General features: G+C 36.0%; 46 protein-coding genes and 4 tRNA genes (1 of these 50 running past the window's edge). 11 read left to right on the forward strand and 39 right to left on the reverse strand.

All coding sequences use genetic code 11. The annotated features are described in order from the left end of the window. The 17 genes from rpoB to LPB89_RS20525 form a co-directional block, all read right to left on the reverse strand. Positions 1-25 carry the beginning of a DNA-directed RNA polymerase subunit beta gene (gene rpoB, locus LPB89_RS20445; RefSeq protein ID WP_230703493.1) on the reverse strand. The gene continues 3,788 nt to the left of window position 1, outside the view, so 25 of the gene's 3,813 nt are visible here — the first part of the coding sequence; its start codon is at positions 23-25; its stop codon lies beyond the left edge, outside the window. A 265-nt stretch (positions 26-290) separates the two neighbouring features. Then, complete coding sequence (gene rplL, locus LPB89_RS20450; RefSeq protein WP_007807437.1) at positions 291-662, reverse strand: 50S ribosomal protein L7/L12; 372 nt, start codon at positions 660-662, stop codon at positions 291-293. Between the two features lie 86 nt (positions 663-748). After that, positions 749-1,261 (reverse strand): 50S ribosomal protein L10, encoded by a 513-nt coding sequence (gene rplJ, locus LPB89_RS20455; protein WP_127340288.1) that lies wholly within the window; start codon positions 1,259-1,261, stop codon positions 749-751. Between the two features lie 22 nt (positions 1,262-1,283). Beyond that, positions 1,284-1,973, reverse strand: a complete 690-nt coding sequence (gene rplA / locus LPB89_RS20460; protein ID WP_007807440.1) for a 50S ribosomal protein L1 — start codon at positions 1,971-1,973, stop codon at positions 1,284-1,286. Between the two features lie 13 nt (positions 1,974-1,986). Beyond that, the gene (gene rplK / locus LPB89_RS20465; protein WP_007807442.1) at positions 1,987-2,424 is read right to left on the reverse strand and encodes a 50S ribosomal protein L11; all 438 of its coding nucleotides are present in this window, start codon (positions 2,422-2,424) and stop codon (positions 1,987-1,989) included. 68 nt (positions 2,425-2,492) lie between these two features. Continuing rightward, positions 2,493-3,044, reverse strand: a complete 552-nt coding sequence (nusG, locus tag LPB89_RS20470) for a transcription termination/antitermination protein NusG (RefSeq protein WP_029273444.1) — start codon at positions 3,042-3,044, stop codon at positions 2,493-2,495. A 10-nt stretch (positions 3,045-3,054) separates the two neighbouring features. Then, positions 3,055-3,252: a preprotein translocase subunit SecE gene (secE, locus tag LPB89_RS20475; protein ID WP_041517377.1), complete on the reverse strand. Its 198-nt coding sequence runs from the start codon at positions 3,250-3,252 to the stop codon at positions 3,055-3,057. A gap of 18 nt (positions 3,253-3,270) precedes the next feature. After that, a tRNA-Trp gene (locus LPB89_RS20480) sits at positions 3,271-3,341 on the reverse strand. A gap of 61 nt (positions 3,342-3,402) precedes the next feature. Next, on the reverse strand, positions 3,403-4,590 hold the full coding sequence (gene tuf / locus LPB89_RS20485; protein WP_059116012.1) for an elongation factor Tu: 1,188 nt from the start codon (positions 4,588-4,590) through the stop codon (positions 3,403-3,405). A 55-nt stretch (positions 4,591-4,645) separates the two neighbouring features. After that, positions 4,646-4,717, reverse strand: a tRNA-Thr gene (locus LPB89_RS20490). Between the two features lie 84 nt (positions 4,718-4,801). Next, positions 4,802-4,882: transfer RNA gene (locus LPB89_RS20495), tRNA-Tyr, on the reverse strand. A gap of 124 nt (positions 4,883-5,006) precedes the next feature. Further along, positions 5,007-5,080 (reverse strand) — tRNA-Thr (locus LPB89_RS20500). A gap of 90 nt (positions 5,081-5,170) precedes the next feature. Next, positions 5,171-5,473 carry a ribosome hibernation-promoting factor, HPF/YfiA family gene (hpf, locus tag LPB89_RS20505; protein ID WP_127340290.1) on the reverse strand — a complete coding sequence of 101 codons (303 nt, stop codon included), beginning with the start codon at positions 5,471-5,473 and terminating at the stop codon, positions 5,171-5,173. A gap of 33 nt (positions 5,474-5,506) precedes the next feature. Further along, a complete protein-coding gene (locus tag LPB89_RS20510) occupies positions 5,507-6,400 on the reverse strand; it encodes a tyrosine-type recombinase/integrase (RefSeq protein WP_230703494.1) in 894 nt (297 codons plus the stop codon). 159 nt (positions 6,401-6,559) lie between these two features. Continuing rightward, a complete protein-coding gene (rpsU, locus tag LPB89_RS20515; protein ID WP_132038185.1) occupies positions 6,560-6,754 on the reverse strand; it encodes a 30S ribosomal protein S21 in 195 nt (64 codons plus the stop codon). A 247-nt stretch (positions 6,755-7,001) separates the two neighbouring features. Beyond that, positions 7,002-8,144, reverse strand: a complete 1,143-nt coding sequence (locus LPB89_RS20520) for an acyl-CoA dehydrogenase family protein (RefSeq protein ID WP_230703495.1) — start codon at positions 8,142-8,144, stop codon at positions 7,002-7,004. A gap of 15 nt (positions 8,145-8,159) precedes the next feature. Further along, on the reverse strand, positions 8,160-9,065 hold the full coding sequence (locus LPB89_RS20525) for a helix-hairpin-helix domain-containing protein (protein WP_230703496.1): 906 nt from the start codon (positions 9,063-9,065) through the stop codon (positions 8,160-8,162). 267 nt (positions 9,066-9,332) lie between these two features. On the opposite strand from LPB89_RS20525, the gene LPB89_RS20530 reads away from it, so the two are divergent. Next, positions 9,333-10,799 (forward strand): APC family permease, encoded by a 1,467-nt coding sequence (locus LPB89_RS20530; protein ID WP_230703497.1) that lies wholly within the window; start codon positions 9,333-9,335, stop codon positions 10,797-10,799. A 52-nt stretch (positions 10,800-10,851) separates the two neighbouring features. Here the strand turns inward: LPB89_RS20530 and LPB89_RS20535 are convergent, their stop codons facing one another. The 7 genes from LPB89_RS20535 to LPB89_RS20565 form a co-directional block, all read right to left on the reverse strand. Continuing rightward, positions 10,852-11,079, reverse strand: coding sequence for a PspC family transcriptional regulator (locus LPB89_RS20535; RefSeq protein WP_035659873.1), 228 nt, complete (start codon positions 11,077-11,079; stop codon positions 10,852-10,854). Positions 11,080-11,185: 106 nt separating this feature from the next. Further along, the gene (locus LPB89_RS20540; protein WP_230703498.1) at positions 11,186-12,460 is read right to left on the reverse strand and encodes a DUF2851 family protein; all 1,275 of its coding nucleotides are present in this window, start codon (positions 12,458-12,460) and stop codon (positions 11,186-11,188) included. 78 nt (positions 12,461-12,538) lie between these two features. Continuing rightward, positions 12,539-13,021: a 3'-5' exonuclease gene (locus LPB89_RS20545; protein WP_230703527.1), complete on the reverse strand. Its 483-nt coding sequence runs from the start codon at positions 13,019-13,021 to the stop codon at positions 12,539-12,541. An 86-nt stretch (positions 13,022-13,107) separates the two neighbouring features. Beyond that, positions 13,108-14,469, reverse strand: coding sequence for a pyridoxal-phosphate dependent enzyme (locus LPB89_RS20550; RefSeq protein WP_230703499.1), 1,362 nt, complete (start codon positions 14,467-14,469; stop codon positions 13,108-13,110). Positions 14,470-14,518: 49 nt separating this feature from the next. Continuing rightward, positions 14,519-16,489, reverse strand: a complete 1,971-nt coding sequence (locus tag LPB89_RS20555; protein ID WP_230703500.1) for a putative porin — start codon at positions 16,487-16,489, stop codon at positions 14,519-14,521. Positions 16,490-16,762: 273 nt separating this feature from the next. Then, a complete protein-coding gene (locus LPB89_RS20560; protein WP_230703501.1) occupies positions 16,763-18,196 on the reverse strand; it encodes a RagB/SusD family nutrient uptake outer membrane protein in 1,434 nt (477 codons plus the stop codon). An 11-nt stretch (positions 18,197-18,207) separates the two neighbouring features. Further along, positions 18,208-21,342 carry a TonB-dependent receptor gene (locus LPB89_RS20565; protein WP_230703502.1) on the reverse strand — a complete coding sequence of 1,045 codons (3,135 nt, stop codon included), beginning with the start codon at positions 21,340-21,342 and terminating at the stop codon, positions 18,208-18,210. 359 nt (positions 21,343-21,701) lie between these two features. Between LPB89_RS20565 and LPB89_RS20570 the strand changes: the two genes are divergently transcribed. After that, complete coding sequence (locus LPB89_RS20570; protein WP_230703503.1) at positions 21,702-22,361, forward strand: ribonuclease HII; 660 nt, start codon at positions 21,702-21,704, stop codon at positions 22,359-22,361. Between the two features lie 51 nt (positions 22,362-22,412). Here the strand turns inward: LPB89_RS20570 and LPB89_RS20575 are convergent, their stop codons facing one another. From LPB89_RS20575 to LPB89_RS20605, 7 genes are all read right to left on the reverse strand, one after another. Further along, the gene (locus LPB89_RS20575; RefSeq protein WP_230703504.1) at positions 22,413-23,264 is read right to left on the reverse strand and encodes a nuclear transport factor 2 family protein; all 852 of its coding nucleotides are present in this window, start codon (positions 23,262-23,264) and stop codon (positions 22,413-22,415) included. A 131-nt stretch (positions 23,265-23,395) separates the two neighbouring features. Further along, positions 23,396-23,992: an NAD(P)H-dependent oxidoreductase gene (locus LPB89_RS20580; protein WP_230703505.1), complete on the reverse strand. Its 597-nt coding sequence runs from the start codon at positions 23,990-23,992 to the stop codon at positions 23,396-23,398. 144 nt (positions 23,993-24,136) lie between these two features. Next, a complete protein-coding gene (locus tag LPB89_RS20585) occupies positions 24,137-24,976 on the reverse strand; it encodes an SDR family NAD(P)-dependent oxidoreductase (RefSeq protein WP_230703506.1) in 840 nt (279 codons plus the stop codon). Positions 24,977-25,061: 85 nt separating this feature from the next. Continuing rightward, positions 25,062-25,961, reverse strand: a complete 900-nt coding sequence (locus LPB89_RS20590; protein WP_230703507.1) for an AraC family transcriptional regulator — start codon at positions 25,959-25,961, stop codon at positions 25,062-25,064. Between the two features lie 246 nt (positions 25,962-26,207). Then, positions 26,208-26,912 (reverse strand): lipoyl(octanoyl) transferase LipB, encoded by a 705-nt coding sequence (gene lipB, locus LPB89_RS20595; protein WP_230703508.1) that lies wholly within the window; start codon positions 26,910-26,912, stop codon positions 26,208-26,210. Positions 26,913-26,917: 5 nt separating this feature from the next. Next, the gene (locus LPB89_RS20600) at positions 26,918-27,679 is read right to left on the reverse strand and encodes a hypothetical protein (RefSeq protein WP_230703509.1); all 762 of its coding nucleotides are present in this window, start codon (positions 27,677-27,679) and stop codon (positions 26,918-26,920) included. A 53-nt stretch (positions 27,680-27,732) separates the two neighbouring features. Next, complete coding sequence (locus LPB89_RS20605; RefSeq protein WP_230703510.1) at positions 27,733-28,458, reverse strand: hypothetical protein; 726 nt, start codon at positions 28,456-28,458, stop codon at positions 27,733-27,735. A gap of 308 nt (positions 28,459-28,766) precedes the next feature. Here LPB89_RS20605 and lysS point away from each other — a divergent pair, with 308 nt between their 5' ends. Next, entirely contained in the window at positions 28,767-30,470 is a 1,704-nt protein-coding gene (gene lysS / locus LPB89_RS20610; RefSeq protein WP_230703511.1) for a lysine--tRNA ligase, read from the forward strand. Positions 30,471-30,567: 97 nt separating this feature from the next. On the opposite strand, the gene LPB89_RS20615 is transcribed toward lysS, so the two are convergent. Both LPB89_RS20615 and LPB89_RS20620 read right to left on the reverse strand, forming a co-directional pair. Beyond that, positions 30,568-31,170: a hypothetical protein gene (locus LPB89_RS20615; protein WP_230703512.1), complete on the reverse strand. Its 603-nt coding sequence runs from the start codon at positions 31,168-31,170 to the stop codon at positions 30,568-30,570. A gap of 85 nt (positions 31,171-31,255) precedes the next feature. Then, entirely contained in the window at positions 31,256-32,278 is a 1,023-nt protein-coding gene (locus LPB89_RS20620) for a 2-hydroxyacid dehydrogenase (RefSeq protein WP_230703513.1), read from the reverse strand. Between the two features lie 190 nt (positions 32,279-32,468). Here LPB89_RS20620 and LPB89_RS20625 point away from each other — a divergent pair, with 190 nt between their 5' ends. Further along, complete coding sequence (locus LPB89_RS20625; RefSeq protein ID WP_230703514.1) at positions 32,469-32,909, forward strand: hypothetical protein; 441 nt, start codon at positions 32,469-32,471, stop codon at positions 32,907-32,909. A gap of 163 nt (positions 32,910-33,072) precedes the next feature. Continuing rightward, the gene (locus tag LPB89_RS20630) at positions 33,073-33,813 is read left to right on the forward strand and encodes a hypothetical protein (protein ID WP_230703515.1); all 741 of its coding nucleotides are present in this window, start codon (positions 33,073-33,075) and stop codon (positions 33,811-33,813) included. A gap of 73 nt (positions 33,814-33,886) precedes the next feature. Here the strand turns inward: LPB89_RS20630 and hemL are convergent, their stop codons facing one another. From hemL to LPB89_RS20650, 4 genes are all read right to left on the reverse strand, one after another. After that, positions 33,887-35,173: a glutamate-1-semialdehyde 2,1-aminomutase gene (gene hemL, locus LPB89_RS20635; protein WP_230703516.1), complete on the reverse strand. Its 1,287-nt coding sequence runs from the start codon at positions 35,171-35,173 to the stop codon at positions 33,887-33,889. A gap of 81 nt (positions 35,174-35,254) precedes the next feature. Beyond that, positions 35,255-36,136 carry a glucosaminidase domain-containing protein gene (locus tag LPB89_RS20640; RefSeq protein WP_230703517.1) on the reverse strand — a complete coding sequence of 294 codons (882 nt, stop codon included), beginning with the start codon at positions 36,134-36,136 and terminating at the stop codon, positions 35,255-35,257. Beyond that, a complete protein-coding gene (locus LPB89_RS20645) occupies positions 36,129-37,025 on the reverse strand; it encodes a 1-aminocyclopropane-1-carboxylate deaminase/D-cysteine desulfhydrase (RefSeq protein ID WP_230703518.1) in 897 nt (298 codons plus the stop codon). Before LPB89_RS20645 ends, LPB89_RS20640 begins: the two co-directional genes overlap by 8 nt. Positions 37,026-37,028: 3 nt before the next feature. Next, positions 37,029-37,370 (reverse strand): hypothetical protein, encoded by a 342-nt coding sequence (locus LPB89_RS20650; protein ID WP_230703519.1) that lies wholly within the window; start codon positions 37,368-37,370, stop codon positions 37,029-37,031. A 114-nt stretch (positions 37,371-37,484) separates the two neighbouring features. On the opposite strand from LPB89_RS20650, the gene LPB89_RS20655 reads away from it, so the two are divergent. The 4 genes from LPB89_RS20655 (at position 37,485) to ilvA (ending at position 42,279) form a co-directional block, all read left to right on the forward strand. Then, positions 37,485-37,670 (forward strand): DUF5522 domain-containing protein, encoded by a 186-nt coding sequence (locus tag LPB89_RS20655; protein WP_127340319.1) that lies wholly within the window; start codon positions 37,485-37,487, stop codon positions 37,668-37,670. Positions 37,671-38,010: 340 nt separating this feature from the next. After that, entirely contained in the window at positions 38,011-39,987 is a 1,977-nt protein-coding gene (locus LPB89_RS20660; protein ID WP_230703520.1) for a urocanate hydratase, read from the forward strand. Between the two features lie 143 nt (positions 39,988-40,130). After that, the gene (locus LPB89_RS20665) at positions 40,131-40,667 is read left to right on the forward strand and encodes a DUF4136 domain-containing protein (protein WP_230703521.1); all 537 of its coding nucleotides are present in this window, start codon (positions 40,131-40,133) and stop codon (positions 40,665-40,667) included. Between the two features lie 367 nt (positions 40,668-41,034). Then, complete coding sequence (gene ilvA, locus LPB89_RS20670) at positions 41,035-42,279, forward strand: threonine ammonia-lyase IlvA (protein ID WP_230703522.1); 1,245 nt, start codon at positions 41,035-41,037, stop codon at positions 42,277-42,279. An 83-nt stretch (positions 42,280-42,362) separates the two neighbouring features. Here the strand turns inward: ilvA and LPB89_RS20675 are convergent, their stop codons facing one another. Then, on the reverse strand, positions 42,363-44,516 hold the full coding sequence (locus tag LPB89_RS20675; protein WP_230703523.1) for an RICIN domain-containing protein: 2,154 nt from the start codon (positions 44,514-44,516) through the stop codon (positions 42,363-42,365). A 371-nt stretch (positions 44,517-44,887) separates the two neighbouring features. On the opposite strand from LPB89_RS20675, the gene LPB89_RS20680 reads away from it, so the two are divergent. Together LPB89_RS20680 and LPB89_RS20685 are read left to right on the forward strand one after the other, a co-directional pair. After that, positions 44,888-45,271 carry a group III truncated hemoglobin gene (locus LPB89_RS20680; RefSeq protein WP_230703524.1) on the forward strand — a complete coding sequence of 128 codons (384 nt, stop codon included), beginning with the start codon at positions 44,888-44,890 and terminating at the stop codon, positions 45,269-45,271. Positions 45,272-45,426: 155 nt separating this feature from the next. After that, complete coding sequence (locus LPB89_RS20685; protein WP_230703525.1) at positions 45,427-47,184, forward strand: aromatic amino acid hydroxylase; 1,758 nt, start codon at positions 45,427-45,429, stop codon at positions 47,182-47,184. A 486-nt stretch (positions 47,185-47,670) separates the two neighbouring features. Here the strand turns inward: LPB89_RS20685 and LPB89_RS20690 are convergent, their stop codons facing one another. Beyond that, positions 47,671-48,300 (reverse strand): DUF4230 domain-containing protein, encoded by a 630-nt coding sequence (locus LPB89_RS20690; RefSeq protein WP_230703526.1) that lies wholly within the window; start codon positions 48,298-48,300, stop codon positions 47,671-47,673. Between the last annotated feature and the right edge of the window lie 151 nt (positions 48,301-48,451).

A 48,451-nucleotide genomic window follows, 5' to 3' on the forward strand; every position in this document is an offset into this window, starting at 1 on the left:
ATCTTTCAGTCTGATTTGTTATCATCAATGGACAAAATTTTGATTAAAAAAAAGTAATTTTTTGTGTAAAAACACATTGTTTAATTCTACTTTTTTTTTGTAATCAATACATCTTTAAAATGAACAAAGAGTAGCAAGTTCAATTTTTTTCTTCGTATTGATCAAAAAAAACTTTTTCGTATCTTAAACTATTTGATAATAAAACTTGATATATTTTATTATACGAAAAATGGTTTAGGCCATTGAGCGTTCACTCAAGACCTAAACCTAGTTCTTAAAACCGAGTTGAATTATTTTAATTCAACTACAGCTCCAGCTTCTTCTAATGATTTTTTAAGACCTTCAGCCTCTTCTTTAGAAACACCTTCTTTAACGTTACTTGGAGCACCGTCAACTACATCTTTAGCTTCTTTCAAACCTAAACCTGTAAGTTCTTTAACTAATTTTACAACAGCTAATTTAGAAGCTCCAGCTTCTTTTAATACTACTGTAAATTCAGTTTGTGCTTCTTCAGCAGCACCTTCTCCACCACCAGCAGCAACTACTACAGCTGCAGCAGCAGGCTCGATACCATACTCATCTTTTAATATTGTTGCTAATTCGTTAACTTCTTTAACTGTTAGGTTAACTAATTGTTCTGCGAATTGTTTCAAATCTGCCATTTTTTCTATCGTTTAAAATGATTTGTAAAATTATAATTTATTTGTGTGTGCGAATTTAGTAACACAAAAGACAACGGTCTTTTATATTATGCTTCCTCAGTTGCTGCTTCTGATTCTTCTCCAGCAAACTTGTTTTGAAGAGCAGAAATAATTCTTTGAGCAGGAGATTGTAACAATCCAATAAGTTCTCCAAGAAGTTCTTCTTTAGATTTAATAGTTGCTAACGCATCTAATTGATCATCTCCAATATAAATTTCAGAATTAATATAAGCTCCTTTTAATACAGGTTTAGCTGATTTTTTTCTGAAATCTTTAATTATTTTTCCAGGTGCATTTGCAACATCTGAAATAAATATAGCACTGTTACCAGTCAATACTGAAGGTAAATCACCATAGTCATTCGCAGAAGCTTCCATTGCTTTTGCAAGCAAAGTATTTTTTACAACCTCTAATTTAATACCTGCTTTAAAGCAAGCTCTTCTTAAGCTTGAAGTTGTTTCTGCATTTAATCCAGAAATATCAGATACATAAATAATATTTGTACCAGCTAACTGCGCAGTTAAATCTTCAATCGCGATTGATTTTTCTTCTCTAGTCATACTAAAAATTATTAACTACCAATTATACTGCTTTTGGGTCCAATGCAATTGCAGGACTCATAGTGCTTGTAAGGTGAATACCTTTAATGTAGGTACCTTTAGCAGCAGTTGGTTTAAGTTTGATTAATGTTTGAATAATTTCGTGTGCATTGTCATAAATTTGCTCAGCTCCAAAAGAAACTTTACCAATTCCTGCATGTACGATACCAGTTTTATCAACTTTAAAGTCAATTTTACCAGCTTTAACCTCTGCAACAGCTTTTGCAACATCCATAGTTACAGTACCTGTTTTAGGGTTTGGCATTAAACCTCTAGGTCCTAAAATACGACCTAATGGACCTAATTTACCCATAACAGCCGGCATAGTGATGATAACATCAACATCTGTCCAACCATCTTTAATTTTTTGTAAATAATCGTCAAGACCTACATAGTCTGCTCCGGCTTCTTTAGCTTCCGCTTCTTTATCCGGAGTAACCAATGCTAATACTTTAACATCTTTACCAGTTCCGTGAGGTAATGTAACTACACCTCTAACCATTTGATTCGCTTTTCTTGGATCTACACCCAAACGAACTGCGATATCAACAGACTCATCAAATTTTGCAGAAGCTATAACTTTAATCAATGCAGCTGCATCTTTCAAAGAGTATAGTTTGTTCTTTTCAATTTTTGAAGCAGCCTCTTTTTGCTTTTTTGTTAATTTTGCCATTTCTTTCTCTTAATTAAAAAGGAGCATCTCCTGATACAGTTATACCCATAGATCTAGCAGTTCCAGCGATCATGCTCATTGCAGATTCGATTGTGAATGCATTTAAATCTACCATTTTATCTTCAGCAATTGCTTTGATAACGTCCCAAGTAACACTAGCTACTTTTTTACGATTTGGTTCACCTGATCCAGACTTTAGCTTTGCAGCTTCCAATAATTGGACAGCAGCCGGAGGAGTCTTAACAACAAAATCAAATGATTTGTCTTTATACACAGTAATTTGTACTGGGCATATTTTGCCGGGTTTATCTTGTGTTCTAGCATTGAACTGCTTACAGAACTCCATGATATTAACCCCAGCAGCTCCTAAAGCAGGTCCAACCGGTGGCGACGGATTCGCAGCACCTCCCTTAACTTGTAGTTTAACTACCTTACTAATTTCTTTAGCCATTTTTTAAAAAATTTAACACCATAATCATTAGGAAGCGATTATAGTGGTTATTATAGATGTAACAAAAATTATACTTTTTCAACTTGCATAAAACTCAATTCCAATGGTGTTTTTCTTCCGAAAATCTTAACCATAACTTCAAGTTTACGCTTTTCTTCATTGATTTTTTCAACCGTACCATTAAACCCGTTAAACGGACCATCGATCACTTTAACAGTTTCACCCAGGTTAAATGGAATAGCACGAGTATCTGTATTTACAGCTAACTCATCTACCTTTCCTAACATACGATTTACTTCAGAAAGTCTCAACGGAACAGGTTCTCCTCCTTTGATCTCCCCTAAAAAACCAATTACACTAGTAATTGACTTAATAATATGAGGTATCTCACCAACCAAGTTGGCTTCGATCATAACATATCCAGGGAAGTAAACTTTATCCTTAGACATTTTCTTTCCCTCTTTTACAGTAACTACTTTTTCTGTAGGCACTAAAACTTGGGAAACATAATCACCCATACCTAGTCTGGCAATTTCAGTTTCGATATAAGCTTTGACTTTATTTTCTTGTCCGCTTACAGCTCTAACTACATACCATTTTTTCACATTATTATCTGCCATCACAAAAAAATTATCCTTTTAACCAGTTAAAAAATCCAGCCAAAGCTTTTGCAAAAAATTCGTCTACTCCCCATGTTGCCAAGGCGAATAAAACCGAAAATACAGCCACAACAATTGTCAATTTTTGAACCTCAGCCCAAGCAGGCCAAGTAACATTTGACTTCAACTCTTCGAAAGCCTCTGATAAATAATTAGTAACTTTTGTCATTTGATATATTTTATATTGCACGGGCGGAGGGATTCGAACCCCCATCAACGGTTTTGGAGACCGCTATTCTACCCTTGAACTACGCCCGTAATTAAAAGCCAGTGATTTCAATTACGAAAATCAACTGGCTTTCTTATAATTTTTATAGGATTATCCTACGATTTCAGTCACCTGACCTGCACCTACAGTTCTACCACCTTCACGGATAGCGAAACGTAAACCTACGCTCATTGCGATTGGGCTTAATAAAGATACATTGATAGTCAAGTTGTCTCCTGGCATTACCATCTCTACTCCTTCTGGTAAAGTAATAACTCCTGTTACGTCAGTTGTACGTACGTAGAACTGTGGACGGTAGTTATTATGGAATGGAGTGTGACGTCCACCTTCTTCTTTTTTCAAGATATAAACCTCAGCTTTGAAAGTAGCGTGTGGTTTTACTGATCCTGGCTTAATGATAACCATTCCTCTTTTGATAGATTCTTTATCAACACCTCTTAACAATAAACCTACGTTATCTCCAGCTTCTCCTCTGTCAAGGATTTTACGGAACATCTCAACTCCTGTAATAGTAGAAGTTAATTTATCAGCTCCCATACCAATGATTTCAACAGCATCACCTGTATTAGCAATACCAGTTTCGATACGACCTGTAGCAACAGTTCCACGACCAGTAATTGTAAATACATCCTCAACTGGCATCAAGAATGGTTTTGCAGTATCACGAATTGGCTCTTCGATCCAGTTATCAACAGCTTCCATTAATTCAATAATTTTAGGAACCCAAGCAGGATCATTATTCAATCCTCCTAAAGCAGAACCCTGAACAACAGGACCATTATCTCCATCATATTCGTAGAAAGATAATAAATCTCTGATTTCCATTTCAACAAGCTCTAATAACTCAGCGTCATCAACCATGTCAACTTTGTTCATGAAAACTACCATTCTAGGAATACCAACCTGGCGACCTAAAAGGATGTGCTCACGAGTTTGTGGCATTGGACCATCTGTAGCAGCAACTACCAAGATAGCTCCGTCCATTTGAGCAGCACCAGTAACCATGTTCTTTACGTAATCCGCGTGACCTGGACAGTCAACGTGAGCGTAGTGACGGTTAGCTGTTTCATACTCTACGTGTGATGTATTAATAGTAATACCTCTTTCTTTCTCCTCTGGAGCGTTATCGATTTGATCAAACGATTTTGCTTGACAATAACCAGCATCAGACAATACTTTTGTAATTGCTGCAGTTAATGTAGTTTTTCCGTGATCCACGTGTCCAATTGTACCTATGTTTAAGTGCGGTTTGGAACGATTAAAATTCTCCTTTGCCATTTTACTTAATTTTTAATCTTAGTTATATATTAATTTTCAATTTCCTACTTACTTGAGCCAATGTCGGGAATTGAACCCGAGACCTCTTCCTTACCAAGGAAGCACTCTACCCCTGAGCTACACCGGCAGAATCCTTGATTTAAGAGTCTTAATCAGTATTTTGTTTTTATTCAAATCAAAACCTGAAAAACATAATCTAAAATTCATTTTGTGGGGAGAGCAGGATTCGAACCTGCGAAGTTCACACAGCAGATTTACAGTCTGCCCTCGTTGGCCGCTTGAGTATCTCCCCGGACAATATTAGATTTTTTAACTTAAGATTTCAGAAGAATCCAAAACCAAATCAGAAAATCCAAATTTGTTTATTCCATAATTTTAAAGAACCTGTTTCAAATCGCATTTGAAACCTTTTTCTGAGCCGGCGGAGGGACTCGAACCCACGACCTGCTGATTACAAATCAGCTGCTCTAGCCAACTGAGCTACGCTGGCAATAACATTAAAAAAGTCCGCTATTTCTAACGGACTGCAAATGTAGCTATTTTATCTTTGAATCAAAACATTTTTTGAAAAAAATTTTAATTATATGTGTGTTCTTATTTTTTCTTTCCTTTTTACCAGTAAACGTTCTAAAGATTCTGCCGAAAGTTCTACCGCTTCTTCAAAAGTTTTACACTGCTTTTTAACCAAAAAATCATCCCCAGGAACATTAATCTTTATCTCCACTGCCTTATTCTCCTTGTCACTTGTTCTTTCCACTTTTAAAAAAACATCTGCCGAAACCACACGATCGTAGTATTTTTCCAATTTATCCATTCTTTCCTGAATAAAATCTACCAACTTTCTGTCAACAGTAAAGTTAACTGCATGAACATCTACCTTCATAATATAAATTTTAGGGTTAAACATTAAGAATTACTACTTATTCCTTGGATGTGCCTTAACATATACTTTTTTAAGTTCTGCCAAACTATTATGAGTATAAACCTGCGTTGAAGCCAGACTGGAATGTCCTAATAATTCTTTAACTGAATTTAAATCTGCTCCGTTATTCAGTAAATGAGTCGCAAAAGTATGCCTGAGGACATGGGGACTTTTTTTTACCTTTTCGGAGACTTTACTAAAGTAAGAATTAATTAATCGATACACAAAAGATTCACTTAATTTTAATCCTTTTTTAGAAATAAAAAAATAATCCTCATCAACGATTTTCGCAACAGAAACCCTTTCACTTAAATACAATTTGAACTGCCCGACAATAACCGGAAGAATCGGAATTATACGCTCCTTATTCCTCTTACCCAAAACCTTAATTACGTTCGACGATAAATCAACATTATACGTCATTAAATATATCAGTTCAGCTCTTCGCATTCCTGTTGTGTAAAATAAATCAACAATCAGCTTATCGCGTATTTCTTCAAAACCCACAGGATCACCCACCTCCTCTATCAAATCTGCAAGCTCTTTTTCAGAAAACGGTATCTGAATAATCTTAGGCGTTTTTAAAGCCTTATGTTTTAGCATTGGATTTATTTCGATCTGCTTGATTTTCAAGAGAAATTTATAATACGCTTTCAAAGAAGCCATTTTCCTGTTTACAGAAACATTAGAAATATCCTGATCCACCAAAGAGACAATCCAGCTCCTAACCTGACTATAATGAACCTGATCTATACTTTCCTGTTCAAAATGAGTTTTATTGAACATTTCAAAAAACAAAATATCATTTAAATAAGCATTAACCGTGTGAGGAGAATATTTCTTCTCCAACTGAAGATAATCACGAAATGCTTCTTTATTTGTCTTCATAAGAATTTTATACTTATATATAATGTAAACACAACTTTACCAGATACGATTTCCAAAATGCTAATCCACAAAAACATTAAAAATAAAGCACAAAAAAACCGTTAGCATCAAAGTTAAAACTTTTTGACGACTAACGGTAATTATTTTGAAAGGCTAATACTAACTTTCTAAACCATCTCTCATGTTTTGAATGTAAGCAGCTTTTTGAATTTGAGCTCTTTTGACAACAGAAGGCTTAATAAAAGCAGTACGTGCTCTTAATTGACGAACAGTTCCTGTTTTATCAAATTTTCTTTTATAGCGCTTTAATGCTCTATCGATATTTTCTCCGTCTTTAATTGGTATAATTAACATAATATAGACACCTCCTCTCGTTAAGGGTGCAAAAGTATATATTTATTTTGAATTATGAGTTATGAATTATCATTTTTTTTAAAGAATAAAGAACTATAGAATAAAGAGTATAGATTTCATCCTAAAAAACATTACTCAATGTTCCCTACTTTCTATTCTATTCTCTATCTTCTATGATCTATACTTTTCAGTAAATTTATAGTCTCTACTCTTTATTCTATGCTCTATCTTCTATGTTCTTTACTCTTTAGTCTTTCAGTAAATTCCTGGATATAACTAATTTCTGAATTTCTGTCGTTCCCTCCCCTATGGTACATAATTTGGAATCACGATAAAATTTCTCCACCGGGAAGTCTTTTGTATATCCGTAACCACCATGAATCTGTACTGCCTCATTGGCTACTTTTACACAAACTTCTGATGCGTACATTTTAGCCATAGCCCCTAATGTAGTAACAGGTTTATGTTCTTGTTTCAGGAAGGCCGCTTTATGCAATAACAATTCCGAGGCCTCAATTTCAGTTGCCATGTCTGCCAACTTAAATGATATTCCCTGGAAACTGCTAATTGGCTGTCCAAACTGATATCTTTCTTTTGAATATTTTAAGGCAGCTTCATAAGCACCTTTTGCAATCCCTAATGATAAGGCACCAATAGAAATTCGTCCCCCATCTAATACCTTCATCGCCTGCACAAACCCTTGCCCCACTTCTCCTAATCTGTTGGCATCAGGAACACGGCAATTGTCAAAAACCAATTCGGCCGTTTCACTGGCCCGCATTCCTAATTTATTTTCTTTTTTACCAGACGTAAATCCGGGCATTCCTTTTTCAAAAACGAAGGCTGTCATTCCTTTCGAATCACCTTTTTCTCCCGTGCGTACAATGACAACTGCAACATCACCTGAAATAGCATGTGTGATAAAATTCTTAGCTCCGTTTACTACCCAAAAATCACCATCCTTTACGGCAGTTGTATTCATTCCGCCGGCATCAGAACCTGTATTATGTTCTGTCAAACCCCAGGCACCAATAAATTCAGCAGTTGCCAGCTTTGGCAACCATTTTTTCTTTTGTTCTTCATTTCCAAAAGTCAGGATATGATTTGTACATAATGAGTTATGTGCTGCAACTGATAACCCAATAGAAGGATCTACTTTCGAAATTTCTTCAACAACTGTAATGTATTCGTGATATCCTAAACCACTTCCTCCATATTCTTCCGGTACCAACACCCCCATATATCCCATTTCTCCTAATTTTTTAAATAAGGGAATTGGAAAGGTCTGCGCTTCGTCCCATTCCATTATATTGGGTCTGATATTTTTTTCTGCAAATTCCTTTATCGATTGTGCAATCATCGACTGTGTTTCGTTATAATCAAAATTCATTGTAGTCAGTTTTTTTTAGAACTCCAAATATAAACTAATTATTTTTGCTTTATCAACAGGAAAACCTTTAATTTTTGCTAAATCCTCAATATTTTTAAAATCTCCGTTCATACTTCTATACGTTATGATTTGTTTTGCCAGTCCGTATTTAAAATAACTAAACTGGGATAATTCTTTTAAAGACGCCTCATTTATTGCTATTTTTTTAAAATTAGGAACGGAATAAATCCTGAAATTGGCATTTAATTCATATAACACTTCAGGAGAAAGTCCCCAAACTTCATTCAGCTGTTCCATTGAGACAAAGCCCCCCAAAATTTCTTTTTGTTTTAAAATCCGTAATGACAGGGCTTCACCAACGCCAAATATTTTAACTAAATCCTCCTGAGTGGCCAGGTTTATATCTTTTAAAACTTTTTTCTCCTTTTTGGCGAAAGGTTCACTTTTGTGCTTTTCATATCCTTTATAATCCTTTTTATTGTCTGCTACCGCTTTTTTATTGTTTGCCCATTCCGGAAATTTAAAAAGGGGCGAAATTACTTTTAATAAAGAATCAGAAATTTTTGTAACCTGCTGAAATTCTTCTGCCGAATTTACATATTTGTTTTCTTTTCTAAAAGCCATCAACCTGTCAATTTCTGCAACAGTCATTCCAAGTTTATAACCTTTATAATCTGAGATAAAATTCGGATTGAATAGATATACCTGCGGTTTGTTTTTATATTTTTCTTTTTTCAGCGAATCGATCCCGCTCTGAACCGCCATCCATTTTTCTTTTTCAGGAGAATATTTTTCGGCTGATTTAAAATTGCAAAAAAAATAGATTGCCTGCAAACCGATGATTATCGCAAAAAGCATAAAAATTCCAATTCTTTGTTGTTTTGTAAACTTAAAGTACAGCTGTATCGATTTAAAACTCATTTCTAAATATTTTGGATCGTTCGAAATTGTAAATTAAATCAAAAAAATATAAATTTATTAAGAAAAGTAATATAAATTTATTTTTAACACTTTTTCCTGTTTTCTATTATTTTAAAAAGTGATTCCTAATTTCTAGTAATAGCTGTTAGTTTTTCCTTATTAGATATAAATCTTAAACATTTTATAACTTAAAATTATATAATTGTTTTTATTTTTTATAAAAAACAATACATTTGGAACTTAATAACAATAAACCACTATTATAGTATGTCAATTATGCGAGTTAAACCAATATCTGCTTTTGAAGCGGATATGAAAAAAAGTGATTTAAAGAGGGTTCTTGGAAAATGGAGCCTAACTGCCATTGGAGTTGGTGCCATTATTGGTGGAGGAATTTTTGTACTTACTGGTACGGGAGCCTATTATCATGCTGGCCCGGCATTAGCACTTTCTTTCATTATTGCAGGTATTGCCTGTGTTTTTGCAGCTCTTTGCTATTCTGAGTTTGCCTCTATTTTACCTGTTGAAGGTTCTGCATACGCTTATGCTTATGGTACAATTGGAGAAATTTTTGCTTGGATTATTGGTTGGGGACTTATTCTTGAGTACGCAATGGGATCCATGACGGTAGCGGTTTCCTGGTCAGGATACTTTAATAAGCTGCTTAAAATGTTTCACATTCACCTCCCTGAATACCTTACAACTGACCCTGCCAGTTACACAGGAGAAGGTTTTTCCATGAATCTGCCTGCTTTTTGTATTGTGATCCTGGTTATTTCACTACTTATAAAAGGAACAAAAAGTGCTGCGAAAGCAAACAACATGATTGTTATTCTTAAAGTTTCTGCCGTAATATTTGTAATTATTGCCGGTCTTTTCTTTATTGATACTGCTAACTGGCACCCATTTATTCCAGCTGCTACCCAGATTATTGAAAAAGAAACTACACACAATGCTTACGGAATAGGCGGAGTTGTGTCAGGAGCTGCTGCAATTTTCTTTGCTTATGTAGGTTTTGATGCTGTTTCTACACAAGCCGGAGAAGCTATCAATCCGAAAAAAGACGTTCCTTTCGCTATTATTGCTTCTTTATTAATTTGTACTACCTTATATATTCTTGTGTCTTTAGTATTGACCGGAATGATGAACTATAAAGATTTTAATCCACTAGGAAAATATCCTGAAGCTATAAAAGCACCGGTTGCTTATGCATTTGATATTGCCGGACAAGGCTGGGCAGGTTTTATAATCACAATTGCTGCAACTATTGGTCTTGTATCGGTATTGATGGTAATGATTATGGGACAGTCAAGAATTTTTCTTGGAATGTCTAAAGACGGATTAATTCCTGCTGTATTCTCAAAAGTAAATCCACTTTCAGGAACTCCAAAAACCAACTTAATGATTTTAGGTGGTATTATTGCTGTAGTTGCTTCCTTTACTCCTATTAACAAGCTGGCGGATATGACTAGTTTCGGTACTTTATTTGCCTTTACAATGGTTTGTATCGCGGTTTGGATCTTAAGAGTAAAACAACCTCAGTTAACCAGAACTTTTAAAGTTCCTGCTTTACCAGTAATTGCTATTTGTGGTATTTCAATCAATACTTATCTGATGATTAATCTAAGCTTAGATGCTCAGTTACTTTCACTTGGATGGCTGGCGATTGGTATCCTTGTTTATTTTGGATACAGCAAAAAAAGATCAAGACTTAACAATAAAGAAGCTGAATAAACCTCTTTATTATTTCATAAAAAAACTCCAAATTTTCATTTGGAGTTTTTTTTTATAAATCAAAAACAGAAGTTCGTTTTGCCCTGATTAAATCTTTTAACCGAATCCAAAACGCTAAGGTTAAATAAACTCCAAAACCTAAACCTACGGTTACAAATGAAATGTAAATAAAAAACAATCTTACACTTGTGACACGCATACCCAGTTTATCTGCCAGCCTTGAGGATACATGAAAACCGTATTTTTCAAAAAAGAATTTCAGCTTTATAATTGCAGACATAATTTAATATTAGATTTTTAGATTGTTTGATGTTAGATTAAACACCAGAAAGTATATCCAAGCAAAAGTACAAATTATCTAATTAACTAATTTTCTAATTCAATAATTAGTTATTGTTCTTTAACAATTCCATTCCAATGGCGCATTTCAGACAGGCTTTCTGATTACAGTATTCGTTTTTGAGCTGCAATAAAACTTGTGTATCAAAAGCATTTTTTGAAATTACTCCGACAGCTGCAAACTTATCGATAATGGAATTCTTCTCCGGAGCTACTTCATTCATAAAATCAATTAAATCTTCGAAAACCAGTTCTCCTCTTTTTTGAGCATAAGCAAACTGAAGCGGAATAACAGTGTTGAGAATTATTAAATCTATAAATCCTCTTGATAATGCTTTTGGCTTTTTACGGCTTTCCTTGTCAAACTGATAATGATTCTGCCAGTATGGACCAGCTGAAACGGTCAGCAATTCATAGACTTTTGTAACCGATTTTAATTCGATTATCTTAGAAAATAAATTTTGATGTTTATGGTATAAAGCTGCTAATTGAGAAAGTCGGATCGTTGGAAAATTATCCGGCCGGTGTTTAAAAAACTCAAGCGGATCTGTATATGTCTTTACTAACTGATATTTATTTGAAAGATAAAAATACCTGATTTTCAAATCCATAAAATAAACGTCTTCTTTTTCTGCATCTAATAAACCGGAAGTTCCAAAAAGTAAAGCTTCCAGATTTTCCCTTTCAAAACTTTCTTTTCTGATGATTGAAAACGGAATAGCTCTTGCTATTTGAAAAAAAGTATTTCCGTTTGTATTTAAACCAAAATTCTTAGCCAATAAACAAAACAGAACCGCTTCCCAATCCTGATTTGTCACTTCCAATACATCTAGAATAAATTTTGATTTACGCTCTAACCGGTCAAAAAACAATCGTTCCTGCCAATTTTTAAAAACAAATTCATCGATCCCGGCAATCTCCTTTTCACAAGATATCCATGATTTTGGCGCAACTAAAGAATTATAATTATTTATTATTTCAGCCGAAATATAATCCTTCAAAACCAAAGCAGGTATTTCAGTATTATTCCCTCTGAAAATTTCAGTATCATGTTCCCATACTACATGCAAAATCACATTATCATAAGCCACATCCCTTTCATGCCCATGTATGTACCAGTCAGATGATTTTAAATGAATTTCAATATTCCCTGCCCACTTCTGATTTCCGATTATAATCTGAGCATTAAAGAAATCAGGTCCTGAAGACTCTAAATAGTCCCCGGTTCTGATAATGGTGAGGGGTTCGTTTTGAGTCGTCTTCAGGTTGAGTGACTCAAACTTCTTAAACTTCCACAAATAATGGAGAAAGTCTTCTTTCATTTTTAAACTTTTATATTAATTCCTAAAAGTTTAAAAATAAATAAAATAATATTAATCTTACAAATTTATTTGTTTAAATTATTGCAGCAGATATAATTTAGCACAGGCACGGGCATCAGAAAGCGCTTCATGGTGGTTCAGCTTGATATTCATTTCGCGACAGCAGTCACTTAGCTTAGTTGGTTTTAATCCCTTCGCCTTATAAATTTTGACTGTACATTCCCATTTTGAGGCAATATTCAAATCTTCATACTGCAGGCCATGAAGTGCCATTGATTTGATTAAGACGTTTCGATCAAAGCTTTCGTTGTGGGCAACTACCACTTTATTTTTTAATCTTTTTTCTATCTCAGGATATACCTGCAAAAATGACTTTGCATTTACAGTATCACGCGGATAGATTCCATGAACCCGAATCGTAAAGGGATTGTACTCGTTATTGGGTGGCTTTATTAAGGTAACAAATTCATCTGTAATGATTCCGTTTTCTACGGTAACAATTCCAACAGAACAAGGATGGTAGGATGTTGCCGTTTCAAAATCTATGGCTGTAAAATTCATATTCACTTTGGTTTTTTTAGCTAAAAAATCCATAAACCTAATTTTCAATGATTAGATTTATGGATTACTCATTTACTACTTGTATCTTATTTTATCGATCCAATAATATCATATTTAGTTATAATATGGTGATTGCCGTTTTCCAGTTCAATCAGGACAGCATCATTTTCTTTAGTAAATAATTTAGAAACCTCTTCAATTGGTGTTCCCATTTTAACAATTGGAAAAGGTTTGCCCATTACTTCTTTGATCGGTTTTTCAGCTACATTTTTATCTGCAACATAACTTCTGAACAAATCTGTCTCATCAACAGAACCCACGAATCCATTAATATCTACCACAGGAATTTGCGAAATTTTATACTTACGCATACGCTCAATGGCATGTGAAACCAATTCTTCGGTACGAACCACGATTAGTTCCTTATCGATATGATCTTTGATGACATCTTCTGCCTTTGTTACGTTTTCTTCTAAAAATCCACGTTCACGCATCCAGTCATCATTGAACATTTTACCTACGTAGCGGCTTCCTGAATCGTGAAAAAGAACCACAACCACATCATCCGGCTTAAAGTGTTCTTTAAGCTGTAACAATCCTTTTATGCAAGCTCCGGCAGAATTCCCCACAAAAATAGCTTCTTCCAATGCAATTTTTCTGGTATAAACCGCTGCATCCTTATCGGTTACTTTTGTAAATCCGTCGATTAAAGAAAAGTCAACATTTTTAGGCAGGATATCTTCCCCGATTCCTTCGGTGATATACGAGTAAATTTCATTTTCATCAAAAATTCCGGTTTCATGGTATTTTTTAAAAACGGAACCATACGTATCTATTCCCCAAATTTTAATGTTTGGGTTTTTCTCTTTTAAGTATTTTCCAACTCCCGAAATTGTTCCTCCTGTTCCGACACCTACAACGAAATGAGTGATTTTCCCATCTGTCTGTCTCCAGATTTCAGGTCCGGTCTGCTCATAGTGCGCCAAAGAATTGGACATATTATCGTATTGATTTACATACCATGAATTTGGCGTTTCCAAAGCCAGACGCTTTGAAACCGAGTAATAAGAGCGCGGATCAGTTGGCTCAACATCTGTAGGGCAAACTACCACTTTTGCGCCAACAGCACGAAGGATATCCATTTTTTCTTTTGACTGCTTATCTGATATTACACAGATCAATTTATATCCTTTGATAATGGCTACGAGCGCCAATCCCATTCCTGTATTTCCGGAAGTACCTTCAATAATAGTTCCTCCTGGCTGTAAACGGCCATCTGCTTCAGCATCTTCAATCATCTTTACGGCCATTCTGTCTTTTACAGAATTCCCGGGATTAAAAGTTTCGACTTTTGCCAATACCAACGCATCAATTTCAGCAACAATTTTGTTGAGTTTTACTAATGGCGTATTACCAATTGTTTCTAAAATATTTTTTGAAAAGTCCATTTTATTTGAATTTAAAATTTGGTTTAAAATTGAAACAGATCCTGTTTTTTTATTGGAAAAAATTCCAAACTAAACCAAATCGGATCGTAAAATCGCGATATGGATTATCAGGAGCTGAGTAATAATTATTTTGCGCAAAAGCAGCATTAAAGTGTTCTGCTTTTAAATAAAATCTGGTCTGGCGAATTCTGGCGTTTACAAAGAAATCAAAGTTGGCATAATTCCCTATTTTCTTATCATTCTGAACAAAAAATTCCCCGACAACAGGATTGTATGAATTACCATAGTATTCGGTAAAATAATTGAATGTAATTCCGGTCTGGATGTATAATGCTTTCTTAAAAAAGTAACTGGAATAATAAAATGTATTTCTGGTTACAAAATCAGGAACATTTAAAATTAAATCTGACTGATCTACTTTTTGATACAACAGCGTGTTATCTAATGCAAAAGGCCCAAATTTGAACTCACGGCTGGCTTTTAAAGACAAATAATTTATTGCATTACCATATTGGGCAGGATTTACAATTTGTGTCTGAGCAGCAATTTCAGCAGGAGTGGAAACATCTTCAAAATACAAATGATCTTTTAAAACCGAATATTGAACTTCAGCATTTAACCAGGGAGTAAAAACATTCGCACTAATTGAATTTATTTTTTCATTTTTGAAGTTATTCGACCAGTTGTATTTTATAAAACTACTTTGGTATAAATTGTAATTATTATTAGGCAGTTTATTAATGTTCTGGTATCTGAAGTCAAATTTGATTTTATCATTTAAAGTATATCTTAATTTCGCATCTAAATCAGACAGAGACTGGTTGGTGATGGATCTGGAATATAAAAATCGGCCATTCCATTTGTTTTTCTGGTATTCATACTGGCCCCCGACATTATTGATCTGTCGGTAAAGATTATTCGGGATGGCAACAAGTCCGTTTATATCCAGTATGACCCTGTTGTATTCGTAATTTGACCTGTAATCATCAATAAAGAAATTAAATTTCCCTAAAAGTGAATTCTCATAGGCAAGACCGGCTTTGTTGTATAATTTTTCGAAATGCGTCTGATCGTTTATTCCATTAGTTACATACGAATTTCCGAATCGGTTTACAGACTGGTTATCTACAGTAGAAGTTACAGTAGCCTGATTGTATTCATAAAATTTGTTTTCATAATTGAACTGGTGCGTCACGTACAAATTATTGTTTCCTTCTTTTGGATTAATCCTGAAAGCATGATCAAAGAACAACCGTCTTCCTTTTAAAAAGGATTTAGCATCTGTTAAATACACCTGTAATCGCTGGCGATTGTTGAAATCCTTGTTACCGCTTTCGAAATCTTCGGGTGTTGTAATCCCGCCATTTTCTTCGTTTAAGATATCCTGATAGGTATAATGCGCCTTTAAGACATATCTCATATCAGTCGTAAAATAACTTGTAGTAAACCTGAAATTCCCTGTACTTGCCAACTGATTGATGTAATCTCCCTCTGAACGCAATCCTCTGTAGGCCATAGAGAAATTAAGGTTTTTGGAAGTATTTAGTGTAATAAACGAATCTACGTTTTGCCCTTTATTGATTGTTGTATTGAAAAACAGTTCTGTAAAAGGAGTTGCTGCAGAGTAATACGGAATCTGGTTCGCTTCCAGAAAATTGAAATGTTTCCCCTTAAAACCTAATTCCGGATAAGGTGAGAAATCAGTTAAACTGTATTGTAACGTATTATAGGTCTGCCCGATATTAGAAAAAGGCAAAAGTCCGAAATTATCCTTTCTCAGGTAATTTTGCCTGTAAGCACTTTTTAATGTTAATGAGGTATCGGCATAAGTGGTATCATGCTCCAAAGTAATAATCTGATATTGGTCGATGGTAGCAATTTTGGCTTTTTTCTTTTTTAGGGTATCGGTAATACTTGAATACTTTGTATTCATATCCAAATTGCCTTTAGAAGTGTTTTTTTCCTGAGAAAACAATACTGCAGGCACTACTAATAGATATAAAAAAAAGAATATTCTCATGTGATCACTTTATATATAATTATTTCGGCAAAAATTTACAGAGCAAAGGTAAAAGATAAAAACGTATAAAAAAACATATTATACCTTTGCAACGTAAAGATAGCAGAGAAAAACAAACACTTATAAAGCAAACGACAGAGACTGTTGAAATATTTTAAAATATTCCCAAAACAATTTTTCAAAAAACAATCTGAATGAGCTGGGGTAACTCCAAAAAAAAGACCGGGCTTGAAGTAAATCAAGCCCGGCTTTTAAAAAAATTTATGTTATTATTTATCTGTTTGCATTTACAGCATCTTCAATAAATGGGTTAGCATCAATTTCACCCTGAGGTATTTTTAAGAAAAATTTCTTATCATCAGCTGCTAAATTAGCCGCAGCCCCGATTCTGTGGTTACCAGTTCTGGTAATCCCTCTTCTTAGACGTTTTGCATCAAACCATTCTACACCGTTTTCAGCATAAAGTTCTTTTCTTCTTTCTACCAAAATTTCTTCGATCAGAGGAGCTCCGGTATTAGTTGATTTAACAGCATTTACATCTCTGTCTTGTTGTAAAGCATAAAGTAAATCATGTGCTCCGGTAAAGTCGTTTAATCTTGCTTTTGCTTCCGCTTCAATCAAAATCATTTCTGGAGTTCTGAAAATAGCGTTATCGCCTTCAAAAGTAAAAGTAAATTTACGGGTGATCCAATATCTGTAATCGTTAAGATTTGTTATAGAAGCACTCTTTTTCTGGAAATAACCTCTAACATCCGTTGGAGAGAACAAAGCTACAAAATCTCTGTTGATATAAGTAGCAGAATAGGATGTAGTCAGGTGATCTGTCATAGAAGCGGGTGCATTATAGTAGTAGTTCGACTGATCTGATCTTTGTGCACTACCCCAAATCCATTCTACATTCTCGATATCATCAAATCCGGAACGGTAGCTTGCTGCATCTAATACCGCTGCAGGATCACCTCCATAAGCCGCTTTAGCAGCAGCTTCTGCACCTGCCCAGTTGCCCATTACCTGATACACCTGAGCTAACATTGCGTTTGCAACTGCTTTATTGATATATGATTTTCCTAAACGGTCTTCTGTTAACCCGTCAACAGCTATTGTCAAATCATCTACAATAAATTTATAAACTTCTCCAACTGTAGACATAGGGTTTCCAACTTTAGAAGTAGCGGTATAAATAGGCGGTGCCGGAAAATTTACATCTGCCGAATAAGTAGGACAGAATTCCATAACTAACTGGTGATAGAAAAAAGCTCTCAAAGCGTGACCGCTTGCACTTAATTCTTTTTTATCGGCTGCAGACAGCGCAGTACTTGCTTCAATACCATTAATTAAAACATTTGCCTGGTTAATCATGTAGAAACAATATTTCCAGGTAAACGTTGTTCTTCTATACGTTGGTTCACGGTTATCATTGGCATAGTCAAAGGTAAACCAAGTATTTTCCTGAATTAAATCATTTCCTTTCACACTGCGTGCAAAAAATATGGAGTTAAGACCTGCAGAATCAGTACTTGTATACTGACCTCTAAATTGCCTGATAATTCCGGAGATAAAAGCCTCAACACCTTCTCTTGAACTAAAGACTACATCTTCAGTAACACCTTCTGTTGGCTTAGGTTCGTTAAGAAATTCCTGACTACAACCCACCATTATAAACAATGCCATTATGGCAATGAAAATTTTTGAAATTAAAGTTTTCATATATATATCTTTTAAAATTCTAAATTAAGGCCAAAAGAAATTACTCTTAAATTGTAGGATCTGCTATTTGTAGCTCCATTAAAATCTTGTTCAGGATCAATTCCTTTATGAGATTGGAAGGTTAACAAATTATCGCCTTGAAAATATAATCTTAATTTAGTAAGTTTTACTTTGTCAATTAATGTTTTTGGAAAGTTATATCCAAAGTTTAATGCTTTAAGTCTAACGTAATCATTTTTATACAAGAAACGAGTCGATTGACTATTAAAATCATTATTAGAAGCCAGTAACAAAGGAACATCTGTAACGTCCCCAGGTTTCTGCCAACGGTTTTCAATATCAGTAGATGCTGCTCTACCGGAAGATTTAAATCCTTCCATTAACCCTGCATACGTACTATCGTATACATACGATCCAAAACTAAAGTTGAACAAAATATTCATATCAATATTTTTGTATCTGAAATAGTTGGTAAAACCGCCTATTACATCTGGTAAAGATGATTTATCTGCATAATATCTTGTAGCCTGAGCATATGTTTTGGTAGTTTCTCTTGCTCCTGTTGGTTTTCCATCAGTTCCTAAAACATCTTTATACCACATTCCATAACCTGTAGCCGGGTCTACACCTGCCCATTCCTGTATGTAGAAGTCATATAAAGATTTACCCACTTCCCATCTTTTATTTCCATTAACAAAACTTGACTGCGTCAATTCAGCAATTTCATTTTTATCAAAAGAGAAATTAACACTCGTTGTCCAAAGGAAATTTGGTGTCGTAATGTTTTTAGAATTTAATGAGAATTCCCATCCGTAATTTCTAAGAGCTCCAACGTTAGTCGTAACACCTCCATTACCTGTTGACTCTGCGATAGGCTTATAGTAAATTAAATCAACTGATTTTTTGTTGTAGTAATCAACAGTACCTGTTATTCTATTGTTAAACAAACCGAAATCTACTCCTATGTCAGTAGAAGCGGTTTTCTCCCAGGAAAGAAATGGATCTACGGCAGGCCCCAGAACAACACCGGAATTATCCCCTTCATTATATCCTGTTTCAAATAATTGTTTCGTCGGAAAAAAGTCAGCTAAATCATTTCTTAAAGTTTTATTATTTCCTAATTCTCCATAAGAACCTCTTAGTTTTAATTCGCTCACTATTGCATTATCTTTTAAGAAATTTTCTTCAGATACTAGCCATGATCCTCCTACCGAATAAAAATTCCCCCATCTTTCACCATCTTCAAATCTGGATGAGCCATCACTTCTATAAGATCCTTCAACAAAATATTTTTCTTTGTAGTTATAGGACAAACGCGCTAAATAACTTGAGATTCTTTCTTCTGCTACATATCCTGAAACATCTGTAGGATTTGTTCTTCCTCCAATCACAGTTACACCTGGTAAAAATTTCTCACCCTGAGCTCCTAACGCATCAATTTTATACTTATAAGCTTCCTGTATTAAATCTGCAGAAAAGTTATGATCTCCGAAAGATTTCTTGTAATTTAAACTATTCGTTATGTTAGTAGAAGCTGTAATATCTCTGTTTTGAGTAATTCTACCTCCGACACTTGAAGCATAACCCACCTCATTACTGGCATAATTGTAAGAATCATATAAATATTTATCATAAGCAAAGTTTGTTTTAAAAGTCAAATCTTTTGCAAGTGTAAATTCCATATAAGCGTTTGCTGTATAATTATCACGCTTATATGCTACTTTGTATTTATATAACGACCCATAAGCATTCTCATTATTCAATTGCGGTCTCGTTCCATTTACAGCCTGGCCCGGTACTCCTCCTCCGTAGTCAAAAATAGGTTGCCCCTTACCATCAGCAACCAAATCACCATTACCATCTCTTCTGTATACCGGATAAATGGATGGGATTGTATAAATCCACTGAATAGCACTTTGAAAACTTGAACCACTTTGTGAAGGGAAATTTTGATCAGAAGTGGAATAAAACATCGTTCCACCAATTTTAAACCAGTCATTTACTTTTGAATCAAGACTTAAACGTGTTGTAATACGTTCGAATTTTGAAGTCTTAACATTTCCTTCCTGAGACAAGTAATTAGAAGTAAAGAAATATTTCGTATTATCACTACCTCCGGAAACAGATACTGTATGTTCTTTTCTAACTGCAGCATCATTTAACATCTCCTTTTCCCAATTCGTATCCCATTTTTTAGTAGTCGTAACTAAATTTCCATTGGCATCCACAGGCTGAGCTACTGTGTAAGGATTATATCCTAATCTGGAAACTAAAGAGTTTGACGCATTTGTACCCGCAAGTGCCGGAGCCTGAAGACTAACATACTGATTTGTATTCCTTAAAGCTTCCCAAGTCAGTTTCATGTAGTCATCTGAACCTACCATATCATGCAATTTAACCGCATTGTCAGCAAAACCAACTTGTGTCGTAAAACTAACTCTTGGTGCAGAATTTAATTTTCCTCTTTTTGTGGTAATAAGAATTACTCCATTCGCTCCTCTTGATCCATAAAGAGCTGTTGAAGAAGCATCTTTTAAAACACTGATTGTTTCAATTTGGTCGGAACTTATAGTATTTATGTTACCCGCAAAAGGAGCTCCATCTAATACGATCAAAGGATCAGTAGAGGTATTAATAGAACCAGTACCTCTAATACGAATTGACGGATTCTCTCCTGGCATTCCGCCAGATGAAATCACGTTCACACCTGCTACACTACCTTGTAAAGCTGATAAAACACTTGTAGCTTGTTGCGTTTGTAGAATATCAGTACCTATCGTAGCGATTGAACCAACAATTGCTTTTGCCTTTTGTTTACCGTAAGCAACAACTACTACTTCATCTAATGTTTTTTGAGATTCGTTTAATGTAACATTTAATGTAGATGCCGTTCCAACTGTAGCAGTCAAATCCAACATACCTACGTAAGAGAACACAAGAACGTCTCCTGTTTTTGCTTTAATAGAATAACTTCCGTCAAAATCTGTTTGAGCACTGGTTTTTGCTCCCTTGACAACAACGTTTACTCCTGGAATAACTCCTGCATCACCAGACACAACTCCGGTAATAACTCGTTCTTGTGCAAAAGAAAACTGCACAGACAACACTACTAAGAGTGTATAGATCCATTGTAATTTTAATTTCATTTGAATTTATTTTGAATTAGTATCTAGCAAACTTCTTAATTATTTCTTAAAATAACAAACATTTTCTACTGTTAAAGTTATTTTTTTTTAATGTAAACTTAACACTTGATAGATATTTATATTTTTTCACCTCTAAACATGTGTTATTCTTAAAAAAACTACAAAAAAAATATTAGATTCTTACAACAAAATTTTAACACAATTTAACAGGTTCATTGCATAATTATCTATGTTTTAAAAAAATAAGCCTCATTTTATATAAAACTCAAAATAAACCCCTCAATTTAAAAGTTTGGCAAAAGCAATACTAATTTTAAAAACTATTCTGATATTTGTAACTTAAATCACTTATTATAAATATGCTTGAAAGAAATTTCTCAGGATTCGTTTTTGAAACCGGTACCGATGAAGCCGGAAGAGGCTGCTTAGCTGGTCCGGTTACTGCTGCTGCTGTTATTTTACCGGCTGATTTTGACAATGAATTTCTAAATGACAGCAAACAATTGTCCGAAAAAATCAGAGAACAACTAAAACCGGTGATAGAACAACATGCAGTTTGTTTTGCGGTGACACATTTGCACCCAAATGAAATTGATGAAATAAATATCCTGAACGCCTCCATGAAGGGAATGCACGAATGTATCCTGAAATTAAACCAGAAACCTGAATTTATTATTGTAGATGGCAACCGTGCCCTAAATGCAAAACTAGGGATGAAAAATACTTTCGGAAAACAATTTTCTGCAATCGAAATAGAATTGTTAAAATCTATTCCGAGCCAGAGTATCATCAAAGGGGATTCTAAATTCCTGAGTATTGCCGCGGCTTCCGTTTTGGCAAAAACCTATCGGGACGCATACATGGATGAGATTCACGAAGAATTCCCGATGTATAACTGGAGAAAGAACAAAGGTTATCCGACCAAAGAACATCGTGAAGCCATTAAAAAATACGGCCCGACCAAATACCATCGCATGAGCTTCAGGCTTCTTCCCGAACAACTGAGCTTAGACTTATAAAAACAAAAAGACTTATCCATTCGATAAGTCTTTTTGTTTTCTACTGGTTTATTATTTTTTACTTTTCAGGAATTCGGCAAATTGTTTTGTATCATAATAGAAAGGCCTGATTGCGGTAATTTTTCCGTCTTTCAAATCAATATGCTCCGAAACAGGCATTAAAAGTGTTTTACCTGATTTTTTCGCTTTGGCCTTTATGGTAAAATAAATAATTATTTCGTTTTTGGAAGCATCACTAAAATAGACTTGTTCTTTCTCAATCTGCAACTCAAAATATTCAGCTGATTTGGCATACATTTTAGTCCATTCCTCAAAACCTGTAAAAGTTCCTCCGTAAGGCAATCCCTCCGCCTGATAATAAATGGCACCTGGCTGAATTAAGTTAGCCATTGCTGTAAAATCCCTGGTTTTAAAAAGACTTTCATAGTATTGTGCAACCACTTTCAAATTGTCCGTTTCAAGATTTTTTAAAATATCAGATTCCGACAAAGTAGCTTCGGGATTCCAGAAACCGATAATTTTACTCACCTGCCCTTTACCGTTTAATCTTGCAAAATCACGACCGGACATTATAAGTTTACTTTTTGAATCCAGAATTTTCCAGTCCCAGCTTACATAATTGTCTTTTACAACCTTTGCACCTGATGTCAATACTGCATCGGGATACTTTTTATAAAATTCATTTATCACATTATTCAATGCAACTGTTCCTTTTATGGAAGCCGAAGGGTCTTCAAAAGTACTGTCGTCCAACCAGATTGTTTTGATTATTTTTAGTCTTGCATCATTATTGTGCTCTTGCCACGCTTTTTCATAAACCATTACCGGATTCAATTTATCTTTCTTTTGAGCAAAAAGACCATTCAGCATGAAAAGGAAATAAAGGAAGTAGATTTTTCTCATAAGTAATTAATTTATATTCAGTTAAAAGCTGCTATTAAAAGTACAAAACCAAATTTAAAATAAAAATATCACAAAATAACAAGACTTCCCTAATTTGTCATCCCTTCAAAACTTCTCTCATAAAGTTTTTTTTATACAACTGCGATTTGATTGTCAGACTGCAAAGCAGTTTCTATCTGCTTTTTCCAGTCTTCAATAGACTCTGCAGAAGCCCTGTCGGCTTTATCAAAATAAAAATGTTTCTCAATTTCTAACCCGCAATACTTAAAAATGCCGGTATCGGAAGTCAGAGCCAAAGCTTTATCCATGCCCATTGCTTCATATTCTGCATTGGATTTCCCGTGTGAATTTACAATAATCGCTTTTTTTCCTGTCAACAAGCCTTTCTGAATTCCCTGATCGTATCGGTACGCAAATCCGTAACTAAAAACGCGATCGATATACCCTTTCATAATAGCCGGCATTCCGGTCCACCAAATCGGGTATACAAAAACAATGCGGTCTGCCCACGCAATAAAATCCTGCTCTGTTTGTACTTCATCAGCCACTTTTCCCATTCGTTGTCCGCTCATATCATTTAAAGAAAGAACAGGATTAAAACCGATCACATACAAATCACGAACCTCAATTTCCTGATTCGATTCCTGAAGATTTTCTATAATAGTTTGTTTAAAAAAATGATTTAAACTGCCTGAATTGGGATGTGCATAAATGATTAAATTTTTCATGTTTTTAGGTTTTAAAGATTAACAGGACAAATGTAAAACGCAGGTTTCAGGCACAATTGTAAGAAAACGAAATCCCGGACTCATCCTAAACAAAAAAAATCCCTGTCGAAGTGATAAGGGATTTTTTTTGAAAATAAGAATGTATTAAAAATTTGTTGCAATTGTCATCGCTTTCCAGGCTTCTAAGTCAGCTTCAACTTCTTCAATTTTGGCATTTGCCATATTATAGGCATCTTCCCCTAAGAACAAATGCAATGGCGGATTTTGTTCCTGACTAATCTGAATTAAAGCTTCCACCGCTTTCTCAGGATCTCCCGGCTGATTTCCATTGATTTCATTTTGATGCGCCAATACAGACTGACGCGCTTCTTCATAATCTGCAATCGGATTTTTAGGCAATCCCATTGAATCTGCAGACAAGAAACTGGTTCTGAAATACCCCGGATAAACCAAAGTTACCTTTACTCCGAAAGCTTTGGCCTCTGCCCTTAAACCTTCTGTCAGACCGGATACGGCAAATTTAGTAGAACAATAAATCCCCCAGCCCGGAAAACCTCCGTGATATCCTCCAATGGAAGAAATATTGAAGAAATGACCTGCTTTGTTTGCCCTGAAATGAGGCATTGTATTGCGGATCACATTAAGCAAACCGAAAACATTGACATCAAAATTTCGTCTTGACTCTTCGTCTGAAAGTTCTTCCAGCGTACCAATTTGCCCATAACCTGCATTGTTCACCACAACATCTATGGTTTTAAAATGACTGATTGTTTTGGCAACTGCATCCTGAACACTGGTTTCCGTTACAAGATCCATTTCTAAAGGCAAAAACTGATCTGATGCTGCACCAACTTCTTTAATTAATGAATTGATATCTCTTGAAGTTGCAGCAACGTTATACCCTTGTGCTAATAGTTTCTGAACTAAGATTAATCCCAACCCTTTCGAGGCTCCTGTTACAAACCATACTTTTTTAGTTTCCATAATTTATATTGTTTTAATGACAAGACAAAATTAGGACGGAAGTACAGGTCAGGGATAGCAAAATTCAAACCATTACTTACGAAATTCAAATAGTCCGAAATTGTCGGGGCGTAAGCTGAATATTCTTTTTAAAAAAATTATTAAAATGCGTCGGTTCTTCAAATCCGAGGCTATAGGCAATTTCAGCAATATTCCAGTCGGTGTGTTTCAGAAGAATCTTGGCTTCCTGTAAAAGACGTTCCGCTATAACTTCTGAGGTGGTTTTTTGAGTGGTTTCTTTTAAAGCCCTGTTTAAATGATTCACGTGAATCGTCAATTGATTGGCAAAATCTGCAGCAGAACGCAGTGTAAAACGCTGTCTCGAATTTTCGATCGGAAACTGCCTTTCGAGTAATTCCAGAAACAAAGATGAAATTCTACTGGATGCTTTAGAATGCTGGTTTATAGAAAGATTGGCAGGTTGCATTTTCATTGCACTGTGAATCAATTCAAAAACCAGGTTGCGCAGCACATCATATTTATAGGCATAATCAGAATTGATTTCTTCCATCATCTGCCTGTAAATCAATTTGATTTTCCCGGTCTGTTCCTTGTCAATTGAATAGATAAAATTTCCGTTTGGTTTAAAAACCGGATATTCTTTTAAATTTCCGAACTGATGAAAAAAGGCTTCCGTAAACACACAGAAAAAACCGGTCTGGTGTTCTTCTAACTGTTCCCAGTTATAGGGAATCTGCGGATTGGCAAAGAACAAAGCTTGCTCTTCGATCTCTACAATCTTATCGGCATAATGAACCCTGTTTTTACCAATAATCAAACTGATTTTAAAATAATCCTTACGGCTGTACGGAATTGGTTTTGCACTGCAACCCATAAAATCATCCAGCTCAAATACATTAAAATGTCCGATTTCCTTTTTAAGGTTATCGGGCATGAAATTGAGTTTAGTACGATAAAAATCTTCTATAGTTTCTGTCTTCTCCATTTCGCAAAGTTACGAAATTCAAACAAACTAAAAATCCTTAGCAGTACAGATATTTAGAGATACGTTTACTCCAAAACTAAAAACCAGTATTGTCTGAAAATTAGGCAGCACCGTTTTGGTGACAGGCAAATCTGTTTTATTTTCAGCAAAATAGAAATGGAAAAAAAAGATTCAAATTCTGAAAGAACAGCAATTCTGTAATTGTTATTTTCGTCAGAATCTTTCATTCTCTTTCTTTTAAATATATTATTCGTGAATAAATTCAGCTTCAAATAAATGAGTCAGGTGTTTCAGGATTTTAGCTTTCACTTCTTCCTCATCTACTTTTTCCACGCCTAATTCTACCTGTAAAGAAGTCACTCCTTTTCCTCGAATGCCACACGGAATGATGTTATCAAAATAACCTAAATCCACGTTGACATTTAAGGCAAATCCATGCATGGTTACCCAGCGAGAAGCGCGCACACCAAGGGCACAAATTTTTCTCGCAAACGGAGTTCCGGCACCCAGCCAAACTCCTGTTTCGCCTTCGCTTCGGCCACATTCCAAACCATATTCGTTCAATGTCAGAATGATAGCTTCTTCCAGAAAACGCAGGTATTTATGAATGTCGGTAAAGAAGTTTTCCAGATCTAAAATCGGATACCCCACAATTTGTCCGGGCCCGTGATACGTAATATCACCTCCGCGATTGATTTTATAAAAAGCCGCTCCTTTGGCTTCGAGTTGTTTTTCGTTTAAAAGCAAGTTCTCGAAATCACCGCTTTTGCCCAAAGTATACACATGCGGATGCTCTACAAACAACAAATAATTGGGTGTTGGCAAATCGAGCTCTTCTCTTCTGTTTTTTATTTTTAAATCGACAATATCCTTAAAAAGTTCTTCCTGATATTCCCATGTCGCTTTATAATCTTTATTTCCTAAATCCTGAAGTTGAATTTTTTTATTCATTTTTATTATTTTTCAAACTCTACTTCGAAGTTAAGTTTGCCTGGATTCTCCATATAATCCGTAAAAGGGTATTGAATTGTAATTGTTTTTCGGTCTTCACTAAACAAAGCGTCCGGATTAGATACCTTTTTGATTTTCTTCGGGAAATGATATTTCAGGATATAACTGGAGGAGGAAAAAATCATTTTAGACATATCAGCCGCACTATCTTTTGCTTTTTCAGCTACTTTTTGCTGGTCAATGACTGCTGTACGGGTAAATTTCTTTCCGTTGTAGCTATAACTTAACTTACTGTTATTATTTCCGAAATTACCCCCGAAAGGACTTGCCGCGGCAGCACTTCCGCCCTGCTCTAATTTCTGAAAAGTACTTAGTGTCTGCAAGATATCCTGCAGTTCATTTACGTTTTTAAAATCTGTAGAAAGCGTCATCAGAAACTCCTTCTTTTCGCTGCTCATTTTGGTATGAACGACAAAGTTTTCTATTTTTTTTAGTTCCTTTTGGGATTCCGGGGAAAGCTTGGCGATACTGTCTTTTTTTGCTGCAAATAATTGTTTGAAGGTAAACGTCGAATCAATATCTTTTTTCGCTTCAGCGCCCATTTGATTTCCAATCTGGTCACCGGCCATTGCCATTAGAGAAGAACCATCCATGTCTACAGAAAATTTTCCGGCTCCGTTATCGTTTACATAAATATTTTCTGTGAAAGTACAGCTTGTAAGTGCTGCGAATAAAAAAGAAAACGTAAGTAATTTATATAATTTCATCGTGGTTTATTTTCCCCAAAGATACGAAGAGTATTTTTAATTGTTTCGCTACTTTATTCCAAAACTACTTCAAGACTTGTACTTTCGGGATTTTGCAGACAGTCCGAAAGTTGAAATTCTACCAGAACTGACTTTTTATCCGGACTTATGATTCCTTTTGGATTTGAAACTGATTTTATTTTTCCGGGAAAATGATATTTTAAAGTATAGAGCTGCGTGAGTTTTAAAGAAGCATATTTGGGATCAATCTTTTTGAATTCCTCTTTTGCTTTTTGAAATTCAGTTTCATTTGTGACAGAAACCAGGCGTTTAAAAACTTTCCCGTCAAAAGCATAAGCCACTTTATAATAATGGTTTTCTGCGGTTAAAGCATAGTTATACCGGATATCATCGGCGTAATTTTCGGTTTTATACAAATCCGGAACTTCTGAGATTTTGTTGAAGTCAAGTGAAAACACATCCCGAAACTCTTTTTCAAAAGAACTTTTCTTCAGATGCACTTTTACATTGGCATATTGCTGAAACAACTTTTGTTCTTCTGACGTATATTTTAAAAATGTTTCATTGTATTTTTTGATATAATCACTAAAAACGTAAGTGGTATCCTGAAATTTTTCTTCTCTGGAATAATTTTCACCCGCCAGCTGCATATAACTGTTTTCGTCCCGAAGAGTAACGACTTCAATGCTTCCGCTTCCGTCTGCATTTAGGTGAATCGTTTCGGTGATCTGGCAGCTTGTTAAAAGAAGCACGAGTATGAGTATTGAAATGTATTTCATTTTCCTGAAAGGTTCTGAGGTTTTGAATGGCTAAGATAATGAGGTTTTTGCTTAATTCCTTACCGCTAATTTTTAAACGCAATATTGATAACCGTCCCAGCCAAAACGTCTTTTAAAAAACTAAAATTTCTACCCTAGCCCCGATAGAAGCGGTATCCTTTTTTGCTTTTTCTGCAAAAAAGATTTAGCGGATAGCGGGACAAAAGGCGGTTGAAACACGATAAAATACTGCTTCAAAAAATCTAAAAACAGCATTCTGAAATCTACATTCTTTTGTTTATCTTTGCACACTTAAAAAACAGTATATAATGGCCTTATCTGAACAAGAAATCATCCGAAGAGAGAAACTTCAAAACTTACGCAACTTAGGAATCAATCCTTATCCTGCTAATCTTTTTCCTGTAAATCATACTTCTAAGCAAATTAAGGAGTCTTTCGAAGAAGGTAAGAAGGTGATCGTTGCCGGGCGTTTGATGAGTGTGAGAGATCAGGGGAAAGCCTGTTTTGCTGAATTGCAGGATAGCGAAGGCCGCATTCAGTTGTACGTAAATCGCGATGTTTTGTGTGAAGGTGATGATAAAACGTTGTACAACACCGTATTTAAAAAACTAACCGATTTAGGTGACTTTATTGGTATTGAAGGGGAGTTATTTACGACACAAGTTGGTGCACAATGTATTCGCGTTAGCGGATTTACTTTCCTGAGTAAAACGCTTCGTCCGCTTCCTTTGCCAAGAGTAGACGTTGACGGAAATGTTCACGATGCTTTTACAGATGCAGAGTTACGTTACAGAATGCGTTATGTAGATTTAACCGTGAATCCGCAAGTTAAAGAAAACTTCATCAAACGAACCAAGTTGTTTACCGCTATGCGTGGTTATTTTAATGATGCCGGGTATCTTGAAGTGGAAACTCCGGTTTTACAGCCCATTGCCGGTGGTGCTGCGGCGCGTCCGTTTATTACGCATCATAATTCGCTTGACATTCCGCTTTACATGCGTATTGCCAACGAATTGTACTTAAAAAGATTAATTGTTGGTGGTTTTGAAGGTGTTTATGAGTTCTCTAAAAACTTTAGAAATGAAGGAATGGACAGAACGCATAATCCTGAATTTACTGCTATGGAAATATATGTAGCCTATAAAGACTACAACTGGATGATGGAATTTGCTGAAGGTTTACTGGAGCACTGTGCTATTGCCGTAAACGGAACCAGCGAAGTTACTTTTGGAGAACACCAAATTAACTTTAAAGCACCTTACGCCCGTGTAACAATGACGGATTCTATCAAACATTTTACCGGATTTGATATTTCAGGTAAAACGGAAGAGGAATTGTTTGAGGCAGCACGAGGAATGGGAATTGACGTTGATCAGACAATGGGGAAAGGAAAATTGATTGATGAAATTTTTGGCGCGAAATGCGAAGGAAATTACATTCAGCCTACTTTCATTACCGATTATCCTAAAGAAATGTCACCGCTATGTAAAGAGCACCGTGATAACCCGGAGCTTACGGAGCGTTTTGAACTAATGGTTTGTGGGAAAGAAATAGCAAATGCCTATTCTGAACTGAACGACCCAATTGATCAGCGTGAGCGTTTTGAAGACCAGATGCGTCTGGCTGCAAAAGGTGATGATGAAGCGAACGGTATCATCGACGAAGATTTCTTAAGAGCTCTTGAATATGGTATGCCGCCAACTTCCGGAATGGGAATTGGAATGGACCGTCTGATTATGTATCTGACTAATAACGCTTCTATCCAGGAAGTTTTATTGTTCCCGCAAATGCGTCCGGAGAAAAAACAGGCGTCGATAGAACTTTCTGATGAAGAAAAATTTATCGTGGATTTATTGAAAGGAAATGAAAACAAAATGGATCTTCAGCAATTAAAAATTACTGCTAATTTAAGCGGTAAAAAATGGGATGCATCTATGAAAAATTTATCCAAACACGGTTTGACTAAGGTTGCTGTTGAAGGTGAGTTTAAATTTGTGGAACTTGTAGAGTAAATTTTAAAATTCCAAATTTAGAAATTCCAAATTCCAAAACTGGGGATTTAATAATATCAAACCCGACAGGTTTTAAAAACCTGTCGGGTTTATTATTTTAAAACGAATACTTCTCTAATTTCTTTCCCTCGATATCCAAAACCTTAGTGCTTTCTTTTGAAACATCACCTTTTACTTTTTCCTGAACAGATGGATTGGAAGGATATTTACCGTTCTTCATTTTTAAAAGATGAAATTTTCCTTCGGTCTCAAATATAAGATCATAGAATTTCTCTGTTATTGAAGTGGTTACACTAATCGGAAAATCGGTTACGGTAAAAGAATTAATGACACTTCCGTCATGGTTTAAAATATAGCCGGAACAGCCACCGCTCCCGCAAAAATAACGATTTGAGAAACCAACGAAATATTCGGTTTTCTTATCATTATTCAGATCGAAAGCATCATAATAAAAAAAACGGTCGTCTTTTGTCATTGCCGGCAAATCTTTCTTCAATAAAACATTCAATTGTTTTCGAATAACTTCAACTGCTTTATCCTCTTTTGGAGGAGCGTCACTGACATCAGCAGTTCCCGCAGCTGTTTTGGACAAGGTGTCTTCGGCAATTGTTTTTATTATACTTTGTTCGTCTTTTTTATCCTTGTTTTGGCATGAAATCAATCCCAGAATCACAAATGCCGTTAAAATTGTATTTTTCATAATTTCCTATTTTAAATTCCCAACATTATGTTTGTTAAATCCGACAGGTTTTAAAAAACTGTCGGGTTTGTAATCGTTACATGCTTTAAACCAGCAAAGCTGCTTTATTCCCGATATCATTTTGAGTCAGCAATGATTTTATATTATTGAAAGTAACCAGGGCAATCTGTGTTAAAGCTTCATTGGTAAAGAAAGCCTGATGGGCCGTAACCAAAACATTCGGAAAACTCATCAGACGCTGAATTGCATCATCCTGAATTATATCAGCCGAAAGGTCCCTGAAGAAGAGTTTTTCTTCCTGTTCGTACACATCAATTCCGAGATAACCAATTTTACCTTCTTTCAATCCTTCAATAACACAGGCCGTTTCTATTAATCCTCCCCTGCTTGTATTGATAATCATAACGTGATCTTTCATTACAGCAATTGATTTTTCATTAACCACATGCTTAGTTTGCTCGTTTAATGGGCAGTGCAGTGAAATGATGTCGCTTTCTTTGAAAACATCATTTAGATCGGTAAAAATGACCCCGTCTTTTTCCATTTCCGAATTCGTTACAATATCATAAGCCAATACTTTACATCCGAATCCCAAAGCAATTTTAGCAAAAGCTTTCCCAATATTTCCTGTTCCGATGATTCCTATGGTTTTTCCGTACAGATCAAAGCCCAGTAATCCGTTTAGCGAGAAGTTCTGTTCGCGGACTCTGTTATAGGCTTTATGCGTTTTCCTGTTTAAGGTTAAAATCATAGCCATTGCATGTTCTGCAACTGCCTGAGGCGAATAGGCAGGAACACGGCAAACTTTTAAGCCATATTTTTTAGCAGCTTCCAAATCTACATTATTAAATCCGGCACAACGCAAAGCTATAATCTTAACTTCCTTTTCTGCCAATTGTTTAATAACAGCTTCACTGACAATATCATTTACAAAAACGCAGACAATACTGCAATCCTGAATTAAAGTAACGGTCTGCGGATTGAGCTGCGTTTCGAAAAAATCCAATTCGAAACCAAATTCATTGTATTGATTAAAAAAAGTTTTATCGTAAGGCTGTGTCGAAAAAAAAGCAATTTTACTTCCGTCTACCGATGGTAATGAATTCATATTGTCAGTTTTTATTTGCATTTATATTTTACTAAATTTAAGGATTAATTCTGAATTTTTCCGAAAGAAAAGTTATTTAATAGCTGAATCAATGATTTTCAGTTTGTTAAAAATTTTATAAAACAGACAAACCAATTAAACCTAACGAATTTTACAAAGTCTAACTGACATAAACTTAAAAAACAAAATCATGAAAAAATTATTTATCGCAGCTATGCTATTCGTTGGATTAGCAAGTTTTGCACAGGACGCCGAGCAAAAACCTGCACGTGATCAAAAAGAGAGAATGACTCCGGAGCAGCGTAATGAAAAGCATTTAAAGAAAATGACCTCTGAATTAAATCTGGATACCAATCAACAGGCTCAGATCAAACAATTGTTAGCAGAAAGAAGCGCTAAGGCTGAAAGTTTTAAAGAAGCCCGTAAAGCAAAAAAAGAGAGTAATGTAAAACTTACTGCTGAAGAAAAAGCGGCTTTCAAAAAACAAATGGACGAAGAAGTGGCTTCCAATGATGCTAAAATGAAAGCGATCCTGAATGCAGACCAATATAAAAAATGGACCTCCCTTCAGGAAGAAAGAAAAGATAAGATGAGAGAAAAAATCAGAGAACGCAAAGACGGCAATAACTAATTGTAGTGTACTAAAAGAGGCTTCAGGAGGCCTCTTTTTTATTTCAAATACTCTTTATGTTTTCATTAGTACTTTATGTTAATTAAAAGATAAATCTCACAATCTGATTAAACTTAGCAAACTTATTGAAGTCTAACAGATATAAATCTTTAAAAAACGAATTATGAAAAAATTATTTATTGCAGCTTTATTATTCGTTGGAATAGTAAGTTTTGCACAAGACATCAATCAGAAACCTGCACGTGATCAACGAGAAAAATTAACTCCGGAACAACGTAATGAAAAACATTTACAAAAATTGACTTCTGAATTGACTTTAGATAAAAAACAACAGGAGCAGGTAAAACAATTACTGGCAGAAAGAAGCGCTAAAGCAGAAAAATTCAGGGATGCCAAAAAAGACAGCAAAGTAAAACCTACTGCCGAAGAAAGAGAAGCATTCAAAAAACAAATGGAAACTGAAAAAGCAGCCAACGATGCTAAAATGAAAGCCATTTTAAATGTAGATCAGTACACAAAATGGACGGCTCTTAAAAAAGAACACCAAGGCGATCATAAACACAAAGGCAAAAGAGACATGAAATCGCCACAGGAACGTGATCAGGCACATTTGCAAAAATTAACGACGGAGCTAAACCTCAATGCCGATCAGCAAAAACAAGTGGGTGAACTTTTATCGGACAGAAGTACCAAAATGGCAATGCTGAAAAAGAGCCGAAAAGAGGCTGGTACAACACCAACTGATGTGGAAAAAGACGCCATGAAAAAACAAATGAAAGAAGATCGCAAAGCTACAGATGCCAAAATGAAAACTATTCTGACTGCCGATCAATATACAAAATGGGGAGTGATTCAAAAAGATCATCAGGATAAAATGAAAGATCATGAAAAAGATAAAATGTAATTGAGATCAAAAAAAAGAGGCTTTAAAAGCCTCTTTTTGTTTTCATATATTTTTGTTTCGGATTTAAATAAATCTAAAATGTTTTCGAAACCTTATCAATCGCCTTAATCGTAAAATCTAAATCTTCATACGTTAATGCATCTGTAATAAACCAGGTTTCATAGGCCGATGGGGCGATATAAATCCCTTCCTGCAATAATCCGTGGAAGAATTTTTTAAATGTTTCGTTATCTCCTTTTGCCGCACTTTGAAAATCCGTAACCGGATTGGCATCAAAATGTACAGAAATCATCGAACCAACTCTGTTGATGGTAAAAACGACATTATTTGCTTTTAAAACCTTATCGATTCCTGCTTCCAAATACGCTGTTTTTTCTTCTAAACGCGTAAAAACAGCACGATCATTGTCAAGGGATTGTAACATCGCTAATCCCGCGGCCATTGCTAAAGGATTTCCGGATAATGTTCCGGCCTGATAAACGGGACCAAGCGGTGCTAAATAATTCATGATTTCTTCGCGTGCTGCAAAGGCACCAACCGGCAGACCGCCGCCAATTACTTTTCCGAAAGTTACGATATCAGCCTTGATATTATACAATTCCTGAACACCTCCGCGGGCCAGACGGAAACCCGTCATCACCTCATCAAAGATTAATAAAATTCCGTTTGCCGTACACAGATCTCTCAGTCCCTGCAAAAATCCTTCCTGAGGCGGAATACATCCCATATTTCCGGCAACCGGCTCAATAATAATAGCTGCTATCTCGTTTTTGTTGGCTTCGATTAAAGTCTTCACATTCTCTAAATCATTGTATTTTGCCAATAAAGTATCTTTTGCAGTTCCTTCTGTAACGCCGGGACTATTTGGAGATCCGAAAGTTACGGCACCACTTCCTGCCTGAATCAAAAAAGAATCCGAATGTCCGTGGTAGCAGCCTGCAAATTTGATTATTTTATCTCTTTTTGTAAATCCGCGTGCCAGACGAATCGCACTCATACAAGCTTCTGTACCTGAATTTACAAAACGGATTTTATCAATATTCGGAACCATAGCAACTGCCAGAGCTGCGATCTGAGTTTCTAATTCTGTTGGCATTCCAAATGAAGTGCCCAGTTTTGCTTTTTCAATTACAGCATCAACTACCGGCTGATACGCATGACCCAGAACCATTGGACCCCATGAATTGATATAGTCTATTAATTTATTTCCGTCTTCATCATACAAATAAGCACCTTTGGCACTTTTTGCAAAAATCGGAGTTCCACCAACCGCCTTAAAAGCTCGTACTGGTGAATTTACGCCTCCCGGGATTACTTTTTCTGCTTCAGCAAAAAGCTGACTACTTCTTTTATATATCATTTTTGACTTTATATTATTAGCGTTATGATTTTACAGCATGAAACGATTCCAACTGAGACTGAGACTGAAAACTAAAAAGAATTACTTCACCTTCAATTTCTGTCCGACAGAAAGAGCGTTGTCTGAAAGATTATTTTTTCGTTTTAAATCATCGACCAGTACATTGAATTTTTTTGAAATCGAATATAAGGTATCTCCTTTTTGAACTTCGTACAAAGAAGGATCATTTGAATTTGAGGCTGGATTGGAAGATGAATTTCGAACCGGAGTTGATTTATTAATTGCCGTATACGTTTTTCCTGTAACCTGGCAATCGTACTGATGCAGATTGTAACGCTCTATATAACTGATTAATTTATCCGGATAATTTGGATCTGTGGCGTAACCCGCAGCGCGCAAGCCTTTTGCCCAGGCTTTGTAATCATCTTTTTCGTAAGTAAATAATGTTGCATATCTGTTCTTACCCACCAAAAACAAAGCATGATCCCGATAGGATTCCGAAGCTTCTGTGTATTTTCTGAAACATTCCTGAGCCGAATCGTCATCATGGCGAACGCTTTCACCCAACCAATCTTTGTGACATTTAATTCCGAAATGATTATTGGCTTCCAGTGCCAGATCCCCTTTTCCTGCACCGGATTCGAGAATTCCCTGTGCCAGTATAATACTTGCAGGAATGCCATATTTTTGCATATTTGCCATGGCGATCTCCTTAAACTGCAAAACATAATTATTGATCAGATCACTTGTCACTACCGTTTTTGAAGTAGACTGAATGACCTCAGTGGTATTATTTGTGGTGGGATATTTGCCTATAGGTTTAGAATAAGTCCCTTTTTTAGTCGAAGCTGTTCTGGGTTTCTGGACCGCGGCTTGTTTCTTTGTTGTTGCAATAGCAGGTTTACTGGAAGAACAGCCCGCTAATGCTGCGATTATGAAGAGTAGGATTATTTTTTTAAACATTCTTTTTTAGTATTGGTAATTTCTTCTGCATCAACTTCAAATTCATTCCGTCAATTCCCTGCAATCCGCCGGTATGAATGAGTAAAATTTTTGAATGCGCCGGAAAATAGTCTTTATGGATTAAATCTATAACGCCAAAAACCATCTTTCCTGTATAAATTGGATCCAAAGGCACTTGATTTGCATCAAAAAAAGCGTTGATAAATTCAATTAATTCCAAATTTATCTTTCCGTATCCTCCAAAATGATAGTCAGAAATTAAATCCCAGTTATCTTTTTTTGCAAAAATACGAATTTCATCCTTTAGAAAGTCACCTTTTAACGCCGGAAATCCTAAAATCTTCTGATCTGCATAAGCGCTGTTTATCAATCCCGAAATAGTGCCGCCTGTTCCGACAGCGCAGCAAACGTAATTAAAAACCGAATCTTCCGCAGTCAGAATTTCTTCGCAGCCTTTTACTGCCAGGGTATTTGTTCCGCCTTCGGGTACCAGATAGAAGTCGCCAAACTTATCTTTTAATTTTTCTATAAAGAAAGCCTCACTTTTAAGTCTGTACTCTTCTCTGGACACAAATTCAAATTGCATGCCGTTTTCCTGAGCAAATTTCAAGGTTGGATTTTCTTCTATTTTATCAAAAAGTTCTTCTCCGCGAATCACACCGATAGTTTCAAATCCGTATTCCTTACCCGCAAAGGCAACTGCTGCAATATGATTTGAAAAGGCACCGCCATAAGTCAATACCGTTTTGTGATTTTCAGCTTTAGCCTGAACCAGATTGTATTTGAGTTTTCGGAATTTATTCCCGGAAATAAAAGGATGAATTAAATCTTCGCGTTTTATAGTCAAAGAAATATCGTTCTTAAAATTGATATGAATTTCCTGGTTCAAAATCTATTTTTGTTTTAAAGTTAAGTAGTTCCTGAATTTTAAAAACGGACGGTTTTTCAAATAATCATAGTCGGTTTCGTGGGCATAGGCTTCTCTTTCAAAACTAATATTCTGATACGCCATCGCTGTATTTTTATATTGAACCAACCGGAACAGATATTCTAAAAAATACCAGACAAAAAAAGGGAGGATCAGCATTTCCAGTTGTTGCCGCAAATGAATCTTTTCGTGATTGACAAAAGTCCTGTTGGTTTTATCGCTGCCGTATTTCATCAGAACAAACGGAAACACAGCCATTCCGCGATATCCATTCGGAATTAAATATTTAGCAACAATTAGAAACATTGACTGTAAAATTTATAAATTTGTAGCAGCAAAATTGTTTGTTTTCATTAAAATAATAATCAAAATTATGGATTTGATTTTAAAGCCAGACAACTATTTCACTTAAACAGGATTATGAAAGAGCAAAGTAATGAAAATAAATTAACCGAGGGCGAAGATTTTTATTATACGCCCGAAGGATACAAATGCTTTACCGAAAAACACCATTTAAAACGCGGGTATTGCTGCAAAAGCGGCTGTCGTCACTGTCCGTATGGATTTGACAAACGGACCGGGGAAATTAAGAAGAAAGCGAATTAGAAAATAGGGCAATTTGATAATTTGATAATTTTCACTTTTGTCACCCTGAGCGAAGTCGAAGGACAAATCTAAAATCTAAAATCAACAATCTAAAATCACATATGGATATTCTCTTGCGAAAATTTAGGATTAAAATCCACAAATCCTATCACAGGTCGGATATTCGTTATCCCTAGTTTTTTTTAATTAGAAAATGTGTTAATTTGGAAATGAGATAATTTCTTTTCAACCAAATATAATTTACTTAACTAACTTTTAATTACCACGGCTATTGGATTATTTACACTTGGAGAAAATCTCAGAAGTCTACTACTCCAATCCTCTAACAATCTAAGAAAAAATGACTTTTCAAGAAGAAATACAACAAGGAATACCAACTATATTGCCTCCGAAAAAACAATACGATTTAGCGATTAACCATGCGCCAAAACGAAAAGAAATACTTTCTGCGGAAGAAAAAAAACTGGCTTTAAAAAATGCATTACGTTATTTTGAGCCACAACACCATGCTGAATTAATTACTGAATTTTCAGAAGAATTAGAAAAATACGGCCGTATTTACATGTACCGCTTTCGTCCGGATTACAGGATGTACGCCAAACCCATTGACGAATATCCGGGAAAATCAGTACAGGCAAAAGCCATTATGCACATGATTCAGAACAATCTGGATTATGCCGTAGCACAACATCCACATGAGTTAATTACCTATGGCGGTAACGGGGCTGTTTTCCAGAACTGGGCGCAATATTTACTGACCATGCAGTATTTGTCTGAAATGACAGATGAGCAAACGCTGACGATGTATTCGGGACATCCGATGGGATTATTCCCTTCACATACAGAAGCGCCAAGAGTTGTGGTTACGAATGGAATGGTAATTCCGAATTATTCAAAACCGGACGACTGGGAAAAGATGAATGCCCTTGGCGTTTCGCAATACGGACAAATGACTGCCGGAAGTTATATGTATATCGGCCCGCAGGGAATTGTACACGGAACCACCATCACCGTTTTAAATGGTTTCAGAAAAATAAAACAAAATCCCGAAGGCAGTCTATTCGTAACTTCAGGATTAGGCGGAATGAGCGGTGCCCAGCCAAAAGCCGGAAATATTGCCGGCTGCGTTACGGTTTGTGCCGAGGTAAATCCTAAAATCACCAAAATTCGCCACGAACAAGGCTGGATTAACGAGATTGTCACTTCGACGGAAGAACTGGTGAAGAGAGTAACTTCGGCGAAAGCCAATAAGGAAGTAGTTTCAATTGCGTACTTAGGCAACGTAGTGGATGTCTGGGAATGTTTCGATAAAGAAAATATCAAAATCGATTTGGGTTCCGACCAGACTTCCCTTCATAATCCATGGGCGGGCGGTTATTATCCGGTTGGAATTTCTTTTGAAGAAGCCAATGAAATGATGGCCAATAATCCTGAATTATTCAAAGAAAAAGTACAGGAGACTTTACGCCGACATGCCGCTGCCATCAACAAACATACTGCAAAAGGGACTTACTTTTTTGATTACGGAAATGCCTTTTTACTGGAAGCTTCCCGCGCCGGAGCAGCAGTAATGGCCGAAAATAATATCGATTTTAAATATCCGAGTTATGTTCAGGATATTATGGGGCCGATGTGTTTTGATTACGGATTCGGGCCTTTTAGATGGGTTTGTACCTCCGGAAAACCGGAAGATTTACAAAAAACAGATACTATCGCTTCGCAGGTTTTAGAAGAAATGGCAAAGACGGCTCCAAATGAAATTCAGCAGCAAATGCAGGACAATATCAAATGGATCAAAGGCGCTCAGGAAAACAAACTGGTCGTAGGCTCTCAGGCCCGAATATTATATGCAGACGCCGAAGGGCGTATTAAAATTGCAGAAGCTTTCAACCAGGCGATTGCCAGGGGTGAAATTGGTACTGTTGTCTTAGGCCGTGATCATCATGATGTTTCCGGAACGGATTCGCCTTACCGTGAAACTTCAAATATCTATGACGGCTCGCGTTTCACAGCCGATATGGCGATTCAGAATGTGATTGGAGACAGCTTCAGAGGGGCTACCTGGGTTTCCATTCACAATGGCGGCGGAGTTGGCTGGGGAGAGGTAATTAACGGTGGATTTGGTATGGTTCTTGATGGTTCTAAGGAGGCTTCAAAACGTTTAGCATCAATGCTTTTTTGGGATGTTAACAACGGAATTTCAAGACGAAGCTGGGCGCGAAATGACGAAGCTATTTTTGCTATAAAAAGAGCAATGGAAGTTCAGCCTTTATTGAAAGTGACTTTACCGAATATTGTGGATGAAAGTTTATTTTAGGGCATAATCGTCACCCTGTTAGTCCACAATTGGCATTCTGTTATAAACGAATGTACCCTGAGCGAAGTCGAAGGCTAATAAAAAAAGAGGCTTCGACTTCGCTCAGCCTGACAAAGAAACAAGAACATTAAATTTTTATAAATATGAAAACATTCAAATTAATACCGGTTTTTCTGCTTTTACTACTGGCTTCCTGCAGTCCAGTCAGTGTTTATTCTGATTACGACAAAAGTGTCGACTTTACGCCTTATAAAACGTATGCTTTCTTTAAGCCCGGTATTGATAAGGTAGAGATTTCTGATTTGGATAAAAGACGTATACTGCATGCTATCGATTCACAAATGCAGGCAAAAGGCTTTACAAAAAGCGACAACCCTGATATGCTGATCAACATTTTCACCAAATCAAGAGAGCAGGTTGATGTCAACCAATTTAGCGCCGGATGGGGCTATGGTTGGGGATGGGGATGGAATCCTTATATGATGTACGGAGGACAAACTACCGTTTCTACTTCTACGCAAGGAACTTTATTTATCGACTTTATTGATGCCAAAAAGAAAGAAATGATCTGGCAGGGCGAAGGAATCGGAACACTTACGAAAAACGCTGACAAAAAAGATGAAAAGGTAAATGAGTTTGTGACTAAAATTTTAACACAGTATCCGCCGGTCAAAAAGTAGTTTTCAGTCTCAGTTTTTCAGTCTCTCCGGATTATAAATTATCGGGATCCGTTTTTTGTAAAACGAGAAAGACTTCTTGAGTATTTTACAAAATAATTAATATATTTGCTTTTCACGAAAAAGAAACGATGACCAATTTAAATAACATTATTATCGCTATTAATAACATTATTGCAATTCAGCAGTAATGGCGAGGTGTTATATAAAAAAGTAAACAAATACAATTTTATCAAACCTCCCTAATCGGGAGGTTTTTTTATTTAAATAGCCACGAATTTCACGAATTCACACGAATTAAGGATACCAATTCACGTAAAAAAAATTAGTGACTGTTCGTGAAATTCGTGGCAAAAAAAAAACAAGAATCATGAATTTATTTAACGAAGTCCTTACTGCTAAAAAGCAGCTCGAAAATGTAGTGGCCGCTACTCCACTCACACAAAACCTGAATCTTTCAGACGAATTTAAATCGACTATTTTATTAAAAAGAGAAGATTTACAAATTGTGCGGTCGTATAAAATCAGAGGGGCTTACAATAAGATTTCTTCGTTAAACGAAAGAGAAAAAGAAACCGGAATTGTTTGTGCCAGTGCTGGAAATCATGCCCAGGGAGTTGCATATTCTTGTAATTTACTACACATACAAGGCAAAATTTACATGCCCAAGACCACTCCAAAACAAAAGGTAAAACAGGTGCAGCTCTTCGGAAAGTCATTTGTAGAGATTGTTCTTACCGGAGACACTTTTGATGATGCTTATGCCTCAGCTACAGCAGATGCCATCAAAAACCATAAAATATTTATTCATCCTTTCGATGATATAAAAGTAATGGCCGGTCAGGGAACGGTTGGATTGGAAATCCTTGACACCTTCAAAGCACCTATAGATTACGTTTTCGTTCCCATTGGCGGCGGCGGACTGGCTTCCGGTTTGTCTGAAGTTTTCAAACAGCTGAGCCCGGAAACCAAAATTATCGGTGTAGAACCAAAAGGCGCGCCTTCCATGAAAAATTCCATTCAGGAAAACAAAAATACCGCCCTTACCTCAATTGATAAATTTGTTGACGGAGCCGCCGTAAAACAAGTGGGTGATATGACTTTTGAAATTTGCCGCAAAAACCTGGACGATATTATTCTGGTTCCCGAAGGAAAAGTCTGCACTACAATTTTAAGATTGTACAACGAAGAAGCCATGGTTGTCGAACCTGCAGGAGCTTTGACGATTGCAGCATTAGATTTTTACAAAGATAAAATTAAAGGTAAAAACGTAGTCTGTGTAGTAAGCGGGAGTAATAATGACATCGAAAGAACCGCTGAAATAAAAGAACGTTCGCTCCTCTACGAAGGATTGATGCATTATTTTATGATTCAGTTTCCACAGCGCCCCGGTGCGTTAAAGGAATTTGTAAACAATATTTTAGGGCCCGATGATGATATCACTTATTTTCAGTTTGCGAAAAAAAACAGCCGCGAAGTTGGATCTGTAGTTGTTGGTCTGGAACTGAAAAACAAAAAGGATATTTTCGACATTAAAATGAATATGACCAAAAATGGTTTTGAATTCCAATACCTCAATGATAATCAGGATTTGTTTACGCAGTTAATCGGTTAATTCAAGGAAAATAAAAAAGGCTGCCTGATACCAGACAGCCTTTCAAATCAAATAAAAACTACTAACTAATTATAGATTTGAATTTATTGTTTCAGCACTTTTTTAGAATAAGTCCCTTTGTCATCATTAATTTTAACGATGTAAAGTCCTCTTGGTAATTTTGAAATTTCGATTTCAGATGAATTTCCTTTCACAAAACTTAGCGGTTTTTTCAATACACTCTGTCCGGAAATAGTGAAGACTTCCACGAATCCGTCACCTTGATGATCGGTGCCAATTTTTAAATAATCATTCGTTTCATTGATAAAAAGGGTCCTGTCAGTGCTCTCCGTTTCTGCAGCAACATCTTTTGTTATAGCATTTTTTGCCGTGGATTCGATCTGCACCAACTGCCATTGCTGATTTAAGCCGCCGGTGTACGACCAAACCTGAATATTGGCGCCATTGGCTGTAGAAACATTTTCAACATCAAGTGATTTTCCGCTGTTTACATTGATTATTTTATAATAACCTCCTCCAAGACTGGTCACCGTCCATTTGAATTCATTGGTAGCAGCGAAAGTTTTTTGCACCACTTTTACGCCATCGCCGGTACCATTATTTTCGGTGGTCAGGTACATTTGAGTTGATTTCACAATAATATAATAATTGCCACTTCCGGCCGACACGAATTTCCAGCGCTGATTGTTTCCTCCGCCGTTTGTAATATCGTATTGCTGAATTCTGCTGCCGCTTGTTGTAGCATTATCCGCTACATCCAATCCTTTATTACTGTTTCGGGAAATGATGTTGTAATAGCCCGGAAAACCAGTTGGCGGCGGTGTTCCTGCCCCCCAGGTAAATGTCACTGCCGAAGATCCGGGAACTGCATAATCAAAAGCAGATGATCCTGAAACGATTCTGATAGTATTGGATCCGCCGGAGTTATATACGACAAGTGCAATCGATCCGTCAGGGTTTTTAAATCCTGCAGAAACTATACTGCCGTTTGTACTGGAAGAGTTTATTCGTAAAGCACCCGGCTTAACAAATTTTGAGATTTGCCCAATAATATAATAGGCTACATTTTTAGTGTAACTGGTACTATTATTCACCGTAATGGCTCCGAGACAAGTGTTGCATCCACCCGGAGTACGTGGTCCTAAACCCGAATTGTTTGCTGCGTTCCATTCCAGAACAGTTTTTGCCCAGTTATTGGTACTTCCGATCACCACATTTTGCATGTGCCAGCCAAAATCTCCACTAAAACTCCCACCCGATCCGGTGTATTGTTCTGTAAAATAAACGTTTTTATTGGTTGCATTTCGTACTGTAGACATAGCTGAAATATTCCCCAAATACAAGTGAAACGCTGCGCCATCAACATACCCGCTATTGTTTAAAACATCAATAGGATAAGCTGTATTGTCGCAATTATGATCAAAAGCTATGATTTTTATATTTCCGTAACCAGCTGATGCCATTTGTGGACCCAATTGTGTATTAATAAAATTCTTTTGTTCGGTTGAATTCATTAACATACTTGGTTCGTTGTTTGGATTTTCAGGTTCATTTTGGGGCGTTATTGCCCAAATCGAAATTCCCTGCGCCTGCATAGCGGCAAAATATTTCACAAAATATCTCGCGTAAGCAGCATAATATTGTGTCTGTAAACTTCCGCCAACCCATGAATTATTGGTTTTCATCCAGCGTGGTGCTGACCATGGAGTGGCTAATATTTTTATATTTGGATTAATAAGCAGAATCTTTTTTATAATCGGAATCAAATACGTCAGGTCTGGCCCGTTCAGGCTAAAATTATTCATATTGACATCACCCGATGTTTCATTATAACTATAAGAAGAGCTGCTTAAATCGGAGGCTCCTATACTAATTCTAACTACATTGGCATTTAGACCCGTGGTCGGATTGTACAGATCATTTAATAATTGATTTTGCTGTGTGGCGGCCATTCCGCTGATCACTTCACAACTTCCTTCGGTAAGGGTATAACCAAATCCGTCCATGGTCTGATAAGTAGTTGCTGGATTAATGGTTACCGTTGAAGGATTACTTCCTGAATTGGCACCAAAACCTACCGTTGCCTGCTGTTGCAATAATTTGGACTGATCTCCTGTCGTCATCCACGGGGTTACCGTCTGAGCATTCGTTTTAACACTGAACAGAAATAACATAATGATTGGCATCATTATAAAACACTTTATTCGGTTTTTGTTTTTTGGGGTAATTTTACTCATTTTTTTTAAGGTTTTAATAATTTAATTTTTCTTTATTTTTAAGACTAATTTTATTAATTACCTTCAAATTTATGTTAATTTTTAATAAAATAATAATTTACAAACTTAACAAAAACACATCAAAACAGCCATAAAACCTTACAAAAACATATCTGTTTTAATTTCAAAATAGTGAATAACAGCAAATTATACAAAAATTAGTATTCTTTAAAAAATCAAATATTACATCAAAATCTCTTTTGTTTAAACAGTATAAAATAATGAGTATTCTGTAGAAAATATAAAATCAAAAATGCTGTTAAATGATAAATATCACAAAGTAAAGCCTTAGTTATATTGTATTTTTGCAATTGAATTTTACCTTTTTAAACATGGCAACTCAGGATATTTCAAGTTTAGGCGATATTAAACTTTTAGTGAATACTTTTTATGCAAAAGTGCAGGATGATGAATTAATCGGTCCGATTTTTAATGAAAAAATGTTAGGAAGATGGCCGGAACATCTGGAAAAGATGTATCGTTTTTGGCAGACTATTTTGTTAGAAGAACATACGTATTCCGGAAGTCCTTTCCCTCCACACAAACAGTTACCGGTAAATCAGACTCATTTTGATCGCTGGATGGAAATCTTTACAACAACTGTCGACTTTTTGTTTGTCGGTAAATTAGCCGAAGAAGCTAAAGTCCGTGCTGCAAATATGGCGTATATGTTCAATTATAAAATTGAGTATTTCAGGAATGCTGAAAATCTCTAGTCTGATAAGCAAGCCAAAAAAGCTATTTGCTATCTGCCTACTGAACTCACGAAAAACGCAATAAAAAATCATTTCGAGCAAAAAAAACAGAACGAATAGCAAAAAATAGCCGTCTTAATTCGTAATTTTACATTCTAATCTACAACGTTTTCGAAATGAATGCCAATATTGAAACAAACCCGTTATTAGAGCGATTGCCTAAACATTTAAAGCAATTTATCAAACCTCAGGATTATAGCGATTACACCCCTATTAATCAGGCGGTTTGGCGTTATGTAATGCGCAAAAATGTAGATTATTTATCAAAAGTAGCGCATCATTCTTATTTGGAAGGTTTACGAAAAACTGGAATTGAAATTGATTCTATTCCGAGTATGTATGGCATGAACCGGATTCTGACCGAAATTGGCTGGGCTGCGGTTGCTGTTGACGGATTTATTCCGCCTAATGCTTTTATGGAATTTCAGGCGTACAACGTTTTGGTTATTGCATCAGATATCAGACAATTAGAACATATCGAATACACACCTGCACCGGACATTATCCACGAAGGTGCCGGCCACGCTCCTATTATTGCCAATCCTGAATATGCGGAATACCTGCGTCGTTTTGGAGAAATTGGCTGCAAAGCTATTTCATCGCATAAGGATTATCAGATGTACGAAGCGATTCGCCTGCTTTCTATTTTGAAGGAAGCTGAAGATACACCACAGGAAAAAATCGACGAAGCCCAAAAAGCAGTTGCTGATTTACAAAACAATATGGGTGAATTATCTGAAATGGCCCAAATTAGGAACCTGCATTGGTGGACGGTTGAATACGGACTGATCGGAACCGTTGAAGATCCTAAGATTTACGGTGCAGGGCTGCTTTCGTCCATTGGGGAAAGTGCCTGGTGCATGACTGATAATGTGAAGAAAATCCCTTATGATATCTCGGCAGCGAATCAGAATTTTGATATTACGCAATTACAGCCTCAATTATATGTAACTCCCAATTTTTCTTATCTAAGTTTGATTCTGGAAGAATTTGCCAATAAAATGGCTTTGCGCACCGGCGGAATTTCAGGTATTAATAAACTGATTCATTCGAATGCTTTAGGCACGATTGAACTGAGTACGGGCTTACAGGTTTCGGGTGTTTTTACCAATGTGATTGAAGACGAAGGAAAACCTGTCTATATTCAGACCACAGGAAAAACAGCTTTGGCATACCGAGAAAAAGAATTAGTGGGTCACGGCACCCTGACACATCCGGAAGGATTCGGAAGTCCGATTGGGAAACTGAAAGGTTTTAATCTGGCGATTGAAGATATGAGCCCGAAGGATTTACAGGCGTATAACATTGTTGAAAATGAAACTGTAAAACTAGAGTTTGAAGGCAATATTATTGTGGAAGGTGAAATCATTACCGGCTCCAGAAACCTGCACGGAGAAATCATTCTGATCAGTTTCAGGAATTGTAGGGTAACACATGGGGAGACTGTATTGTTCCAGCCAGAGTGGGGAAATTACGATATGGCCATTGGCAAAAAAGTCGTTTCGGCATTTTCAGGACCGGCAGATGTTAATAGTTTTGACCTGATCAATACTGTACCGACCACAACCACCATAAAAGCAAAACATACTGACGAACGTGATGAATTGGAAACGCTATATCAGACTGTTCGTTTGATCAGAGAAAGTAAAAATTCCACATCAGAGGTAAAATCTGTATTCGAAAAAGTTAAAAATAATCATGCTAACGACTGGCTGCTTTCTTTGGAAATCGCTGAATTACTGAAGGATTCAGATGAAACGCAATTATTGCAGGAAGTTTTAGTTTACCTGGATCAATTGAAAGAAAAACGTCCTGAAGTCGCGCACTTGATTTCGGGTGGTCTGGATTTGATTTTTGATAAGAAAGCTGTTTAGTTTTTTTCGAAAGCACTCCGTTTTATAGGGGATTTTGTCCTCAGATTTACTGATTTAAACGGATTTTTGCTTTTTTTTTCGCAGATTTTGCAGATTGAGGAGATTTTATTTCATGTAAAGGCGCGAAGTTTTTTGTTATTTATATGAAGTAGTTTGTTCGCGGATTTAAACTGGTTTGCACAGATTTTTTTTCTCACAGATTTGGGAGATTGAGCAGATTATTTTTCTAGGAAAATGGGTTTTGTTTGCGGATTTAATAGATTTAAACCGGTTTACACAGATTTTTTTTCTTGCAGATTGGGCAGATGGCCAGATTTGATTTCACGCAAAGGCGCGAAGGCGCAAAGTTTTCTATGTGTTTTGTGATTCGACGGAGGACAACCTAGCGATAGCGATCAGACGAAGTAAAAGATCAAGGAATTGATCTGTAGCAAAAAACCTTAGAACCTTAGAACCTTTGTAACTCTGAACCTTAGAACCTTTCCTTTACAATTTCAAATCCTCATTGAAATCCGTATCCGATTCAATGGTTTTTCCGTTGTATTGTAATTTCCAGCCCATTGAATTTGTTAAGATCAGAATCTTAGACAGTTCACTGATCAGTCGGTTCTGGGCGTTTGATTTAAGGGAAGATTTTTCGATTTTCTTTGCCAGATTGGCTTTAACCGATTTATTGATTTTATTGTAATCGTCTCCTGTAAACGGGTTCAGTTTACTTTGTTCGACGTCATAAAACTGAATATCAGGATTGATTGTTATTTCTTCTTTTGGGATATTCAGAATGGTAATCGTTTTATTTTTTTCGTCGATATCGTATTTCATTTTATGCAAATCGTAGGCTACAGTAACATTTGCATTAACAACAACAAGGGCTTTCTTCTCAAAAGAAACCATGTCCATTAAATATTTCTGTTGATTTTTATAGGTGATCACTTCTGAAAAATGTCCTTCGGTCACCACTAATTTCCCAACATTTAAAATTTGCTGCTGAATCAGATTGGTGTTATAGTCAATTGTAGAATCATCTTCCTTTTTGAATTGGCAATATTTGAAAGCCAAAATCACAAGAACTACAATTACTGCTACGGATAAAATTCTTTTCAGTAAGTTTTGCATTATAATTTAATTAGTAGACCAATTTACTTCTTTTTTTCAAAAGGATTCTGGTTGGGGTAAAGTTTTTTTTGCCACGAATGGCACGAATTTTCACTAATCTATACTTTTGTTTACTGATAAATTCCAACCGCGCTAATTCGTGTTAATTCGC

The organism is Flavobacterium sp. ENC, from assembly GCF_020991415.1.
GTDB lineage: Bacteria > Bacteroidota > Bacteroidia > Flavobacteriales > Flavobacteriaceae > Flavobacterium.

What these genes read in the sequence shown, in the direction of transcription:
- rplL (WP_007807437.1), bottom strand. Translation starts at nt 662, where the DNA reads ATGGCAGATTTGAAACAATTCGCAGAACAATTAGTTAACCTAACAGTT.
- rplJ (WP_127340288.1), bottom strand. Translation starts at nt 1,261, where the DNA reads ATGACTAGAGAAGAAAAATCAATCGCGATTGAAGATTTAACTGCGCAG.
- rplA (WP_007807440.1), bottom strand. Translation starts at nt 1,973, where the DNA reads ATGGCAAAATTAACAAAAAAGCAAAAAGAGGCTGCTTCAAAAATTGAA.
- rplK (WP_007807442.1), bottom strand. Translation starts at nt 2,424, where the DNA reads ATGGCTAAAGAAATTAGTAAGGTAGTTAAACTACAAGTTAAGGGAGGT.
- nusG (WP_029273444.1), bottom strand. Translation starts at nt 3,044, where the DNA reads ATGGCAGATAATAATGTGAAAAAATGGTATGTAGTTAGAGCTGTAAGC.
- secE (WP_041517377.1), bottom strand. Translation starts at nt 3,252, where the DNA reads ATGACAAAAGTTACTAATTATTTATCAGAGGCTTTCGAAGAGTTGAAG.
- tuf (WP_059116012.1), bottom strand. Translation starts at nt 4,590, where the DNA reads ATGGCAAAGGAGAATTTTAATCGTTCCAAACCGCACTTAAACATAGGT.
- hpf (WP_127340290.1), bottom strand. Translation starts at nt 5,473, where the DNA reads ATGAAGGTAGATGTTCATGCAGTTAACTTTACTGTTGACAGAAAGTTG.
- LPB89_RS20510 (WP_230703494.1), bottom strand. Translation starts at nt 6,400, where the DNA reads ATGAAGACAAATAAAGAAGCATTTCGTGATTATCTTCAGTTGGAGAAG.
- rpsU (WP_132038185.1), bottom strand. Translation starts at nt 6,754, where the DNA reads ATGTTAATTATACCAATTAAAGACGGAGAAAATATCGATAGAGCATTA.
- LPB89_RS20520 (WP_230703495.1), bottom strand. Translation starts at nt 8,144, where the DNA reads ATGAATTTTGATTATAACGAAACACAGTCGATGATTGCACAATCGATA.
- LPB89_RS20525 (WP_230703496.1), bottom strand. Translation starts at nt 9,065, where the DNA reads ATGAGTTTTAAATCGATACAGCTGTACTTTAAGTTTACAAAACAACAA.
- LPB89_RS20530 (WP_230703497.1), top strand. Translation starts at nt 9,333, where the DNA reads ATGTCAATTATGCGAGTTAAACCAATATCTGCTTTTGAAGCGGATATG.
- LPB89_RS20535 (WP_035659873.1), bottom strand. Translation starts at nt 11,079, where the DNA reads ATGTCTGCAATTATAAAGCTGAAATTCTTTTTTGAAAAATACGGTTTT.
- LPB89_RS20540 (WP_230703498.1), bottom strand. Translation starts at nt 12,460, where the DNA reads ATGAAAGAAGACTTTCTCCATTATTTGTGGAAGTTTAAGAAGTTTGAG.
- LPB89_RS20545 (WP_230703527.1), bottom strand. Translation starts at nt 13,021, where the DNA reads ATGAATTTTACAGCCATAGATTTTGAAACGGCAACATCCTACCATCCT.
- LPB89_RS20550 (WP_230703499.1), bottom strand. Translation starts at nt 14,469, where the DNA reads ATGGACTTTTCAAAAAATATTTTAGAAACAATTGGTAATACGCCATTA.
- LPB89_RS20555 (WP_230703500.1), bottom strand. Translation starts at nt 16,489, where the DNA reads ATGAGAATATTCTTTTTTTTATATCTATTAGTAGTGCCTGCAGTATTG.
- LPB89_RS20560 (WP_230703501.1), bottom strand. Translation starts at nt 18,196, where the DNA reads ATGAAAACTTTAATTTCAAAAATTTTCATTGCCATAATGGCATTGTTT.
- LPB89_RS20565 (WP_230703502.1), bottom strand. Translation starts at nt 21,342, where the DNA reads ATGAAATTAAAATTACAATGGATCTATACACTCTTAGTAGTGTTGTCT.
- LPB89_RS20570 (WP_230703503.1), top strand. Translation starts at nt 21,702, where the DNA reads ATGCTTGAAAGAAATTTCTCAGGATTCGTTTTTGAAACCGGTACCGAT.
- LPB89_RS20575 (WP_230703504.1), bottom strand. Translation starts at nt 23,264, where the DNA reads ATGAGAAAAATCTACTTCCTTTATTTCCTTTTCATGCTGAATGGTCTT.
- LPB89_RS20580 (WP_230703505.1), bottom strand. Translation starts at nt 23,992, where the DNA reads ATGAAAAATTTAATCATTTATGCACATCCCAATTCAGGCAGTTTAAAT.
- LPB89_RS20585 (WP_230703506.1), bottom strand. Translation starts at nt 24,976, where the DNA reads ATGGAAACTAAAAAAGTATGGTTTGTAACAGGAGCCTCGAAAGGGTTG.
- LPB89_RS20590 (WP_230703507.1), bottom strand. Translation starts at nt 25,961, where the DNA reads ATGGAGAAGACAGAAACTATAGAAGATTTTTATCGTACTAAACTCAAT.
- lipB (WP_230703508.1), bottom strand. Translation starts at nt 26,912, where the DNA reads ATGAATAAAAAAATTCAACTTCAGGATTTAGGAAATAAAGATTATAAA.
- LPB89_RS20600 (WP_230703509.1), bottom strand. Translation starts at nt 27,679, where the DNA reads ATGAAATTATATAAATTACTTACGTTTTCTTTTTTATTCGCAGCACTT.
- LPB89_RS20605 (WP_230703510.1), bottom strand. Translation starts at nt 28,458, where the DNA reads ATGAAATACATTTCAATACTCATACTCGTGCTTCTTTTAACAAGCTGC.
- lysS (WP_230703511.1), top strand. Translation starts at nt 28,767, where the DNA reads ATGGCCTTATCTGAACAAGAAATCATCCGAAGAGAGAAACTTCAAAAC.
- LPB89_RS20615 (WP_230703512.1), bottom strand. Translation starts at nt 31,170, where the DNA reads ATGAAAAATACAATTTTAACGGCATTTGTGATTCTGGGATTGATTTCA.
- LPB89_RS20620 (WP_230703513.1), bottom strand. Translation starts at nt 32,278, where the DNA reads ATGAATTCATTACCATCGGTAGACGGAAGTAAAATTGCTTTTTTTTCG.
- LPB89_RS20625 (WP_230703514.1), top strand. Translation starts at nt 32,469, where the DNA reads ATGAAAAAATTATTTATCGCAGCTATGCTATTCGTTGGATTAGCAAGT.
- LPB89_RS20630 (WP_230703515.1), top strand. Translation starts at nt 33,073, where the DNA reads ATGAAAAAATTATTTATTGCAGCTTTATTATTCGTTGGAATAGTAAGT.
- hemL (WP_230703516.1), bottom strand. Translation starts at nt 35,173, where the DNA reads ATGATATATAAAAGAAGTAGTCAGCTTTTTGCTGAAGCAGAAAAAGTA.
- LPB89_RS20640 (WP_230703517.1), bottom strand. Translation starts at nt 36,136, where the DNA reads ATGTTTAAAAAAATAATCCTACTCTTCATAATCGCAGCATTAGCGGGC.
- LPB89_RS20650 (WP_230703519.1), bottom strand. Translation starts at nt 37,370, where the DNA reads ATGTTTCTAATTGTTGCTAAATATTTAATTCCGAATGGATATCGCGGA.
- LPB89_RS20655 (WP_127340319.1), top strand. Translation starts at nt 37,485, where the DNA reads ATGAAAGAGCAAAGTAATGAAAATAAATTAACCGAGGGCGAAGATTTT.
- LPB89_RS20660 (WP_230703520.1), top strand. Translation starts at nt 38,011, where the DNA reads ATGACTTTTCAAGAAGAAATACAACAAGGAATACCAACTATATTGCCT.
- LPB89_RS20665 (WP_230703521.1), top strand. Translation starts at nt 40,131, where the DNA reads ATGAAAACATTCAAATTAATACCGGTTTTTCTGCTTTTACTACTGGCT.
- ilvA (WP_230703522.1), top strand. Translation starts at nt 41,035, where the DNA reads ATGAATTTATTTAACGAAGTCCTTACTGCTAAAAAGCAGCTCGAAAAT.
- LPB89_RS20675 (WP_230703523.1), bottom strand. Translation starts at nt 44,516, where the DNA reads ATGAGTAAAATTACCCCAAAAAACAAAAACCGAATAAAGTGTTTTATA.
- LPB89_RS20680 (WP_230703524.1), top strand. Translation starts at nt 44,888, where the DNA reads ATGGCAACTCAGGATATTTCAAGTTTAGGCGATATTAAACTTTTAGTG.
- LPB89_RS20685 (WP_230703525.1), top strand. Translation starts at nt 45,427, where the DNA reads ATGAATGCCAATATTGAAACAAACCCGTTATTAGAGCGATTGCCTAAA.
- LPB89_RS20690 (WP_230703526.1), bottom strand. Translation starts at nt 48,300, where the DNA reads ATGCAAAACTTACTGAAAAGAATTTTATCCGTAGCAGTAATTGTAGTT.